Origin of the sequence: Streptomyces sp. NPDC047886, from assembly GCF_043204435.1 — a bacterium.
In the GTDB taxonomy this organism is placed as follows: domain Bacteria; phylum Actinomycetota; class Actinomycetes; order Streptomycetales; family Streptomycetaceae; genus Streptomyces.
This window is the reverse complement of sequence record NZ_JBIDCF010000012.1, coordinates 112,752-157,915: the sequence shown is the minus strand read 5'-3', so window position 1 is coordinate 157,915 and position 45,164 is coordinate 112,752. Positions and strand designations below refer to the sequence as shown.

The 45,164-nt window shown below is 72.7% G+C and carries 42 protein-coding genes, 1 pseudogene and 1 riboswitch (1 of these 44 only partly in view); of the genes and pseudogenes, 23 read left to right on the top strand and 20 right to left on the bottom strand.

Annotated elements, in window-relative coordinates; all coding sequences use genetic code 11:
• Positions 1–4,496 (bottom strand): annotated as a pseudogene (locus tag ACGF5U_RS29295) (sugar-binding protein); the annotation flags it as partial.
• A gap of 915 nt (positions 4,497–5,411) precedes the next feature.
• Between ACGF5U_RS29295 and ACGF5U_RS29290 the strand changes: the two are divergent.
• Entirely contained in the window at positions 5,412–8,465 is a 3,054-nt protein-coding gene (locus ACGF5U_RS29290; RefSeq protein WP_392716970.1) for a DNRLRE domain-containing protein, read from the top strand.
• Positions 8,466–8,579: 114 nt separating this feature from the next.
• Complete coding sequence (locus ACGF5U_RS29285) at positions 8,580–9,296, top strand: lysophospholipid acyltransferase family protein (RefSeq protein WP_392716972.1); 717 nt, start codon at positions 8,580–8,582, stop codon at positions 9,294–9,296.
• A 13-nt stretch (positions 9,297–9,309) separates the two neighbouring features.
• Here the strand turns inward: ACGF5U_RS29285 and ACGF5U_RS29280 are convergent, their stop codons facing one another.
• The 7 genes from ACGF5U_RS29280 to ACGF5U_RS29250 form a co-directional block, all read right to left on the bottom strand.
• Positions 9,310–10,053 (bottom strand): urease accessory protein UreD, encoded by a 744-nt coding sequence (locus ACGF5U_RS29280; protein WP_392717230.1) that lies wholly within the window; start codon positions 10,051–10,053, stop codon positions 9,310–9,312.
• Positions 10,050–10,754 (bottom strand): urease accessory protein UreG, encoded by a 705-nt coding sequence (gene ureG / locus ACGF5U_RS29275; RefSeq protein ID WP_392716974.1) that lies wholly within the window; start codon positions 10,752–10,754, stop codon positions 10,050–10,052. The genes ACGF5U_RS29280 and ureG overlap by 4 nt, the downstream gene beginning before the upstream one ends.
• 37 nt (positions 10,755–10,791) lie before the next feature.
• Positions 10,792–11,454, bottom strand: a complete 663-nt coding sequence (locus tag ACGF5U_RS29270; protein ID WP_392716976.1) for an urease accessory protein UreF — start codon at positions 11,452–11,454, stop codon at positions 10,792–10,794.
• Between the two features lie 15 nt (positions 11,455–11,469).
• Entirely contained in the window at positions 11,470–13,206 is a 1,737-nt protein-coding gene (locus tag ACGF5U_RS29265; RefSeq protein WP_392716978.1) for an urease subunit alpha, read from the bottom strand.
• A complete protein-coding gene (locus ACGF5U_RS29260; protein WP_392716980.1) occupies positions 13,199–13,510 on the bottom strand; it encodes an urease subunit beta in 312 nt (103 codons plus the stop codon). The genes ACGF5U_RS29265 and ACGF5U_RS29260 overlap by 8 nt, the downstream gene beginning before the upstream one ends.
• A gap of 16 nt (positions 13,511–13,526) precedes the next feature.
• Entirely contained in the window at positions 13,527–13,829 is a 303-nt protein-coding gene (locus tag ACGF5U_RS29255; RefSeq protein ID WP_392716982.1) for an urease subunit gamma, read from the bottom strand.
• Between the two features lie 135 nt (positions 13,830–13,964).
• A complete protein-coding gene (locus tag ACGF5U_RS29250; protein ID WP_392716984.1) occupies positions 13,965–14,618 on the bottom strand; it encodes a TetR/AcrR family transcriptional regulator in 654 nt (217 codons plus the stop codon).
• A gap of 194 nt (positions 14,619–14,812) precedes the next feature.
• Between ACGF5U_RS29250 and ACGF5U_RS29245 the strand changes: the two genes are divergently transcribed.
• The 3 genes from ACGF5U_RS29245 to ACGF5U_RS29235 all read left to right on the top strand — a co-directional run bounded on the left by ACGF5U_RS29245 (position 14,813) and on the right by ACGF5U_RS29235 (position 17,205).
• Positions 14,813–15,823 carry an ABC transporter permease gene (locus ACGF5U_RS29245; protein WP_392716986.1) on the top strand — a complete coding sequence of 337 codons (1,011 nt, stop codon included), beginning with the start codon at positions 14,813–14,815 and terminating at the stop codon, positions 15,821–15,823.
• A gap of 73 nt (positions 15,824–15,896) precedes the next feature.
• Positions 15,897–16,223, top strand: coding sequence for a hypothetical protein (locus ACGF5U_RS29240; RefSeq protein ID WP_392716988.1), 327 nt, complete (start codon positions 15,897–15,899; stop codon positions 16,221–16,223).
• A 291-nt stretch (positions 16,224–16,514) separates the two neighbouring features.
• Positions 16,515–16,719: riboswitch (cyclic di-AMP (ydaO/yuaA leader) on the top strand.
• Between the two features lie 3 nt (positions 16,720–16,722).
• On the top strand, positions 16,723–17,205 hold the full coding sequence (locus ACGF5U_RS29235) for a C40 family peptidase (protein WP_392716990.1): 483 nt from the start codon (positions 16,723–16,725) through the stop codon (positions 17,203–17,205).
• 296 nt (positions 17,206–17,501) lie between these two features.
• Here ACGF5U_RS29235 and ACGF5U_RS29230 read toward each other — a convergent pair whose 3' ends face one another.
• Entirely contained in the window at positions 17,502–17,933 is a 432-nt protein-coding gene (locus ACGF5U_RS29230; protein WP_392716992.1) for an ATP-binding protein, read from the bottom strand.
• A gap of 239 nt (positions 17,934–18,172) precedes the next feature.
• Between ACGF5U_RS29230 and ACGF5U_RS29225 the strand changes: the two genes are divergently transcribed.
• Positions 18,173–19,039, top strand: coding sequence for a helix-turn-helix domain-containing protein (locus ACGF5U_RS29225; RefSeq protein ID WP_392716994.1), 867 nt, complete (start codon positions 18,173–18,175; stop codon positions 19,037–19,039).
• A gap of 14 nt (positions 19,040–19,053) precedes the next feature.
• A complete protein-coding gene (locus ACGF5U_RS29220; RefSeq protein ID WP_392716996.1) occupies positions 19,054–19,254 on the top strand; it encodes a DUF397 domain-containing protein in 201 nt (66 codons plus the stop codon).
• On the opposite strand, the gene ACGF5U_RS29215 is transcribed toward ACGF5U_RS29220, so the two are convergent.
• Positions 19,248–20,405, bottom strand: a complete 1,158-nt coding sequence (locus ACGF5U_RS29215) for an 8-amino-7-oxononanoate synthase (protein WP_392716998.1) — start codon at positions 20,403–20,405, stop codon at positions 19,248–19,250. The genes ACGF5U_RS29220 and ACGF5U_RS29215 overlap by 7 nt on opposite strands.
• Before the next feature lie 143 nt (positions 20,406–20,548).
• Here ACGF5U_RS29215 and bioB point away from each other — a divergent pair, with 143 nt between their 5' ends.
• The 7 genes from bioB to tpg all read left to right on the top strand — a co-directional run bounded on the left by bioB (position 20,549) and on the right by tpg (position 27,730).
• Positions 20,549–21,757: a biotin synthase BioB gene (gene bioB / locus ACGF5U_RS29210; RefSeq protein ID WP_392717000.1), complete on the top strand. Its 1,209-nt coding sequence runs from the start codon at positions 20,549–20,551 to the stop codon at positions 21,755–21,757.
• Positions 21,750–23,045, top strand: a complete 1,296-nt coding sequence (locus tag ACGF5U_RS29205; RefSeq protein ID WP_392717002.1) for an adenosylmethionine--8-amino-7-oxononanoate transaminase — start codon at positions 21,750–21,752, stop codon at positions 23,043–23,045. The genes bioB and ACGF5U_RS29205 overlap by 8 nt, the downstream gene beginning before the upstream one ends.
• Before the next feature lies 1 nt (position 23,046).
• The gene (bioD, locus tag ACGF5U_RS29200; protein WP_392717004.1) at positions 23,047–23,769 is read left to right on the top strand and encodes a dethiobiotin synthase; all 723 of its coding nucleotides are present in this window, start codon (positions 23,047–23,049) and stop codon (positions 23,767–23,769) included.
• A gap of 105 nt (positions 23,770–23,874) precedes the next feature.
• On the top strand, positions 23,875–24,219 hold the full coding sequence (locus ACGF5U_RS29195) for a VOC family protein (RefSeq protein WP_392717006.1): 345 nt from the start codon (positions 23,875–23,877) through the stop codon (positions 24,217–24,219).
• 70 nt (positions 24,220–24,289) lie between these two features.
• Positions 24,290–24,970, top strand: a complete 681-nt coding sequence (locus ACGF5U_RS29190) for a class I SAM-dependent methyltransferase (RefSeq protein ID WP_392717008.1) — start codon at positions 24,290–24,292, stop codon at positions 24,968–24,970.
• A 69-nt stretch (positions 24,971–25,039) separates the two neighbouring features.
• Positions 25,040–27,163 (top strand): telomere-associated protein Tap, encoded by a 2,124-nt coding sequence (gene tap / locus ACGF5U_RS29185; RefSeq protein ID WP_392717010.1) that lies wholly within the window; start codon positions 25,040–25,042, stop codon positions 27,161–27,163.
• Positions 27,164–27,172: 9 nt separating this feature from the next.
• Positions 27,173–27,730: a telomere-protecting terminal protein Tpg gene (tpg, locus tag ACGF5U_RS29180; RefSeq protein WP_392717012.1), complete on the top strand. Its 558-nt coding sequence runs from the start codon at positions 27,173–27,175 to the stop codon at positions 27,728–27,730.
• Between the two features lie 226 nt (positions 27,731–27,956).
• Here the strand turns inward: tpg and ACGF5U_RS29175 are convergent, their stop codons facing one another.
• Positions 27,957–29,894 (bottom strand): BTAD domain-containing putative transcriptional regulator, encoded by a 1,938-nt coding sequence (locus ACGF5U_RS29175; protein ID WP_392717014.1) that lies wholly within the window; start codon positions 29,892–29,894, stop codon positions 27,957–27,959.
• Positions 29,895–30,031: 137 nt separating this feature from the next.
• Between ACGF5U_RS29175 and ACGF5U_RS29170 the strand changes: the two genes are divergently transcribed.
• Positions 30,032–30,910 carry an alpha/beta fold hydrolase gene (locus tag ACGF5U_RS29170; protein WP_392717016.1) on the top strand — a complete coding sequence of 293 codons (879 nt, stop codon included), beginning with the start codon at positions 30,032–30,034 and terminating at the stop codon, positions 30,908–30,910.
• Positions 30,911–31,074: 164 nt separating this feature from the next.
• Here ACGF5U_RS29170 and ACGF5U_RS29165 read toward each other — a convergent pair whose 3' ends face one another.
• Both ACGF5U_RS29165 and ACGF5U_RS29160 read right to left on the bottom strand, forming a co-directional pair.
• Positions 31,075–31,896: a DUF1963 domain-containing protein gene (locus ACGF5U_RS29165; RefSeq protein WP_392717018.1), complete on the bottom strand. Its 822-nt coding sequence runs from the start codon at positions 31,894–31,896 to the stop codon at positions 31,075–31,077.
• 247 nt (positions 31,897–32,143) lie between these two features.
• Positions 32,144–33,130: an alpha/beta fold hydrolase gene (locus ACGF5U_RS29160; protein WP_392717020.1), complete on the bottom strand. Its 987-nt coding sequence runs from the start codon at positions 33,128–33,130 to the stop codon at positions 32,144–32,146.
• A gap of 139 nt (positions 33,131–33,269) precedes the next feature.
• On the opposite strand from ACGF5U_RS29160, the gene ACGF5U_RS29155 reads away from it, so the two are divergent.
• Positions 33,270–33,899: a helix-turn-helix domain-containing protein gene (locus ACGF5U_RS29155; RefSeq protein WP_392717022.1), complete on the top strand. Its 630-nt coding sequence runs from the start codon at positions 33,270–33,272 to the stop codon at positions 33,897–33,899.
• 73 nt (positions 33,900–33,972) lie between these two features.
• Entirely contained in the window at positions 33,973–34,557 is a 585-nt protein-coding gene (locus ACGF5U_RS29150) for a YdeI family protein (RefSeq protein ID WP_392717024.1), read from the top strand.
• A gap of 1 nt (position 34,558) precedes the next feature.
• Here ACGF5U_RS29150 and ACGF5U_RS29145 read toward each other — a convergent pair whose 3' ends face one another.
• From ACGF5U_RS29145 to ACGF5U_RS29125, 5 genes are all read right to left on the bottom strand, one after another.
• Positions 34,559–35,611: a GNAT family N-acetyltransferase gene (locus tag ACGF5U_RS29145; protein WP_392717232.1), complete on the bottom strand. Its 1,053-nt coding sequence runs from the start codon at positions 35,609–35,611 to the stop codon at positions 34,559–34,561.
• A gap of 58 nt (positions 35,612–35,669) precedes the next feature.
• Positions 35,670–35,879, bottom strand: coding sequence for a hypothetical protein (locus ACGF5U_RS29140; RefSeq protein WP_392717025.1), 210 nt, complete (start codon positions 35,877–35,879; stop codon positions 35,670–35,672).
• Positions 35,880–35,924: 45 nt separating this feature from the next.
• Positions 35,925–36,473, bottom strand: coding sequence for a hypothetical protein (locus ACGF5U_RS29135; protein WP_392717027.1), 549 nt, complete (start codon positions 36,471–36,473; stop codon positions 35,925–35,927).
• A gap of 105 nt (positions 36,474–36,578) precedes the next feature.
• Positions 36,579–36,950 (bottom strand): fic family toxin-antitoxin system, toxin component, encoded by a 372-nt coding sequence (locus tag ACGF5U_RS29130; protein WP_392717029.1) that lies wholly within the window; start codon positions 36,948–36,950, stop codon positions 36,579–36,581.
• Positions 36,951–36,984: 34 nt separating this feature from the next.
• Complete coding sequence (locus tag ACGF5U_RS29125) at positions 36,985–37,236, bottom strand: antitoxin (protein WP_392717031.1); 252 nt, start codon at positions 37,234–37,236, stop codon at positions 36,985–36,987.
• Between the two features lie 102 nt (positions 37,237–37,338).
• On the opposite strand from ACGF5U_RS29125, the gene ACGF5U_RS29120 reads away from it, so the two are divergent.
• The 3 genes from ACGF5U_RS29120 to ACGF5U_RS29110 all read left to right on the top strand — a co-directional run bounded on the left by ACGF5U_RS29120 (position 37,339) and on the right by ACGF5U_RS29110 (position 40,375).
• The gene (locus ACGF5U_RS29120) at positions 37,339–37,767 is read left to right on the top strand and encodes a GNAT family N-acetyltransferase (RefSeq protein WP_392717033.1); all 429 of its coding nucleotides are present in this window, start codon (positions 37,339–37,341) and stop codon (positions 37,765–37,767) included.
• A 176-nt stretch (positions 37,768–37,943) separates the two neighbouring features.
• Positions 37,944–39,362 (top strand): hemolysin family protein, encoded by a 1,419-nt coding sequence (locus ACGF5U_RS29115; RefSeq protein ID WP_392717035.1) that lies wholly within the window; start codon positions 37,944–37,946, stop codon positions 39,360–39,362.
• On the top strand, positions 39,359–40,375 hold the full coding sequence (locus ACGF5U_RS29110) for a hemolysin family protein (protein ID WP_392717037.1): 1,017 nt from the start codon (positions 39,359–39,361) through the stop codon (positions 40,373–40,375). The genes ACGF5U_RS29115 and ACGF5U_RS29110 overlap by 4 nt, the downstream gene beginning before the upstream one ends.
• A 60-nt stretch (positions 40,376–40,435) precedes the next feature.
• On the opposite strand, the gene ACGF5U_RS29105 is transcribed toward ACGF5U_RS29110, so the two are convergent.
• Positions 40,436–41,860, bottom strand: a complete 1,425-nt coding sequence (locus ACGF5U_RS29105; protein ID WP_392717039.1) for a maleylpyruvate isomerase N-terminal domain-containing protein — start codon at positions 41,858–41,860, stop codon at positions 40,436–40,438.
• A gap of 170 nt (positions 41,861–42,030) precedes the next feature.
• Between ACGF5U_RS29105 and ACGF5U_RS29100 the strand changes: the two genes are divergently transcribed.
• The 3 genes from ACGF5U_RS29100 to mug are packed head-to-tail and all read left to right on the top strand — an operon-like array spanning position 42,031 to position 44,862.
• Positions 42,031–42,816 (top strand): SGNH/GDSL hydrolase family protein, encoded by a 786-nt coding sequence (locus tag ACGF5U_RS29100; protein WP_392717041.1) that lies wholly within the window; start codon positions 42,031–42,033, stop codon positions 42,814–42,816.
• Between the two features lie 59 nt (positions 42,817–42,875).
• A complete protein-coding gene (gene purB / locus ACGF5U_RS29095) occupies positions 42,876–44,309 on the top strand; it encodes an adenylosuccinate lyase (RefSeq protein WP_392717043.1) in 1,434 nt (477 codons plus the stop codon).
• Positions 44,310–44,322: 13 nt separating this feature from the next.
• Positions 44,323–44,862 (top strand): G/U mismatch-specific DNA glycosylase, encoded by a 540-nt coding sequence (gene mug, locus ACGF5U_RS29090; protein WP_392717045.1) that lies wholly within the window; start codon positions 44,323–44,325, stop codon positions 44,860–44,862.
• Positions 44,863–45,027: 165 nt separating this feature from the next.
• On the opposite strand, the gene ACGF5U_RS29085 is transcribed toward mug, so the two are convergent.
• Positions 45,028–45,164 carry the 3' portion of a hypothetical protein gene (locus tag ACGF5U_RS29085; protein WP_392717047.1) on the bottom strand. The gene runs 301 nt beyond the window's last position, so only the last 137 of its 438 coding nucleotides appear in the window; its start codon lies beyond the right edge, outside the window — the gene reads right to left on this strand; it ends in the stop codon at positions 45,028–45,030.

Below are 45,164 nucleotides of genomic sequence, written 5' to 3'. Positions count from 1 at the left end.
GGGTGCTCGCCGGTGACCGCGCGCAGGACCTCGCCGTAGACGCTGTAGTTCGTCTCCGCCGTGTACCAGTCGAGACCGGACGTCGAGATCGGCAGGCCGTCCTCGTTGTACCGGGTGACGATCTTCTCACCGCTCAGGGTGCCGGCGGCCGGAACCGAGACGGAGTTCAGCAGACCGGAGTCGCTGTACTCGTAGGCGTAGGAGTAGTTCTCCTGCAGCCCGTACGCCGAGGCGATCGACGCCGGCAGCGAGACCTTGCGCCCGGTGATCTGGTAGTCCGGGTTGTAGCCGGTGACCGTCGTGGTGTACGGCAGGCCGTCCGTGTACCGGGTCGCCGCGGCCAGGAGGCCCAGGCCGCCGATCACGGTGTCGTACGTGTTCGCCGACAGCAGCGAGCCGGTGGACGAACCGAGGCGCTGCTCGGTTGGACGGGACAGCTTGTCGTACCCGGTCCACACCGTCACACCACGCGCGTCGGTCGTGGTGAGCTGACGGTTCAGCGTGTCGTAGGTGATGGTGCTCGTACCCGCGTCGGGGTCGGTGGCCGACAGCTGACGGCCACGGGCGTCGTAGGTCCAGGACCAGGTGTTGCCCTTGGAGTCGACCGCCTTGCTCTTGTCGCCCCGGGCGTTGAACTCGTACGTGGTCGAGCGCACAGCGGTGCGCGCCGCGTTCGTGAAGGTGTCGACGCGGACCGTGCGACCGTTCGCGTCACTGAAGGAACGTTCCGCCGCCGCGCCGGTCGGCGGGATGACGGTCGAGTAGTCGAAGCCGTACTCGTACTTCGTCGCCTTCTCGGGCTTCTCCGTACCGGCCTCGTACGGGGTCTCGGCCAGCGTGCGCCCGAGGCCGTCGTACTTGTAGAGGGTGGCGTTGGGGACGTTGAAGTCCGAGGCGAGCTCGTACATCACCGTCTGCGGGTCACCCGTGGCGTAGTAGCCGTTGTTGGTGCGGGAGATGGTGCCGTTGGGGCTGTAGATGGTGTCGGTGATCAGTCGGCCCTTGCCGACCGCCGGCTCCTGGCGCTGCCGCTCACGACCGAGACCGTCGTAGAAGACGACCGATGTCTCGTAGTCGCCGCGGTGGTTCAGCGTCTCGGTGACGACGGAGACCGGCTCGCCGGGCGTGGTGTTGTACGTCATCTTGACCGAGGGATCCTCGGTCGTCGCCTGCGACGTCTTCCAGCCCCTGATCGTGCGGCCGAGCGCGTCGTAGGCGAAGGAGGTGCTGCGCCCGTTGGCGTCGACCTCCTTCAGGGTCGAACCGCGACCCGGCTCGATGTACGACGTCTCACTGTGGTTCAGCGCGTTCTTCGTCGTGATCGAGTACACCTGGCCGGTGGCCGGGGTGTACGTGGTCGTGCTGGTGTTGCCCGCGGCGTCCGTGGTGGACGTGGACCGGCCGAGGGAGTCGTAGCCGACCGTGCCGCTCGACGTCCAGCTGCCCCCGCTGCCACTGATGTCCCAGGTGGCCGTGGCGAGGCCCACCGTGGGGGCGGCGCCGAAGGCTCCGTTGTCGTAGGCGACCCGGGAGCCGGCCATCCAGTCCGCCGCCGTCGCCGTGGCCGCCGCGGCACAGGTGCCGGCGGTGGTCAGGGTCTCCTTGGACAGACCGATCAGGTGCTTGGCGGTGTTGTGGACGTACGACGTCACCAGGCAGGACTCGTCGCCGGTCTTGCCGGTGTCGCCCAGCGTCTCCACCTTGACCGGCAGACCGTAGGTGGCGTCGTAGGTGGTGTTGACCTGGGTGGTACGCCAGGTACGCGCGTCGCCCGGGAGAGTGCCCGACGCACGGGTCACGGTCTTGCTGTAGTCGTCCAGCACCCGGTACGCCTTCAGCGCCGGGATGCCGCCGTCGCGCGCACGGGTGGCCAGAACGGTGGCGGTGGGGTGGTCGACGGAACGGGTGACCAGGTTGCCGGCCACACCGTCGTAGGTGAGCGTCTCGGCCACCTTGCCCTGGAAGGGCAGGAGGTCATCGGCGATCTTGACGCCGTCCGCGTCGTAGACCGCGTCCGTACGGGTCGTCCCGTCCGGCTTCGGATCGCCGTACATACCCCGGAAGTACCGGGTCTCACTCATCGTCCGCTTCGTACCGCGGTACGTGTCGGCCGAGTCGGCGCCCTCGATGGTGCGGACGAGGCCGTAGCCGCGCCACTGGTCGTAGGTGCGGGTCTTCTTCTTCGAGAACTCCGCCTGGTTCAGCGCCCAGGCGCCACCACCCACGTAGGTGTAGCTGGTCGTGGTCTCCGCGACACCGGAGACGCCCGGGAGTTCCTGGACGTTGGTGACGACGTACTTGTGGAACCAGTCGATCGTCTCGTCGGCCTTGTCCGGGTCCGGGTGCCAGTACGCCGGATAGCACAGGCCCGTGTTCGACGACACCGACGGGAAGCCGGTGCCGGTGGCGCAGGGGCCGGTGGGCTTGGAGTAGGTGACGACGGTCTCGCCGCCGTACTCGTTGACGATCCTCGCTATACGGAGCCGGTCGAAGGTGGGGTTGGGGTCGCTGGCGCCCTTCTTCACCCGGTTGTGCATCGGCAAGGTGTTCGCGACGAACGTCACCGGCCGCAGCGCGATCGCCTCGCCGTCCGGCGCGTAGCCGGTCCGGGTGATCGACTCCAGCCACAGCGCGGTGCCCTCATCGGTACGCTCGGCCGGCAGCGACTGCTGCAGCGTCCACGTGTCCAGCTTCGACAGCGCCGTCGAACCCTCGGTGCGCTGCGCGAACGTGGTCACCTGGGCGAGGCGCTTGCGCGACCAGAACGTCGGGACCGGGACGAAGCACTCCTTGCCCGTCGCGCCCGAGCAGTACAGGTCAGCGGGCGTGTCGTACCAGATCCGGTTCTTCGCGAAGTCACCCGACGCGAAGTTCGTGTCCGTACACGCGATGCCGTCCTCGACATAGCACCGCTCATCGATCGAGAACGCCACCCGCGCCACCGGGGCACCGGTGTACAGGGCGCTGGAGCGCAGGCCGTAGTCGATGCGGTTGAGGTAGCCGCCCCGGTCGTACTTCACCGGGGTCTTGAACTTCAGGTTCTGCGCGTAGTAGTTGGCCTCCTTGGACCACCACAGCGTCATCGCGCCACCGGAGGTGTCCACGACGTAGTCGAGGTTCCACCGCCACGCCTGCTTGCAGAACGAGCTCGCGAAGGAGGTGTTGTAGCAGGGCTCACCCGACTGGTTACCGGAGACCGGGACCGTCAGCACGGAGTTGGTGACCGGGTCCGGGTCGACCTTGTCGGTCGTGGCGGGGTTGTCGGAACGCCATCCGGGCAGCTTGTGCCTGCCGAAGTAGTACTGCGTACCGTCGCGCGTGGTGACCCGCCAGTACTCGCCGTCCTCGTCGCCGTTGCCCAGCGACGTGTCCTTGAGGAGTTCGACCTTCGAGCCGTCACCGTTGGCCGTGATCCAGGCGCCGGACGTGTCGTCCTTCACCAGCTCCGTCGTCGTACCGCCGAGGGTGAGGATCGCGTTGTCGGAGCCCCAGCACAGGTCAGCGGTCTTGCGATCGGCGTTGTTGCCGTTGGTCCGGTCATCCCGGCAGGCCCGGTACGTACGCGAGATCGAACCCGCGTTGTACTCCCAGCCCTCACCGATCCACGACGCCTGGTTGTTCGTCGCCGACGTCCGGCCATCAGCGCTCTGCGAGCTGTAACCGAACCCCAGAGACGGCGACGGACCACCCGGCACCGTCGGCGCCTGCATCGCGTACGTGTACGAGAAACCACCGGAGCTGCTGCCCGCCGACCACGAACCCGCCGACGGCAGCGGCGTGGCGGAGAAGTCACCCTTCGCGCCACTGCCCGAGGACGTGGCCACGAAGACGGACGAACCGGAGGCCGCGGCCGCAGCCGTCAGCACCGACGGAGCGACCGTCTTGCCGCCCTCCCGGTACACGGCGTCGTTGACCGTGCCGTCACCGTCAGCGGAGGCGGGGGTGGTGCCACCGGCGGCCGGGTCGGTCAGCGTGGCGACATCCACCGTCGCCTCGATCCGACGCGTACCATCCAGCACACCATCACCCGGCTCGTCACCCGCCTTCGGCGTCACGACATTCGCCGTGTCCACCTCCGTCGGCTCCTGACACCCCTCCACCTCCGGAGTCGTCAGAAAACACTGCGGATACTTGACCAGCTGAAGACGGTCCGCCCAGTTCGCGCCATACAACTCCGCGAACTGCGTGTAATCCAGAGCCACCACCGCCGTGCCCGTCGCCGAAGCCGGCGGCGTCACGGTGAACACCATGCCCTCGATCTCGGTGTCGACCAGCTCCGACTGATCCGCCAGCGAAACCTGCCAGTCACCCTCAAGCGCCCGAGCCTGCTCCGCCGTCGCCGACACCGGAGCACCCACCGCCACCGGCAACGTCCCCACCGGCACCGTCTGACCAGCCGACAGACCCGTCACCGTCTCCGTCGCCGCCGCACCCGCCGGCGCCACCGTCTTCGTCGGCTCGTACTCGACCGCCGGAGGCACCTCCGCCGTCGTCATCTCCGCCAGCGAACCGCCATCCTGACCCGACGCCACATCCGACTTCGGCAGGTCGACCAGATCGACACCAGCACGGTCATCATCCGCCGGCGGCAACGCGTACGCGGCCGGCAACAACCCGACCGTCAACGCCAACGCCACCGGAGCCACCACAGCAAAGCGCAGACGAGCACGTCTGCGCCTCACAGCCCTCGTGCCGGGCGGCAAACCACCCCGGCCACTCCAAGAAACCGATCTGAACACGACGGCCGCGGCCCCCCAAGGTTAGATCCACGGTCAATTTCCCGCTCACCGAGGGGACACGAGAGAACTGACGCAATTTTATGGCGCATGTTCAGCCACGAATTCACATGGCGTCAAATCACCCCGATTTCGAGTGATCTTGGTCACAAGATATTTGAGGCGCAGCCCCCACGAGACACAATGTCCGACCTCAAGCGGGAATCCGATACAGAATGAATGAAGGTCAAAAAACGGGCATTGCGTCAACAATGATCACCGAAGGCCCTGCACGCCGCCGCCCTTTGTCACCTTGATGACGATTTGATCGGTGACCTGGGCGTTCTCCTCCCGCCTTCCACCAGTGCCTTCTCCCGGCACCGGCGGCCGGTGTCGGCTTCGCTCCACCCGGTGGACCCGGTCACGGGTCCAGCACGTATGTGGATTGCTCGTGTTCGATCCGTCATGCTTCTCCCGCTCCCATACCTCTCCTGGCGCGTTTTCGGCCAGCTTCGACGGGCGGCAGGCAGAGCGCGGGGGCTCGATACGAAACGTCTCGGCATTCCGCCTGCCCTGAGCCCGGCGGTTGTCGTTCAGGGAGGGGAATCCAGCACCGTGGATCGTCGTCGTCTCATCCGGGGAATACCCCGGCGCACTGTCGCGGGGGTGGCCGGTCTGGTCGCTGCCGCGTTGGGTGTGACGTTGTTGACCCCGATGTGGGGCGAGCCGGACGGTGCGGCCGAGCCCGGCCCGGCGAAGGTGGCCGGTCCGCTGGACGAGAACGCCGCGCAGAAGAAGGCCCGCGCCACCGGCAAGCGCGTGGAGGTCACCGCGCTGCGCAACGAGACCTCCACCACCTACGCCCTGCCCGACGGCAGCTTCGAACTCACCGCCCACGGCGCCCCCGTACGCGCCAAGGTCGGCGACGCCTGGAAGCCCATCGACACCACCCTGACCCGCACCGGCGACGGCTGGGCACCCAAGGCCGCCGCCGACCCCGTCGTCTTCCACACCGGCAACCAGAACAAGGACCGGGCCTCACGGGCCGTGTACCGGGGTGTCCTCAACCGGCTCCCCGCCGACGGCACCGACACCTCGTTCACCGACCTGGTGACCTTCACCTCCGGCGGCCACCAGCTCACCGTCGGCTGGCCCGGCACCCTGCCCGAACCCGTCATCGACGGCGCCAGCGCCCTCTACAAGGACGTCTTCCCCCGCGTCGACCTCCTGCTGACCGCCCGCGACAGCGGCTTCAGCCACGTCCTGGTCGTCCACGACGCCACCGCCGCCGCCAACCCGGCCCTGAAGAACATCGCCTACCGGCTCACCTCACCCGACCTCACCTTCCACCACAACCCCGTCACCGACGTCGTCTCCGCCAAGGACTCCAAGGGCAACGAGATCGCCGTCTCCCCCACCCCCTACATGTGGGACTCCGCCGGCAAGATGCCCACCGCCGGCAACGGCAGCGTCTTCACCCTGCCCGGCCTGGCCGGACCGCAGATCGGCACCCACACCGCCATCGGCGACGCCGACCTCACCGGCGGCGGCACCAGCGCCGCCACCATGACCATCACCCCCGACACCGACTGGCTCACCGGCCCCGACCTCACCTGGCCCGCCTTCGTCGACCCCTCCATCACCGGCAAGACCAAGAACTGGACGACCGTGTACGCCAAGTACCCGTCGTCCAGCTTCTACGACGGAGCGAACTACAACTCCGGCACCACCGAGGCCCGCGTCGGCTACGAGTCCACCACCGGCGGCCTGTCCCGGTCCTACTTCCGCCTCGGCTGGACCACCGCCTTCAAGGGCGCCACCGTCACCTCCGCCTCCATCCGGCTCCTGGAAACCTACGCCTGGTCCTGCTCCGCACGCGAGATGCAGATCCACCACACCGGCGGCATCTCCTCCGCCACCACCTGGAACAACCAGCCCGCCAAGAAGTCCGAGATCGGCCGCAAGTCCTTCGCCCACGGCTACAACAGCTCCTGCCCCGACGCCTACGTCACCTACGACGCCAAGAACATCGCGCAGAGCGCCGCCACCGGCGGCTGGACCGAGTTCACCATCGGCCTGTTCGCCACCACCGAGACCTCCTCCTACTCCTGGAAGAAGTTCAAGGCGGAAGGCGAGTCGGCGCCGAAGGTGACCATCGCCTACAACCGGCCTCCGGCCGAGCCGACCCAGCTCCACATGACGCCCGGCCCGGACTGCGACACCACCAGCCCGTACTCCGCGGTCGGCAAGAGCGACCTGACCTTCGACGCGTACTCCACCGACGCCGACAACAACCTGTCGTCGCTGAACTTCCAGGTCTGGGAGTCCGGAGCCAGCACGAAGATCTACGACGGCAACAGGACCGTCTCCGCCGGCAAGGCCAGCGTCACGCTCCTGAGCAGCAAGTTCGTCAACGGCAAGACCTACTTCTGGCGCGTGCGTGCCCTGGACTCCAGCGGGTCCTACTCCACGTTCGCCCCGCCCGGCACGGTCAACTGCGGATTCAAGTACGACGCTTCCGCGCCCAACTCGCCGAAGGTGACGTCCACCGCGTTCCCGGAGGACGACGGCAACGGTGGCACCTGGTCGACCGTGAAGTTCGGCACCGCCGGAAGCTTCACCTTCTCCCCCGACGGCTCCTCCGACACCGTCAAGTACTCGTACTCCTTCAACACGACCTCGTACGACCGCAGTACCACCGTCGCCGCCGGGGCCTCGGCCACCGTGTCGCTCAGCCCGCCCGTCGCCGGACCGAACATCCTGTACGTCAAGGCATCGGACGCCTCCGGGAACTCCTCGGTCGAGCCGACGAAGTACCGGTTCTACGTCACGCCGCGCGACAAGGCCGACAAGGCGGGCGACGTCACCGGTGACGGTGTCGCCGACCTGTACATCCTCGACGCCACCGGTGACCTGAGGCTCTACCCGTCCGACAAGACCGGTGACATCCACGCGTCGATGCCGGCCGCCCACAAGGACGGTGTCCTGCTGGAGGCCGACAACGACGAGGACGGCAAGGCCGACTACGGCGACTACTGGCTCGACGCCTCCGGCAAGCCCGCGCTGATCACCCACAACGGCGACTTCCTGCCCGGCGACGGCATCCAGGACCTGGTCGCCCGGATGGCCGACGGCAAGCTCTACGTCTACCGGGGCGACGGCTACGGCGGCGTCGACATCGAGCAGCGCACCGAGATCCGGCTGCCCGCCAACGCCCCCGCGCCGTCCACGATGAGTCAGATCCTGGCCACCGGAGACATCACCGGTGACAAGCGCCCGGACATGTTCGCCACCGTCGGCGACGCGATGTGGGCCTTCACCGGCTACACCGGCGGTACCTTCGAGTCCGCCATCCGGCTGACCTCCAGCCCGTGGGCCAACCGGGACCTCGTCAACGTCGGCGACGTCAACCTCGACGGCAGCGCCGACCTGGTCTACCGCTCCTTCGACAGCGGCCGGCTCCTCCTCCGTCTCGGCAAGCCCGCGGTCGGCGGCGGTACCGACCTGACGTCCCTGGCGTCGGCCGCGAACTCGCTCACCGGCACCGACGCCGAGTACGGCACGGGCTGGTCCGCGACCAACATCCCGATGATGATGGGTACCCCGGACGTCACCGGTGACGGCATCCCCGACATGTGGGCACTCGCCGCCGACGGTTCCGTCCGCTTCTACACCGCGACCAAGACCTGGGGCGGTTCCGCCAAGACGGTCATCAGCGGCGGCTGGGGGTCCAAGAAGGCCTTCGGCTGATCGCGAGCGGCCGTTCCCACAGTGACACGCGGGGCCCGTCCGATCCGGGAGGATCGGGCGGGCCCTTCCGCGTGCCCGATGACGGGCACCGACACCCGCGCCTACACTGAACCGGTGTTCTACTACCTGCTGAAATACGTGGTTCTCGGGCCGGTGCTGCGGTTGCTGTTCCGTCCCAGGACCGAGGGTCTTGAGCACATCCCGGAGAGCGGCGCGGCGATCGTCGCCGGTAATCATCTGTCGTTCTCGGACCACTTCCTGATGCCGGCCGTGCTGAAGCGGCGCATCACGTTCCTCGCCAAGCAGGAGTACTTCACCGGGCCCGGGATCAAGGGGCGGTTGACGGCGGCGTTCTTCCGGAGCGCCGGGCAGATCCCGGTGGACCGCTCCGGCAAGGAGGCGGGTCAGGCGGCGATCCGTGAGGGGCTCGGGGTGCTGGGCAGGGGTGAGCTCCTGGGCATCTACCCGGAGGGCACCCGGTCGCATGACGGCCGGCTCTACAAGGGCAAGGTCGGCGTCGCGATCATGGCGCTGAAGGCGGGTGTGCCCGTGATCCCGTGCGCGATGGTCGGAACGTTCGAGATCCAGCCGCCGGGCAAGGTCCTGCCGAAGATCAAGCGGGTGACGGTCCGTTTCGGCGCACCGCTGGACTTCTCGCGCTACGCGGGGATGGAGAACGAGAAGGCCGTCGTCCGGGCCGTCACGGACGAGATCATGTACGAGATCCTCGCCCTGTCGGGCCAGGAGTACGTGGACGACTACGCCGCCAAGGTGAAGGCGGCGACCGAGGCGTCCCCGCCCCGTCGGTCGCTGCCCTGGCGGCGGCGCTGACCTCCCCGGCGGGTCAGGCGGGGGCGAGTGCCGTGAGCGCCTCGTCCAGCAGGCGGCGCAGCCGCAGAGCGTCTGCGGCGACCGCCGTGACCAGGGCGGCCGGCCCGGCGAGGGGGGTGACGACGGCGGTGTCGCCGAGCTGTCGGGGCTCGACCGGCTTGTCCTCGAAGACGGGCCGTACGACGAGGAGTTGTCCGACCGCCCGGTGGCCGGCCAGGACCGCGCCGCCGTCCCAGCCGCCGGGTGCGCCCGGACCGCAGGCGAGTTCCTGATCGAGCAGGGGGCGTCCGGCACGCCGGACGGTGAGGCGTGTGGTGAGGGTGCCGGGCTCCTCTCCGTACCGGCCGAGGATCTGTTCCTCGCGCAGGACGAGCCGGGCGCCGGGGGCGAGGTCGACGCGGGTGCGCGTCCTGAGGTCGGAGCCGTGGGCGGCGATCAGCTGCTCCGGCAGCCAGCGCAGTTCGGCGTCGTCGCCGACGGTGAGCCGGATGTCGTAGTGGGCGGTCTCGCCCGTGCGGCCCGGCAGGGACACGGTCGCCGCCGCCGCGTCGACGGTGAGCCGCGCCCCGTCCCGTACCTCCGTCTCCAGGGCGAGCCGGTCACCGCCGAGCGGGGCGCTCATGGCGCCGACGACGGTCACCCTGGCGAGGGGTCGGGTGGCGCGGGTGCGGCGCAGGGCGAGGGGTCCTTCGCTCCGCAGGACGGGCAGGGCGCCGCCCGGTTCCGCGACGATCCGGGCGGTGGCGCGGACGCTCACGCGGTCCCGGCCGACGTCCACGCGGCGAGTCGGCCGCGTACCCAGTCGGCGACGGGCGTGACGCCGTGCTCGCCGGTCAGGGAAGTGAACACGACGGGCAGGTCGCCGCGCTGTTCCCTGGCGTCGCGGGCCATGCGGGCCAGGTCTGAGCCGACGTACGGGGCGAGGTCGGTCTTGTTGACGACGAGGAGGTCGGCGGTGGTGACCCCGGGTCCGCCCTTGCGGGGGATGTCGTCGCCGCCCGCGACGTCGATGACGAAGATCTGGGCGTCGACCAGCCCCTTGGAGAAGGTGGCGGTGAGGTTGTCGCCGCCGGACTCGACGAGGATCAGGTCGAGCGGGCCGACTCCCTCGCCGGAGAACACGGTCTCCAGGTCCTCGACGGCTTCGAGGTTGGCGGAGATGTCGTCGCGAATCGCGGTGTGCGGGCAGGCGCCGGTCTCGACGGCGGTGATCCGCTCCGGCGGCAGGACGGCGTTGCGCAGCAGGAACTCGGCGTCTTCACGGGTGTAGATGTCGTTGGTGACGACGGCGATGGAGAACCGGTCGCGCAGGGCGCGGCAGAGCGCGGCGACGGTCGCGGTCTTGCCGGAGCCGACGGGGCCGCCGAGGCCGATGCGCAGGGCGCGCCGGGTGCCGTCGGGGCGGGTGGCGTCGGCGCTCACCGCCGCGGGCCCGTCGTGGGTGTGGTCGAGGTGCATGGTGCGGCTCCATGGGGGTTGAGGAGGTGATCGGTGTCTACGAGGCGAAGAGGCGTACGGGCCAGGCGGCGTGCTGCTCGGCGGTGATGTCGAGGAGGGGCGCCGACGCGGCCGGCAGGGCGTCGACTCCGTCCCGCGCGGCGGCGGCGGCCCGGGAGGCCACGTCGTCCATGTCGGGCGCGAGCCGGGCGAGGACGGCGGTGGCCTGGAACGGGTCGAGGCTCAGCAGCCGTACGGCCGCCGTGGCGGGGCCGCTGACGGTCTCGTAGGCGACGCAGTGGGCGGCGTCCCGTGGTCCGAGGCCGGCGGCCCTGGCGGTGAGGCCGAGGACGACGGGCTGGTGGGCGCCGCGTGGGAACGCGGCGGCCAGCGCGTCGAGTTCGGGGCTGGGCCAGGTGGCGCGGGCGGCGCGCATCAGTTGTCGGCCGAGCTTGCGGGCGGTGGCGCGCAGGGCGGGCGACGGGGTGCGGGCGTCGGCGGCCGCGTCCAGGGCGCGCGGGTCCAGGCCGGTGGCGGCCGCGGCGGCCAGCGCTGCGGAGGTGAGGCCCGTGGTGTGCAGGCGGCCGCGGCAGAACGCCTCCAGGTCGGCGGCGTCTCGGATGCGGCCCGCCGCGACGGCGGGTTCGGCGCCCCCGGAGTGGGCGTGCCCGCCGGCGGGGAACCGCCCGTCGGCGAGCACGAGGAGAGCGGATCGGCTCATGGCGTACGTCCCTGGTCAGAAGAGGAAGTAGCGCTGGGCCATGGGCAGTTCGGCGGCGGGGGCCGGTTCGACCGGTTCGCCGTCGATGGTCACCGTGAAGGTGTCGGGGTCGACGTGGACGCGGGGCAGGGCGCTGTTCTCGCGCATGTCGGCCTTGGTGACGCCCCGGGTGTTGCGGGCGGCGACGAGGCGTTTGCCGAGACCGAGCCGGCCGGGCAGGGCGTCCTCGATCGCCGCCTCGGTGACGAAGTTGAGGGAGTTGCCCGCCGGTGCCTTGCCGTGCGCGCCGAACATCGGGCGGGGCATGACCGGCTGGGGGGTGGGGATGGAGGCGTTGGCGTCGCCCATCTGCGCGTAGGCGATCTGTCCGCCCTTGATGACGGTGAGGGGTTTGACGCCGAAGAAGGCGGGGTCCCAGAGCACCAGGTCGGCGAGTTTGCCGGGTTCGACGGAGCCGATCTCGTGGTCGAGGCCCTGGGCGACGGCGGGGTTGATCGTGTACTTGGCGACGTAGCGGCGGGCGCGGTGGTTGTCGGCGCGGCCGTCGCCGGGGAGGGGGCCGCGCCGTTTCTTCATCACGTGCGCGGTCTGCCAGGTCCGCATGACGACCTCGCCGATGCGCCCCATCGCCTGGGAGTCGGAGGAGATGATGGAGATGGCGCCGAGGTCGTGGAGGATGTCCTCGGCCGCGATGGTGGTGGGCCGGATCCGGGACTCGGCGAAGGCGAGGTCCTCGGGGACGGCGGGGTTGAGGTGGTGGCAGACCATCAGCATGTCGAGGTGTTCCTCGAGGGTGTTGACGGTGTGCGGCCGGGTCGGGTTGGTGGAGCTGGGCAGGACGTACGGCTCGGAGACGACCGTGATGATGTCGGGTGCGTGTCCGCCGCCGGCGCCCTCGGTGTGGTAGGCGTGGATGGTGCGGCCCGCGATGGCGGCGAGCGTGTCACCGACGAATCCGGCCTCGTTGAGGGTGTCGGTGTGGATGGCGAGCTGTGCGCCGCTCTCCTCGCAGACGCTCAGGCAGGCGTCGATGGCGGCCGGGGTCGCCCCCCAGTCCTCGTGGATCTTGAAGCCGAGGGCGCCGCCGCGCAGTTGTGAGCGCAGCGCCTCGTGCGACAGCGTGTTCCCCTTGCCGAGGAGCCCGATGTTGACGGGGAAGGAGTCGAGGGCCTCCAGCATGCGGCCGAGGTGCCAGGGGCCGGGGGTGACGGTGGTGGCTTTGGTGCCTTCGGCGGGTCCGGTGCCGCCGCCGATGAGCGTGGTGATCCCGGACGACAGGGCCTGGCCGATGAGGGTCGGCGAGATGAAGTGGACGTGTGCGTCGACGGCGCCCGCGGTGAGGATCCTGCCGTTGCCGGCGATGATCTCCGTCTCGGGGCCGATGACCAGCTCGGGGTGGACGCCGTTCATGGTGTCGGGGTTGCCGGCCTTGCCGATCCCGGTGATGCGGCCGTCGCGGATGCCGATGTCGGCCTTCACGATGCCCCAGTGGTCGATGACCACGGCGCCGGTGATGACGGTGTCGGGCGCGCCTTCGGCGCGGGTGGTCCTCGCCTGGCCCATGGACTCGCGGATGACCTTGCCGCCGCCGAAGACGGCTTCGTCGCCGGCGTGTCCGGGGCCGCCGGAGCGGTCCTCCTCGATCTCGATCAGCAGGTCGGTGTCGGCGAGCCGGATGCGGTCGCCGGTGGTGGGGCCGAACAGGTCCGCGTACACGGCCCGGTCGAGTGCGGCACGGCTGCGGTCAGTCATCGAGGGCGCCTCCGGTCTCGCCGCGCAGGCCAGGTACGACACGGAGCCCGGCGATCGGTACGAGTTCGACGTCGACGGGTACGCCGGGCTCGAAGCGCACGGCGGTACCGGCGGCGATGTTGAGCCGTAGGCCGTGCGCGGCCGCGCGGTCGAAGTCGAGGCCCGGGTTGGCTTCGGCGAAGTGGTAGTGGGAGCCGACCTGGACGGGCCGGTCGGCGGCGTTGAGCACGGTCAGCCGGGTGACGGGGCGGTCCTCGTTGATGAGGACGGGCCGGTCGGCGTAGAGGATCTCTCCGGGGATCACGGGTGCCGCTCCCCCGTCAGACGATCGGGTCATGGACGGTGACGAGCTTCGTGCCGTCCGGGAAGGTGGCCTCCACCTGGACGTCGTGGATCATCTCGGGGATGCCGTCCATGACGTCGTCGCGGGTGAGCACCGTCCGTCCGGACGCCATGAGTTCGGCGACGGTGCGGCCGTCGCGGGCGCCTTCCAGGATGTGCGAGGTGATGAGCGCGACGGCTTCGGGGTGATTGAGTCTCACCCCGCGGGCCCTGCGCTTCTCCGCCACGTCGGCTGCCACGTGAACGAGCAGACGTTCTTGCTCGTGCGGGGTCAGTTGCACGTTCCACCTCACAGTTCCCGCCCGGGGGCGCCCCGGGCGCAGCGGGACCCTATCCGGCTTCAACACTCTGTTGACCTGCGAGGACGAGTGTGTCGGAGAGATATTTCAAACTCCGGCACAAATTTTTCCGGGAGGTTAACGGGGCTTTTGCCGGCCCTTGGCCGGGGCGTCCTGGGCGTGGCCCATCGACATCAGGCCGCGCAGCCCGTCCTGGAGGATGCTCACGGGAGCCGAGCCGAACAGCGCCTGCTGGGCGGCGAATCCCTGCGCGGCGGCGATCATCGTCCTGGCGACGTGGTCGGCGGGGATGTCGCTCCGCATGAGACCGGCGGCCTGGTACGCCTCCACGACGCCCACCCAGGCGTGGCGCACCCGCGCGAAGCCCTCGCGCAGCACGTCGGACAGCCGTTCGTTGCGCAGGGTCTCGGTCCACACCTGGAACATCAGGCGCGGGAAGCTCTCCTCGCCGTCGTACGAGAGCCCGGACCGCTCGGAGAGCACCTCGTTCATCACCTTCCCCACCAGCGCGTCCGGCAGGGGCGGTGGGGTCTGGGCGGCGGCCGCCGCGAAGGTGGTGCCGATGGCGTCGAGGACTTCGGTGACGATGGCCTCGATCAGGTCGTCCTTGCCCCGGAAGTAGCGGTAGACGGCACCGGCGGAGAGGTCGACCTCGCGCAGGACGTCCTGCATCGATGTGGCATGGAAGCCGTTGCGGGCGAAGCAGCGCGCGGCGCCGTCGAGGATCTGACGGCGGCGGGCGTCGAGGTGTTCCTGGGATACGCGGGCCATGATCCCAAGGTAAAACGAACGTTCCTTCTTGACAAGGCGTACCTGGCGGCGGGACAGTGACGACGTCGGTAAAACGAACGATCCTTCTCTTTGGCTTCTCCGCTCCGCTCTGCCCCCTCTCCCCTCTCCGCTTCTCGGCTTCTCGGCTTCCCGGCTTCTCGCTTCTCGGCTTCTCTTCGTTCGGAGGCACTCGCATGTCCACCACACCCACGCGCCGCATGATCGCGGTGATGCTGCTCGTCCCGGCGGTCGTCGCCCTGGCGTTGTGGGCCTTCGCCTGGCCCGCCGCCCGTATCGCCCCGCGCGACCTCCCCGTGGCCGTCGCCGGACCACCGGCCGCGACGGCTCAGGTCGCCGAGCGCCTGGGGCGGCAGGACGGCGCCTTCGAGATCCACGGGTACGAGGACGAGGCCGCCGCCCGCGACGCCATCCAGGACCGGGTCGTATACGGCGCCGTCGTGGTGAGCCCCGAAGGGCCGCGCCTGCTCACCGCGTCGGCGGCCGGCCCCGCCGTGGCCCAGCTGCTCCAGCAGGCCATGACCGCCGCGGCCCCGGCCGGCACGCCGGTGCCCGTCGCGGATGTCGTCACCCCACCGCCCGGCGACCCCAGGGGCGGGGCGTTCGCCGCGAGCGTCCTGCCGCTGTCGCTGGCGGGCGTCGCGGCCGGAGCGGTGGTGACCCTGCTCGGGCTGCGTGGCCTGCGGGCCGCCACGGCGCTGGTCGGTGCCTCCACCCTGGTCGGACTAGTGGCGGTCGCGCTCGTACACGGCTGGCTGGGGGTGCTGGCGGGCGACTGGTGGATCGAGGCCGGGGCGCTCGCGCTGACGGCGCTGGCGACGGGTGCGGCCGTTGCGGGACTCGGGGCGCTGGCGGGACGGGCCGGGCTGGGACTCGGCGCCTTCCTGATGGTGCTGATCGGCAACTCGTTCTCCGGTGCGGCGAGCGCCCCGCAGCTGCTCCCCGAGCCGGCGGGGGCGCTCGGCCAGGTGCTGCCGCCCGGCGCGGGCACCGCACTGCTGCGGTCGGTCGCGTACTTCGACGGCGCCGCGTCCGGGACGGCGGCGCTCACACTCGCGGCGTGGGCCGGGCTCGGACTCCTGGCGGTCCTGGTGGCGGCCCGCCGTCGCGGCGGCGCCGCCGCGACGGACACCGTCGTCGGCGCCGGGCCGCGCAGGGAGGAGACGGCCCCGGCACCGGCCGCCTGATCACCGGAGCCCGCCGCGCACAGGCCGGCCGCGTGTTCCCGCCGTAGCGGACGGGGACACGCGGCCTTTCCGTATGCCGTCGACTGTCTTGTCACCGTCGGCACCCGCCCTGGGGCACTGGGGCCCTACCCGCGCCGAGGGTGAATTCATCGACACGTACCTCGCGGTGGTCGACCTGCTCGGCCGGATCAACCCGGCGCGCTCCACGCACACCTATGGCGCGCTGCGCGCCGCGCAGGCGCTGGTCGCACGGGCGTCCGCGCTGCGGGACGCCGTGACGTCGATGCACGACAGGGGCGGACATGAGGTGCACGCGCGGACCCTGGCGCGTGCGCTGCGCGCGCTGGACGGCGAGCGGCGTACCGGGAGGGTGACACTGCCTCAGGACCGCGCGGGGTGACCCGTTTGGCGTCGTGGGGCACCACATGGCCCTCGTCCGGACGGCGTACGCAAAGGGACGAATTTCGTACGGGGCGAGTTGCGGTGGCGCTGTACTCGTTTGGCGGAGCACCCTGCTCCGCCGCTGGTACCGGGATCAACAGCCCTCGCCCAACCGGCTGAACAGCCATTTTGTCCACCCGAACGGATCAGTCGTGACCAGGGTCACACCATGTCGTTCGCGCTCTGCAATCGGCGATCGGACGGGAAAGATCCGTGGCGACGACAAGCCCCCGCCACCGCGGCGGGGCGGTCCGGGCGGACGCCGAATCCTGCCGCCGGCCGGACGACGGGTCGACACGAGTGGATCGGCAGGAGTGGAGGACCCGAGCAAGCCGGGGCGACCACCGCGTCCAGCGGACCGGTCCCCCTTGGGGTGAAGCCGCGCGGGCGGCCGGGCATCTTCGTCAAGCCCGAACCCGACAGGTCATCCTTCACAGGCGGCTGACGAAGGGTTGCGCATGAACGCGCAGAATCATGTCCCGTCTCTGTCCCGTCTGTCCCGGGCGGGCGCCGTATCGGCCCTGACCCTCGCCGCCGTCGGCGGCACGCTGCTGGCGCCGGACGCCGCTCCCGAGGCGAACGCCGCGCCCGCCTACGCCAACAAGGCCCTGAACGTCGCCGCGTCGAAGAGGGGCGCCCCCTACCAGTACGGGGCGACCGGGCCGTACCGCTTCGACTGCTCCGGGCTGACGCTCTACTCGTACAAGAAGGCCGGCAAGAAGCTGCCCCGGACCGCGCAGCAGCAGTACAACTCGACGCGGCGCATCTCGGCGGGCAGCCGCCAGAAGGGAGACCTCGTGTTCTTCCACGGTGGCCGCGGCGTCTACCACGTGGGGATGTACGCCGGGAACAACAAGATCTGGCACTCCCCCAAGACCGGCTCGTGGGTGAAGCTGGACCGCATCTGGTCCTCGTCGGTCTCGTACGGGCGGGTGCGCTGACGCACCGGCCGGGCTCGGCATGAACGGCGGTACAGGGGCATTCGTCCGCGATGTCCGGCGACAGCCCCTGTACCGCACGCGAGAGCGGGGCGGCGGGGCGGACGGCGGGACCGAGTCGGGCACGCCGGTGACGCCGAGGAACGGGGCGGCGGAGACGCCGAGGAACGGGGCGGCGGAGACGCCGAGGAACGGGGCGGCGGAGACGCCGAGGAACGGGGCGGCGGTGACGCCGAGGAACGGGGCGGCGGTGACGCCGAGGAACGGGGCGGCGGCACCGCTCTCGTGGGGGTCGGCGGTCAGCTCTGGACGGGCACGCTCCAGGGCAGGGCGATCCACACCGTCTTGCCGCCCTCGTCGGTCGGGGTGACCGAGAGCCGGCCGCCGCACTCCGCCGTCAGCCAGCGGATGATCACCATGCCCCGGCCGTTGTCCTGTTGCACGGCGGCGGGCAGCCGCTGGGGCCAGCGGGGATGGCTGTCCGTGACGCCGATGCGCAGGCGCTCCTCGCGGTCCAGGCGCAGGTCCACCGTGAAGGTGGGCGACTGCCCGAAGGTGTGCTGGACGGCATTGGTGGCGAGCTCCGAGACGATCAGCCGGACCGTGTCGCCGATGTCCGTCCCGCCGGGGAGGCCCCATTCCGCGAGCACGTCCGCCACGTATCTGCGGGCGGCGGAGACCGAGGCGGGATCGCTCGGCAGAGTGACGGATGCTTCCTGATGATCTGCCATGGCGACGCTGTCCCTTTCCCACCGAGGCCGGACTCCGACATGTCGCGGATGCGTGACGAGAAACGGCCGCGGATTGTGCTTCCGCCAGACTGCCACTTATGTCGCGCCTGGTGGGAGCGATCCACCAAGATATGCATATATCTGTCGCTCAAAGCGGTGAACTCTGCTACGCGAGAACGGATTCGGCGGGCAGACTGAGGGGTTGACCCGGGACGGGAGGGGGTCGGGAGGAGTCTGCCATGGGCGGCACACGGCACGGGCCGGCGGTACGACGGCGCAAGCTGGGCGAGGAGTTGCGCGGGTTGCGTCTCGCCGCGGGGCTCACCAGCCGTGAGGCCGCCCGGCTCGTGGGCTGGCACCAGTCGAAGGTGAGCCGCATCGAGACCGGGACCAGTGGCGTCACCCACGTCGACGTGACCCGGCTGCTCGACGCGTACGGGGTCGACGACCTCCGGCTGCGGGCGCTGCTGGAGACGCTGGCCGGGGCGGCGGACGGCAGCCGTACGGGGTGGTGGCACGCGTACCGGGGGGTGATCCCGCAGCAGTACCGGGACTTCATCAGCCTGGAGGCGCAGGCGTGCGCGGCACGGACGCTGGAGACGTCCGTCGTGCCGGGCCTGCTGCAGACACCCGCGTACGCGCGGGCGGTGACCCGGGCGGCGCTGGAGGGGCTGCCGACGCAGACCGTCGACTCGCTGGTGCGGGTGCGGATCGCCCGCCAGGAGGTGCTGCGCGGGGAGCGGCCGCTGCGGCTGGAAGCGGTGGTCGACGAGGCGGTGCTGCGGCGGCAGGTGGGCGGGCCCGGGGTGATGCGGGAGCAGTTGCGCGCACTGCTGGAGCCCGCGCGGTTGCCCCATGTGCGGCTGCAGGTGCTGCCGTTCGCGACGGGCGGGTACGTGGGACTCTCCGGGTCTTTCGTTATCTTCTCCTTTCCGAACATTTCTGATCTGGATGTGGTTGTTCTCGACCACTTGACGAGTAGCCTCTACTTGGAGCGCACGGAAGACCTCGAGGCGTACGGCGCCGCGTTCCGCACCATGCAGGCCCACGCCCTGACGCCCGAGGACTCGTTGGATCTCATCGCCGGGATCAGTGCCGGCGCGTAGGGAGGGGCACCCCCATGTCTGCTTACCTCGCACAGCACGACACCGCGCAGTGGCGGCGCAGCAGCCGCAGCGTCGGGATGAACAACTGCGTCGAGACGGCTCACCTCGGCCCCGGCCGGTACGCCGTACGCGACTCGAAGGACACCGCCAGGCCGCCACTGCGGTTCTCCGCCACGGCCTGGGGCGCGTTCGTCTCCTCGCTGCGCGCTCAGTAGGCGGGAGCCGTACGGAGGATCGTCGCCACCGCTCCGTCGATCTGATCTTCGGTCAGGTCGGCGCGGGCGGTGAGCCGGAGCCGTGAGACGCCGTCCGGCACGGACGGCGGCCGGAAGCAGCCCACGGCGAGCCCCTCGTCCCGGCAGTCGGCGGCCCACCGCACGGCCTGCTCCGGCGACGGTGCCCGTACCGACACCACCGCCGCGTCAGGCCGTACCGCGGATAGGCCCGCCGCCGTGAGCCGCCCGTGCAGGGTGGCCGCCACCGCACGGGCGCGGGCGGCGAGCTCCGGCTCGCGGCGCAGCAGGCGCAGGCTCTCCAGCGCGGCACCGGCCGCGGCGGGCGCCAGGCCCGTGTCGAAGATGAACGTCCGGGCGGCGTTGACCAGGTGCTCGATGACCCGGGCGGGCCCGAGGACCGCACCGCCCTGGCTGCCCAGGGACTTGGAGAGCGTGGCCGTGGCGACGACGTCGGGCGCGCCCGCGAGCCCCGCCGCGTGCGGGGTGCCCCGGCCCCCGTCGCCGAGGACGCCGAGGCCGTGCGCGTCGTCGATGACCAGGGCGGCGCCGTGCGCGCGGCAGGCGGCGGCGAACCCGGCCAGCGGGGCCGCGTCGCCGTCGACCGAGAACACCGCGTCGGTGACGACCAGCGCGCGCCGCCCGGGGGCGGCCTCCAGCGCCTTCCGTACGGAGTCCGGGTCGGAGTGCGGCACGACCGAGGTCTCGGCGCGGGAGAGCCGGCAGCCGTCCACGATCGAGGCATGGTTGCCCGCGTCGGAGACGATCAGCGAGTCCCGGCCGGTCAGCGCCGTCAGGACGGCCAGGTTGGCGGCGTACCCGGAGGAGAAGACGAGGGCGGCCTCGAACCCGCAGAAGTCGGCCAGCTCGCGTTCGAGCTCGGTGTGGAGCGCGGTGGTGCCGGTGACCAGCCGTGAACCGGTGGCACCGGCGCCCCAGCGGTGGGCGGCGGCCGCGGCCGCCGCCGTCACCTCCGGCCTGCGGGTGAGCCCGAGGTAGTCGTTGCTCGCGAGGTCCAGCGACTCCGACCGGGCGGGGCGCGGGCGCAGCACCCGGACCAGACCGGCGGCCGCGCGGCGGCGCGCCTCCGTGTCGGTCCAGTCGAACGGGGCCGTGGGCGTCTCTGGATCCATGTCCGGGTCCCTTTTGTAGGCAGCGCACAGACCCTAACCAAGAAGGTGCGTGGTCAGAGTGTGGCCATGCACACACCCCAGACGGCCGTCGTTGTGGAGTTCCTCCTTGGCCGGAGGGTGTGCCGTAGGCCAGGATCGCCCCCATGGACCTGTTGAACACGCTGGTGGACAAGGGGCTTCGGCGCGAGCTGCCGACCCGCGAAGAAGCGCTCGCCGTGCTGGCGACCTCCGACGACGAACTCCTGGACGTGGTGGCCGCCGCCGGCAAGGTGCGCCGCCAGTGGTTCGGCCGCCGGGTGAAGCTCAACTACCTGGTCAACCTGAAGTCGGGCCTGTGCCCGGAGGACTGTTCGTACTGCTCCCAGCGGCTCGGTTCCAAGGCGGAGATCCTCAAGTACACCTGGCTGAAGCCGGAGGAGGCGTCGCAGGCGGCGGCCGCGGGTGTGGCGGGCGGCGCCAAGCGGGTCTGCCTGGTCGCCAGCGGCCGGGGCCCGACGGACCGGGACGTCGACCGGGTGTCCAGGACCATCGAGGCGATCAAGGAGCAGAACGAGGACGTCGAGGTGTGCGCCTGCCTCGGGCTCCTCTCGGACGGCCAGGCCGAGCGGCTGCGTGAGGCGGGTGCCGACGCCTACAACCACAACCTGAACACGTCCGAAGGGACGTACGGGGACATTACGACGACCCACACCTACGCCGACCGTGTGGACACCGTGCAGAGGGCGCACGCCGCCGGACTGTCCGCCTGTTCCGGTCTGATCGCGGGCATGGGCGAGAGCGACGAGGACCTCGTCGACGTGGTCTTCGCGCTGCGCGAGCTCGACCCGGACTCGGTGCCGGTCAACTTCCTCATCCCGTTCGAGGGCACCCCGCTCGCCAAGGAGTGGAACCTCACCCCGCAGCGGGCGCTGCGCATCCTGGCGATGGTCCGGTTCGTCTGCCCGGACGTCGAGGTACGGCTCGCCGGCGGGCGCGAGGTGCACCTGCGGTCGATGCAGCCGCTCGCGCTGCACCTGGCCAACTCCATCTTCCTGGGCGACTACCTGACCAGCGAGGGCCAGGCCGGCAAGGCCGACCTGGAGATGATCGCGGACGCCGGGTTCGAGGTGGAGGGCGCGGACACGACGACGCTGCCCGAGCACCGCGTGGACGCGGCGGCGGCCGGGTGCGGCACCGGCGGCGGGTGCGGCTCGGACTCCGGCTCCGGTGGTGTGTGCGGCTCGCCGGCCGACACCGCGGGCCCGTCGGCCGACACCGCCGGAGCGCCGGCGCAGGCCGCTTCCACCGCGCGCACGGACCTGGTGGCGGTGCGCCGCCGGGGCGCGGGAACGGATCTCGCGCCCAATGCCTGAGCCCCTGTACGGCCCCGGCGAGCTGCTCGCGCTGGACAGGGAGCACGTGTGGCACCCGTACGGCCCCATGCCCGGGCGCACGGATCCGCTGGTCGTGGAGTCGGCGTCCGGGGTGCGGCTCCGGCTCGCCGAACCCGCGCACGGCCGGGACGAGTTGATCGACGGCATGTCGTCGTGGTGGTCGGCGGTGCACGGCTACAACCACCCGGTGCTCAACGAGGCCGCGCGCGGCCAGCTCGACCGGATGAGCCATGTGATGTTCGGCGGGCTCACCCATGAGCCGGCCGTCCGGCTCGCCACCCGGCTGGTGGAGATCACCCCCGGGCCGCTGCGGCACGTCTTCCTCAGCGACTCCGGGTCGGTGGCCGTCGAGGTCGCCGTGAAGATGTGCCTGCAGTACTGGCGGTCGACGGGCCGCCCGGCCAAGCGGCGGCTGCTGACCTGGCGCGGCGGCTACCACGGCGACACCTGGCAGCCGATGTCCGTGTGCGATCCCGACGGCGGCATGCACGAGCTGTGGTCGGGGGCCCTGCCGCGGCAGGTCTTCGCCGGGCCGCCGCCCGCCGCGTACGAGGAGGAGTACGCGGACGGGCTGCGGGAGCTGATCGGGCGGCACGCGGACGAGCTCGCCGCCGTCATCGTGGAGCCGGTGGTGCAGGGCGCGGGCGGGATGCGCTTCCACTCGCCCGCGTATCTGCGGGTGCTGCGGGAGGCCTGCGACGAGCACGACGTCCTGCTGGTGTTCGACGAGATCGCGACCGGTTTCGGCCGCACGGGCACCCTGTTCGCGGCCGAGCAGGCGGCGGTGTCACCCGATGTGATGTGCCTGGGCAAGGCGCTCACCGGCGGCTATCTGTCGATGGCCGCGACGCTCTGCACCGCGCGGGTGGCCGACGGGATCTCGCGGGGCGAGGTGCCGGTCCTGGCGCACGGCCCCACGTTCATGGGCAATCCGCTCGCCTCGGCCGTGGCCTGCGCCTCGATCGATCTGCTGCTGTCCCAGGACTGGGCGCGGGAGATCAAGCGGCTGGAGGCGGGGCTGCGCGACGGGCTGGCTGCGGCACACGACGTGCCCGGTGTACGGGACGTCCGGGTCCTCGGCGCGATCGGCGTTGTCCAGCTCGACCACCCGGTCGACATGGCGGCGGCGACGGCCGCGGCGGTACGGACGGGCGTGTGGCTGCGCCCGTTCCGCGACCTGGTGTACGTGATGCCGCCGTACGTCACCGGCGACGACGATCTCGCGACGATCTGCCGCGCCGTGTGCGCCGCGGCACGGGAGGGCTGACATGACGGTCATGGTGATCAGCGGCACGGGTACGGAGATCGGCAAGACGGTGGTCACGGCCGCCGTCGCCGCCCTGGCGCGCGCCGCGGGCCGGTCGGTCGCCGTGCTGAAGCCCGCGCAGACCGGTGTCGGTCCGGACGAGCGGGGCGACGCGGACGAGGTGGTACGGCTCGCCGGGGACGGCGTACGGGGCGTGGAGCTCGGGCGGTTCCCCGAGCCGCTCGCGCCCGCGACCGCCGCGCGGCGGGCCGGGCTCGCCCCGGTACGGCCGCACGACGTGGCGGAGGCCGCCGCGAAGCTGGCCGCCGAACACGACCTCGTCCTGGTGGAGGGCGCCGGCGGGCTCCTGGTGCGGTTCGACGACGAGGGCGGCACGCTCGCGGACGCGGCCCGGCTGCTGGACGCCCCCGTGCTGGTCGTCGCGCCCGCCGGTCTCGGCACGCTCAACATGGCGGCGCTCACCGGCGAGGCGCTGCGGGCACGCGGGCTGACCCAGGCGGGTGTGGTCGTCGGCAGCTGGCCCGACCGGCCGGGCCTGGCCGAGCGGTGCAACCTCGTCGACCTGCCGGACGCGGCGGGCGCCCCGCTGCTGGGCGCCGTGCCGCAGGGCGCGGGCACGCTGCGGCCCGCCGCGTTCCGCTCGGCGGCCGGGGCGTGGCTGGCCGCCGAACTCGGCGGCACCTGGGACGCGGCCGCCTTCACCGCCCGCGCGCACGCCCTCTGACGTGACCGGGCGGCCCGGCGCGCGGCGTGCGGGCGCGTGGGACGGGAGCGCGCGAACGGGCCCCGAGGGGTGCCGGGGCGCTCTCCGGGCCGTACGCTCGTGATCATGAGAGCGACTGTCAGTGAGATCGTCTTCGACTGTGCGGACCCGGCGGCGCTCGTGCGGTTCTGGGCCGCGCTGCTGGGCGGCGACCCGGTCGACCGGAGCCCCGACTGGTCGTACGTCGAACCGCCCGGGTTCGTCCGGATCGCTTTCCAGCGGGTCCCGGAGGGCAAAGCGGTCAAGAACCGGATCCATCTGGACCTGGAGGCGGACGATGTCGCCACCGCGCCGGAGGAGGCCGTACGGCTCGGCGCGGTGCGCGTGGGGGCCGTCGTCACGGACGCTCAGGGCGACTTCCAGGTGATGCGGGACCCGGAGGGCAACGAGTTCTGCTTCGTGGACGGCTGACCCGGCCGGTACGGGGGACAATCCCTGTGTCGTCCCGTCCCGTTCCGTTCCTCTCGCCAGGAGGTCCGCGATGCCGGATCGCAGCAGTGCCGGGATTCCCCCGGACGCCGTCCACCATCCGCTGTTCGCCCGGTTCTACGCCCGCGTCAGCGTCCGGGCCGACGTCAAGGGCGGCATCGCCGCGTACCGGAAGGAGCTGCTGGACGGGGTATCGGGGCGCGTCATCGAAGTGGGCGCGGGCAACGGCCTGAACTTCGCGCACTACCCCCGTACGGTGTCGGAGGTCGTCGCGCTGGAACCGGAACGGCGGCTGCGCCGGATGGCGGTCGCCGCCGCCCTGCGCGCCGAGGTCCCGGTGGACGTCGTCCCGGGCGCGGCGGAGGCCATGCCGGTGAAGAGCGAGGCGTTCGACGCGGCGGTCGCGTCGCTGGTGCTGTGCACCGTACGGGATCTGTCCCGCTCGCTCGCCGAACTGCGGCGGGTGCTGAAGCCCGGCGGTGAACTGCGGTTCTTCGAGCACGGGGTGGCGCCGGGGCATGCCCTCGCCCTGGCCCAGCGGACCCTGGACCGGACGGTGTGGCCGAGGCTCTTCGGCGGCTGCCACACCGCCCGCGACCCGCTGCGCGCGATCGAGGCGGCGGGGTTCGAGATCCTGACGTACCGCAGGCTCCGGGTACCGGAGAAGGGCCCGCTGCTGCCGACGTCCCCGTGTGTGATCGGGGTGGCGCGACGGCCGGACACGGACACCTGACGGCGTGTGTTCCGGGTTCGGCGCACAGTGCGTTTCGGCTAGGGTGATCACCTCTGGAGGTGACGCCCTGTGCCCGAGCAGGAGGAGCTGTTCGCCGCGGTCGACGCGCTGCTGGCCGAGGCGGCCCAGGAGGCGCTGCCGGCGCCGGACGAGCGGAAGCGGCTGCGCGAGGCCGCCGGACTGAGCCAGGAGCAGATCGCCAAGGCGCTGTCCGTGCGCCGCGAGACGGTGACCGCGTGGGAGTCGGGCCGTACCGACCCGCGCCCCCCGAAGCGCGCCGCGTACGCCAGGCTGCTGGACGGCCTGGCCGAGCGCCATCCGCCGTCGCGGTCCCCGTCGCCGTCGGCTCCGCCGTCGGTTTCGCCCGCACAGCCGTCGCCGCCGTCGCCCGCGCCACCGGTCGAGGCCCCGGCCGCCGTGCCCGCGGCCGGTCCCGCCGCACCCGTCGCTGTGCCGGTGCGGAAGACGGCACCGCTCGCACGCCCCCGGTCGGCACCCGCGCCCGCGGCCTCGCCCGCCGGACCGGTCGATCCGCGGTTCGCGCACGGGCCGCTCGCCGTACTGGACGGGGACGGCAACGCGTACTGCGCGGACGGCCTGGTCCTCGACTGCCCCGCCGGCGACGTCCCGTCGCTGGTGGAGTGGGCCCTCTCCGAGGCCCGGATCGGCGCTCCCCGGCTGCACCGGTACGGCAAGGACGCCGATCCGCTGGTCGTGCTCACGGAGGCCGCCGCCGTACGCCTCGGCCTGCCGGCGGAGCTGGCGGACCGGCGCGGGCTGCGGCTGCCCGACGACCACGCGGTCGTGCGCGCCGTCACGCGCGCCAAGTGGCGGCTCACACGACGCGGGTTCGGCCCGTGGGCGAGGATCTACCGGCCCACGGACGGCGGCAGGCGCCAGTGCGTGCAGCTCGCGGTGGTGCCGTGGGGTGCGCTGGACAGCAGGGCGTGGGGCGGCGCCGCCGAGCTGGCGCCGCCGGACCTCGCCGCCGCGCTCACCGCGTACGCGACACGGGTGCTGACCCCGTGCGGTTCGACCGCCGTGTCAGGTCTGGAGCTGATGACGGCGCTGCGCCCGCCGACCCGTGCCGTCCGGGACGCGTCCACGGACACCTGGGTGCCGGGGCCGGTGCCGGGTTCGCTGACCGCGCCCGTGGACCCGGCCCCGCCCGAGGCGCCCGACGAGCACCCGGTGGTCGCCGCCCGCTGTCCGCGCGGGCACGCGCGCACGCCTGCGGAGGTCCTGGTCGAGGAGGCGTACGACTGGATCCGGGACCCGGAACTGCTGACGGACGACGAGTGCGCGCTGCCGTACGCGGTGGGCATCGACGTGAACATGGCGTTCGCGGCGGCCGCGAACCGGCTGACCGTCGGCCTCGGCGCGCCGGTCCACCGGGTGGCGCCGGTGTTCGACAAGAAGGTGGCGGGCTGCTGGCTCGTGGATCTGTCGCCGGTGGAGCTGGACCCGCGGCTGCCGAGTCCGTTCACGCCGCACGGCGGGCGGCCGGAGGGACCGGCCTGGTACGCCACGCCGACGGTCGCGTACGCGGAGGAGCTCGGCCACCGCGTACGGCCGGTGGAGGCGTATGTGCGCCCCGACAGCGGACCGTACCTGGACGCCTGGTACACCCGGCTGCGCGATGCGTACATGCTCACGATGGAGCGGCTCGGGGTCCGCGCGGGGCTCTCCGACGCGGAGTTCCTGGCGGCGATGGAGCGGCACAGGGAGGCGGACCCCCGTGAGGCGGCCGTCCTTGCGGCGGTCAAGTCGACGGTGAAGGGCGGCATCGGCAAGCTGCGCGAGCGCCCGCAGGGTGCGGGATACCGCCCCGGTGAGCGGTGGCCGGCGCTGGAGCGGCCGACCTGGCGGCCGGACATCCGCGCGGCCGTCATCTCGGCGGCGCGCGTCAACATGCACCGCAAGATGGTGCGGCTGACGCGGGCGGGGCTGTACCCGATCGCGGTGCTCTCGGACTGCGCGGTGTATCTGTCGCCGGGGCCGGGGCCGCTGGACCTCCTGCCCCGGACCGCCGACGGCAAGCCGTTGCCGGGCGGGTTCCGGCTGGGCGTGTCGCCCGGCATGGTGAAGCACGAGGGGACCCAGTCGCTGGTGTGGGCCGTGCGGATGCTGGACGAGGGCCACAATCCGGCACGGCACATCAAGGGCACGGACGCCGCCGCCGGCGGGGAGTAGGAGAGGGCCGTGGGCATCCTCCAGGAGAGCCTGGACCGGGCGGCGGAGCACACGTTCACGCGCCCCGTCCCCAAGTCGGCGGTCGCGCAGATGCGTTTCCTGGTCCGCAGCGAGAAGGGCTCGACGCTGGCGGTCGCGCGGCGGCTCGGCGTCACGCGGCGGACGGTGGAGCGGTACGTGAAGGGCCAGATCAGGCACCCGCGTCCCGAACTGGCCGCACGGCTGCTCGCGGAGACGCGGAAGAGCTGGCAGCCGCGCGTGCGCAGGCGGGCGCGGGAGGCCGCGGCCACGACGGGCGGCATCGTCATCGAGACCCGGGCGCGGTTCGGGTTCACCGCCGCGCCCGGCAGCACGGACGACTCGCGGCTGCGGCTCATCACCCAGCACCTGCCGCCCGGCTACGCGGCGCGGCTGTTCGACGCGCAGGCCGGCGGGGCGACGGAACGGCAGCTGCGGGACATCGCGGCGGAGGCGCTGCAGGAGCAGTACTTCAAGGACCACGGGCGCCGGGCGCCGGGCCTGCGGGTCGAGTTCACGGACATCGACTACGTGGAACTGGAGTACTGATACGCGCGACGGGAGCGCCGAACCTCCGAGGAGCCGAGCCGAAGCACGGCAGTGGTCGTACAGGCGGGCCTGTTGTCACCGGCGCGGCGGAGTACGCGCGGGTTCCGGGGGCGTGCTGACGGCCTGGCTGTGCACGGGTTGTTGGACACGGGCCGCCGTCGACGCGGGCAGGGCCTGGCTCGGTTCGGGACGGGCAGGTCGGGGGCGGGTCCGCGGACGGTGTCGGTCATCTCTTGTCGGCGCATGCCTCCGCCTCCGTCAGGTACCGCGCGACCGGCCCCAGCGTCAGCATCCCGCTCGCCCCGCCCGCGTGTTCGGTGCGGGCGGGGCGCAGGGCCGTTGCCGCGCGGGCGGCGACCGAGCGCTCGCCGAGGCGGGCGGCGGCGTGGGCGGTCAGGCACCAGAGTGCCTCCTGCATGTGATCAGGGGGTGGTTCGGGCGTCATGGTCAGGGCGGTGCGGGCCTCCTCGGCCCGGTTCCGGGCGAGCAGCACCAGGGGCTGCGTCCAGGGGCGGTACGGGCCCCAGTCGAGAGCGGGGTCGGTGGGCGCGGGACGGCCGTGCAGGAGACGCAGGCCCAGGAGGGCGAGGGCGAACAGGCCCCGGTGCAGCCCCGGCATGCCCGCTGTTTCGGCGAGGGCGTCTTCGGCGGCGCGGTAGTGCGCTGCGGCCGTGGCGGCGGCCGGTCCGCCCGGTGCGGTGCTGCGGGCGGCCGTGACCCGGGCCCGGAACCATTCGGTGAGTACGGGGACGAGCGAGGCCTCGGTGCTGATGGCGAGCTGCTCGGCGGCCTCGGCGTGTGTGGTCGCGGCGTCGAGGTCGCCGAGAGCGGAGGCGGATTGCAGGCGGATGAGCCGGCCGAGCACGACGAAGTCCGGCAGCCTGTGCCAGGTGGCCAGGTCGAGGATCTCGGAGCCGATCACGTCCCGTGCCGCCGCGAGCCCGGGCCGGGTGAAGGACTGGAGGAACACGCCGTTGAGGGCGAACACCAGCAGGGCGGGATCGCCCAGCTCCCGGGCCAGCGCCTCGGCCTCGCGCGCGGCCTGCCCGGCGCGCCTCCGTTCGGCTGCGGACAGATCGGCGCTGCGGCTCTCGACCGCGACGGTGGCCAGCAGGCGGGCGCGCAGTTCGGCGGGGCCGTCGGTGCCGAGCGCGGTGAGCGTACGCTCGGCCGCCGCGACGACGGCACGGGACTGATCGGGATCGTCGGCCCGGCTCCAGAGGGCCGGCACGTCGTAGGCGCCGATGACGCGGGCGGTCAGGGCGATGTCTCCGGTGCGCTCCGCCGCCTGGGCGGCGGCGAGGCGGTCGCGCCGCGAGTGGACGAGGGCGTCACCGCCCGCCAGGGCCAGGGTGCGCGCCAGTTCCACGGTGGTGCGCGGTCCGAGTCGTACGCCTGCGGTCCACACGGTGGGCGGGGGCTGGAGCGTCGTGGCTCCACGGAGAATGTCCGTCTCCAGACGCCGGAGGTCGGCACCGGGGTCGAGCCCGAGCTGGTCCGCGAGCATCGTGCGGGCGCGGCGCAGGGTGGCCAGTGCGTCCGCCTGACGGCCTGCCCGGTGCAGTGCGCGGGCCAGCAGCCCCCAGGCCGGCTCACGCCAGGGGTGTTCGGTGACGTGGGCGCCCAGCTCAGCGACCAGATCGGCTCCTGAACCGGAGTCGAGGATGAGGCGGGCGCGCAGTTCCAGCCCCTCCAGCCTCAGCTCCTCCAGCCGGGTCCGTTCGCGCTGCGCCCACGCGGAGCCGGTCACATCGGCGTAGGCGGGGCCGCGCCAGGCCGCGAGGGCCGCGTCGAGGTCGGTCAGCGCATCGGGTGCACGCCGGGCGCGGGCCAGGGCGTCCTCGAACCGGTGGACGTCCACGGTGTCGCGCGGCAGGCGCAGCGCGTAGCCGGGTCCTACCGTGACGAGGACGCGCGGCGGGGTGCGGGGTGGCCGGCCGGGTTCGATGGCGCGGCGCAGCGCGGCGACGAACGTACGCAGCGCGCCTACGGCGCGCACCGGCGGCTCGGCCCACAGGTCGTCCACGAGGGTGTCGGTGGGGACCATCCGTCCCCCGGCGGCGACGAGCCGGGCGAGTACCTCGCGGTGGCGGGGTCCACCCAGGTCGACCGGGGTGCCGTCGTCGCGGAGGGCCCGCACGGCACCGAGTACGTCGATTCGCATGCCCTCCATCTTCCGTGCCCCGGGTGGGCGGCGTCGAAGCGTACTGATCGGCTGCTGATCGCCGCCGCCCACGCTGATCCCGTCAGTCCCGGGGCCAAGGCTTTCGCCGGTCCCCCGACCCCAGAGAAGGGCCTTTCATGACTCTCACCATCCCCGGCTTCGACCACGTCCGTCTGCCCGGCGCCGACGGAGTGGAGCTGGCAGCCGCCGTCGGCGGCAGCGGCAGCCCGGTCGTGCTGCTGCACGGCTTCCCCCAGACCCACCTGATGTGGCGGCACGTCGCCGAGCGGCTCGCCGGCGAGCACACGGTGATCTGTCCCGACCTGCGCGGCTACGGCGCCAGCGACAAGCCGGTGGCCACCGGCCCCGAGGTGTACTCCAAGCGCTCCATGGCCGCCGATGTCGTCGCCCTGGCGGCGGCGTTCGGCCATGAGCGCTTCGCCCTGGTCGGCCACGACCGGGGTGCCCTGGTCGCCTTCCGGGCGGGACTGGATCATCCCGAGACCCTCACCCATCTGGGCGTCCTCGATGTCGTGCCGACCCTGGACATGTGGAACGTCCTGCACGGTGTCCCGGCGGCGGTCGGCTACCACCTGTTCCTCATGGCGCAGCCGCCGGGGCTGCCGGAGACGATGATCGCCAACAGCGCCGACGCCTACTTCGGCTCCTTCCTCGACGCGTGGGCCGGGGACCCGGCCGCCATGCCGGAACCGGTCCGGGCCGCGTACCTGCGGGCGAGCGCCGCGGCCGTGCCGTCGATCGTCGCGGACTACCGGGCGTCGGCGGGCATCGACGTCACACACGACCAGGCGGACCGGGACGCCGGTTCGCAGCTGGCCATGCCCGTGACGGTCGTCCAGCAGGACTGGGGCGCGCGACTGGGCTACGACGCCGCCGCGGTCTGGCAGGCGTGGGCACCGGACCTGGACCACCGGCTGACCGGCGCGGGGCACTTCATGGCCGAGGAGGCGCCCGACGAGATCGCGGAGGCGATTCGCGACCTGCTGCTCCGCTGAGCCCTCCACCCGGGCCACGGGAGGCGGCGGGCGAGCCCTGGATCCCCGGTGCCGGATCGGCCCCCTGATCCGGCGGCCACCGACGACACGGACCGGGGGCGTGGGCGGGGAGGCGGCCGATGGGCGCCGGGGAGCCGGCCCCGGCCGTCCCCTCCCCCGTGCTGTCAGGCCATCTCGACGTAGCGGTGGACCCGGTCGAAGCGCCGGGCCGCCACGTCCCGGCGGCGGACCACCCAGTGGGCCACGCCGGAGTCCAGTTCGCTGACGTCGTCGCCACACCTCCAGGTGGCCAGGAGAGTCCAGTCGTCGGCGCCCTCTCCGTGGGCCGCACCGCCCTGCCCGGAGGGGCCGGCCTCTTCGGGGTCGCGGGCGTAGTGGACGGGGTCGTTCTGGGGCGAGACCGGATGGCCGCCGATCTGCAAGGCCCAGGGCGGGCGGTAGCCGCCCACGTCTGCCCAGGCGTCGCCGAGTTCCTCGGCGAGTTCGAACTGCTCTTCCTCGGGGAAGCCGCCCCATCTGTCGAGGGCGAAGCTCTCCGGCATCTGCGCGCTCGGCTGGTGCCAGACCGTGCGGAGCTCACGCGGCCGGTACGGCTCGCGCCGGCTGTGTGCGAGGGGGCTCAGGGTTGTCGGGGTCCCGGCGGGGACGTACAGCACCGCGTCGGGCACCTGTCCACCGATGCCGTGCACATCGGTGCCGGAGAAGAGGAGCAGGTGGCCGTCGGCGGGGAGCGGGAGGCCGGTGGCGCCCGGCGGGAGAGCCGCGAGGTCGACGGAGGCCACGAAGGGATCGGACGGCCTCGGCGCGCCGTGCGGCAGCAGGGGGTCGCCGCCGACCCGGGCCACGAGGGGACCGTCACCGCCCTCCGCCAAGTACACCGCCGGACGGGCGACGCGTATCCATTCCTCCGCCTCCTCCGCCGGCAGACCCAGGGATGCCGCCTCGGCCCGGAAGCGGTTCACTCTGTCCATGTTCGCGTCGGTCACCGGGCCACCCTAACGGGCTGGCGGAAGGGCATGGCGGGACCCGACTCCCGGGCGGACAAAGCGATGTGGCGCGAGCGAAGTGATGTGGCGCGAGCGACCTTGAAGCGTGATGCCGGCACGGACGCGGTGTGCCGGTGGTGACACGTCCGCCGGGTGGTGGGCGGACGCCCGGACGGCGGCGTCTCACGGCTGAAGGCCGCCGAGCAGTCCGCTGCCCGGGCCTCCGGCCCGTACGGGATCGCCTGGTTCACCCCCGGAGGGTGGCGAGCCAGTCGGTCAGCAGGCGGTTGACCTCGTCGGGGCGCTCCTGCTGGATCCAGTGACCGCAGTCCTCCAGGAGGTGGGAGGCCGACAGGCCGGGGAGGGTGGTGGGGTAGGCGTCGATGGCGTCAGCCATCCAGGTGGTGGAGGCGTCCAGTGCGCCGCCGATGAACAAGGCGGGCTGTTCTACGGGGGCTCCCCGGTGGGGGGCGAGGTCTTCCCAGTCGCGGTCCATGGCGCGATAGCGGTTGAGGGCGCCGGTCAGGCCGGTGCGCTCGAACTCCCCGGCGTAGACGTCGAGGTCCTCCTCGCTCAACCAGCCCGGGAGCGGGCCGGCGGGGAAGCGGTCGCGCAGCTGGCCGCCGTGGGCGACGAAGTGCGGGTCGGGCTCGCCATGGGCAGGCATGGTGTCGGCGGACAGGGCCGCGTAGAAGCCTGCGAGCCAGCCGCGGACGTCGGGCTCGATCTCCGCCTCGGCGCGGCCGGGCTCCTGGAAGTAGGAGACGTAGAACTCCTGCTCGGGGCCACCGATCTGGCGGAAGACGTCGGTGGGGCGGGGGCCGCCGGGCGGCGCGTAGGGGACGCTCAGCAGGCCGACGGCGCGGAAGACCTCGGGGCGGAGCAGGGCGGAGGCGGCGGCGATGGCGGAGCCCCAGTCGTGGCCGACGACCACCGCGCTCTCCTCGCCGAGGGTACGCACGACGGCGGCGTTGTCCTCCACCAGGTCGAGCATCCGGTAGGCGTCGGTCGCCTCCGGCTTGGAGGAGCGGCCGTAACCGCGCACGTCGATCGCCACTGCCCGGTACCCGGCCGCGGCGAGGGCCGGGAGCTGGCGGCGCCAGGAGTACCAGGACTCGGGGAAGCCGTGCACGAGCAGGACCAGCGGGCCGGTGCCCTGCTCGACCAGGTGCAGGCGCCCGGCCGGGGCCTCGACGGTGCGGTGGCGGAGTTCGGCGGTCGGCTCGGGCTGCATGGGCCTCTCCTCGGTCGGCGGCGGCGCGGCTACCCGTCGATCATGCGGCGCGGCACCCGCCCGACGCGATCGGCCTTGCCGTTCTGGCAACCTTGCAGGACATGGCGGTGGAGCGGCAGGGCGAGAAGGAGCGTGAAAGGTGGCAGCCGGCGACGTGGACGGCACGCTGGCCGCGATGGGGCCCCGCTTGCGGGCCGCGCGCGAGCACCACGGCGCGACGCTCGCGGGTGTCGGCCGCGCGACCGGCATCTCGCCCAGCACGCTGTCCCGGATCGAGACCGGCCGGCGCAAGCCGACCCTGGAGGTGCTGCTGCAGCTGTCGAAGGAGTACGGCGTCTCACTGGACGAGCTGGCAGGCACGGCGCCCGCCCCCGCGGCCGAGCCGCGCGCTTCGGCGCCGCTGAGCTTCGGCGACGACAAGGCGGTGCTGCCCTTGACCCGGTACGTCGGCGGCCTGCATGCCCACAAGCACGTCCTGCCCGCCCTTGAGGACCCGCCCGCGCGGCCCCGGCAGGTCTCCCACGACGGCTACGAATGGCTGTGCGTCCTGTACGGACGGCTGTGGCTCGCGCTCGGCGGCCAGGACCTCGTCCTGACCCCGGGGGACGTCGCCGAGTTCGACACCCGCACCCCGCACGGGGTGGCGAACTGCGGCCCCAGCGGCCCGGTCGAGTACCTGATCATGTTCGGACCGCAGGGCGAGCGCCAACGGCCGCGCACCCCTCCAGCCGCTGCTCGCGGGACTGGCGGCAGAAGGGCTGCTGAGTGAGCAGCTGTTGAGAAGCGTGAGAGGCGCCGAGAAGCAATGAACCACCGGGTGACGACTGAGGGATGGCTTGGCGATGCACGAGGGTGAGATCGACGGGGTGGAGGTCCGCGCCTTCGCGGACGGCCAGGCGTTCGAGGACTGGCTGGCCGGGCACCACACCCGGCACGAGGGCGTGTGGATCAAGCTGGCCAGGAAGAACTCCGGCATCCCGTCGGTCAGCGCCGACGAGCTGGTCGACATCGGGCTCTGCTACGGCTGGATCTCCGGGCAGCGGCGGTCCTACGACGAACGGTACTACCTGCAGAAGTACGTGCCGCGGCGCCCCAGGAGCGTGTGGTCGCGGGTGAACGTGGAGAAGGTCGCCCAGCTCACGGCCGCCGGGCGGATGCGCGAACCCGGCCTGGCCGAGGTCCGCGCGGCGCAGGAGGACGGGCGCTGGGAGCGGGCGTACGCGTCGCAGCGGACGGCGACCGTGCCGCCGGACCTCGCGGCGGTGTTCGCCGAACACCCCGAGGCCGCGAAGTCCTTCGAGGCGCTCGACAGGACGGGGCGCTACCTGGTGATCCTGCCACTGCTCCAGGCACCGACGCCGGAGGCCAGGCGGGCACGGCTCGACAAGGCCCTGCGCGCGCTGCTGGCGGGTGGCGGAGCCGGGTGAGTCAGGGGCGGCGCAGCTCGTAGGCGACGTTGTCGTCCGTGGCGCCGATCCTGAGGAAACCGGCGCGGGCGACGACACCGTGCGAGGGCGCGTTGCCGTGCTCGACGGTGGCGCGCAGGACGGTGACGTCCGGGTCGGTGAACGCCCAGGCCGCCAGGGCGCGCAGCGCCTCCGTGGCGTAACCGCTTCCCCGGGCGCCCGCGACCAGGTCGTAGCCGACCTCGGCCTGTCCTTCGGCGTCGGGGGCGGCGTGGAAGCCGATGCCGCCGATGGCGCGGCGGTCGGCGGCGCGGACGATGGCGTAGGAGCCCCAGCCCGGCCGGAGGGTGCCCGCCTCGTGGGCCTTGGCGACCAGGCCGGCGGCGAAGCGGGTGCCCTCCGGCGGCCCGCCGTCGGCCCAAGCGAAGCCGCCCGCGCCGGTGGTGTGCAGATCGGCGGCGATCTGGGGGCCGACCTCGCACAGGGCGAGGCGTTCGCTGCGGACGGGGTCGGAGTGCCAGCGCCAGGCGGTGAGGCGGGGCAGCCCCGGCAGGTCGGTGCGGCCGGTGGCCCACAGCAGATCCCGCCAGGGGTCGTCGGTGCGCGGGGCGTGCGGGAAGATCCGGTCCAGGACACGGGCGCACAGGTGGGCGGGCGGCTGCCAGTCGGGGTCGCCCAGGGCGCACAGCATGTCGTAGGTGTGCAGCAGCACTTCCACGACGCCCATGGCGGCGAAGCCGTCGGGGCCCGCCATGCCGTACGGGTGCCAGGCGCGGACGTCGGACGGGGTCGTCCGCACGACGGCGGCGAGCAGCCCGCCGGTGGCCTCGATGACATGGACGAGCCCGTCCGGGGTGGTGCCGGGGTCGACGGTGATCTCGAACGGGACGTACCCGTGCCGCCTGCGGCCGGTCAACTGGCCCGCGTACGCGGTGAAGTCGCCCGCGATGTGCTCGGCGGTGTCGTGGCAGCTCCACTCCAGGCGGGCCGCGGGTACGGACCAGTCGAGCCGCGTCATGCGGCGCAGTGCCCGTGCGGTGACCGTGACCGCTTCGTCGATGTCGTGTCCACCCATGCTCGTCACGCCGCGACCCTAGGTCCTCGCGTCCACCGGGACCAACCGGTTTACCCGGTCAGGGTCGCCTGGCGCGGCGCTCCGCCTCCGCGTGCCACCAGGCGGGCGGCGAGTCCCCGGCGGGGCGGGCGGGCGGCTGGTCGGGGTGCAGGCCCAGGTGCCGGAGGGCGGTGGCGGGGACGCTGATGTGGCACCAGCGGTGCCACCGCCCGTCACGGCCGATCCCGCAGGGTGTGTCCGCGCGGATCTCGTGGTCGGCGAAGGGCATCCAGTCGATGCCCCGTTCCCGCAGTCAAGCCGGCCGCCCTGTCGGCTACTTCTCCAGCTGGTCGGCGAACGCGCGCAGGGCGTCGGCGAGTTCCTTCTTGGTGGGGAGCTGGTCGACCTTCTTGTCGAGCTCCTCGATGCGCTTGCTCAGGTCTTCGAGGCTCGGCGGGGCCGAGGGGCCGGCGGGCCCGGTGTCCGTGGGGGCGGGGGTCGGGTCGGTGGGGTACGGGTCCGGGTCGCCGGAACCTCCGGTGACCGAACCGCCGGTGGTCGAACCGGTGGTGCCGCCCGTGGTGCCTCCGGACACGGTCTCGCCCGGATCGCCCCCACCGCCGTCGGCGTCACCCCCGCCGCTCGTCCCGCCCTCGACCACTCCCGCGGTGGAGCCGCCGCTCGTCCCGCCGTCGACGGCCCCTTCGGTGTCGCCGCCGTCGTACGGGGTCGGCGTGGAGTGCGTCGGCGTCGGGCCGGGTTCCTCGTCGGCCGACGCGGCGATGGCACCGCCGATGCTCAGGGTCACCAGGGCCGCCGCTCCCGCGACGGCGGTGGCGACACGTCTCGTGCGTATGGCGCGAAAATTACGTGTGTCTCCCATGGAGACAACTTAGGCGGGCGGTACGGCCGGACGGGCTCCTTCCGGCGATCTCGGGCCTGGGGCACCCGGAACACCCGGGTAGTTGGGGCACCTGGGGCGCGAGGATCACCGGCTCCACTGGCGCAGCTCGGCGGCGATGGCGCGGACGTCGGCCGTCCCGTCCTTCACCAACCGGGCCAGGTCCCGGACCTGTTCGGGAGATGTGGCGATCTTCAGACCGCACGCGACGAGGTAACCGTAGGCGACCGCCGATGCGTACATCGCGTTCGAGTGCTCCAACGCCGGTACGTGCAGCAGCTGTTGCAGCAGGGCCGCGGCGCGGGCGTAGGGGTCGGCGTAGACGGGCATGCCGAAGATCTCCGCGTCGTGCCGGGCGACGGCGGCGACGAGCGCGCCCCAGTCGGTGACGCGGGGATCGCGCGGGGTCTTGTGCTCGGCGACCATCAGGAGCCAGGCGAGGTCGATGGAGGGGCTCATGCGCGGGGGCCGCGCTTTCGTGACGCGACAGCCGTCACCGCTTCCCCTCGCCGCCCGCCCCCGGTGCGGTGTCGCCGGGCGCGCCGAACTCCTCGGCGAAGACCGACTCGTACTGCTTCATGAAGTCGGCCGCCGCGTCCACGAAGGCGCGTCCGGCCTCGCCCGCGTCCTGCTGGACGAGTTCCTCGATGTACCGGTTGACGCTCACCCCGCGCTGCCGGGCCCGGCGGCGGGCGGCCGCCGCGGTGGTCTCGTCCACCCGTACGTTCAGCTGTGTCTTGGCCACGGCACCACGCTAGCGCGATGGCGCTAGTACGGACAGGGGACGCGGTGCCCGGATCGCGGAACGGTGTCGCGTGACCGGCCGGGACGGTGCTGGGATGTCGCCATGAGCGATCTCGGGATACGGGCCGCCGGAGCGGCCGACATCGATACCGTCCTGACCTTCTGGAAGGCCGCCGCCGAAGGCGTCAGCATCAGCGACGACCGGGACGGTGTGGCGCGACTGGTCGCCCGCGACCCGGAGGCGCTGATCATCGCCGAACGGCCCGGCGACGGACTCGTGGGCACGGTGATCGCCGGGTTCGACGGCTGGCGCTGCCATCTGTACCGGCTCGCGGTCCACCCGGACCACCGGCGCCAGGGGATCGGCGGGGCGCTGCTCGCGGCCGCCGAGGACCGCTTCGTACGGCTGGGCGGGCGTCGGGGCGACGCGATGGTCCTCGACCGCAACGAGCTCGCGCACCCCACCTGGCGCGCGGCGGGCTACGCGCCCGAACCGCAGTGGAGCCGCTGGGTCAAGCCGCTCTCCGACTGAGCACACCCCGAGGAGGGCTCCCGCGACCGGGCAGGTTTGCCGTTCCTTTACCATGAGGGCATTCACGATCGAACAATCATCGAAAGGTGTGAGCGTCCGCCCATGGGCGAGCCTCCCAGTAGCCGACATCGCGCACTCCTCCTCCCTCTGCCGGATCATGGGACGGAGGTGACCCGATGACCGAAGTGCTGCTGCTCCTCGTGGCGCTGCTGCTCGCCCTCGCGTGCGGCGCGTTCGTCGCGGCGGAGTTCTCCCTGACCACCGTCGAGCGCGGCGACCTCGAACGAGCCGTCGAACGAGGTGAGCGCGGCGCCCCCGGCGCCCTCAAGGCCGTACGGTCGCTCACCTTCCAGCTCTCCGGCGCCCAGCTGGGCATCACCGTCACCAACCTGGTCGTCGGCATGCTCGCCGAGCCCTCCATCGCGAAGCTCATCAGCGGCCCCGCGCGAGCCGCGGGGCTGTCCCCGTCGGTGGCGTCCTCCGTGGCACTCGTCATCGGCACGGCCCTGTCGACCGTGGTCCTGATGGTCGTCGGCGAACTCGTCCCCAAGAACTGGGCCATCTCGTCGCCGCTCGCGGTCGCCAAGGTGGTGGCCACCCCGCAGCGGGTCTTCACCGGCGCCTTCCGGCCGCTGATCAGCCACCTCAACAACAGCGCCAACCGGATCGTCCGCCGCCTCGGCATGGAGCCCGCCGAGGAGCTGGCGTCGGCGCGCAGCCCGCAGGAGCTGGTGGCGCTCGCGCGCCACTCCGCCCGGCAGGGCGCCCTGGAGGCGGACACCGCCGAGTTGTTCGTCCGTACGCTCAACCTGGCCGAGCTGACCGCGGAGAACGTGATGACGCCCCGCGTGCAGGTCACCGCCCTCGACGCGCAGGCGACCGCCGAGGACGTCGCCAACGCCACGCGCGCGACCGGCCTGTCCCGCTTCCCCGTCTACCGGGGCAGCCTCGACTCGGTCATCGGCACCGCCCACATCAAGGACGTCCTGGCGATACCCGCCGACGAGAGGCGCCGCAAGCGGGTCTCCGACATGCTGCGCAGGCCGCTGCTCGTCCCGGAGACGCTGACCGTGGACCGGCTCCTGGACCAGCTGTCCGGGAAGACGACCATGGCCGTGGTCATCGACGAGTACGGCGGCACGGCCGGCGTCGTGACCCTGGAGGACATCGTCGAGGAGGTCGTCGGCGAGGTACGGGACGAGCACGACCCGCATGAGACACCGGACCTCGCGCGGGCGGGCGAGGACGCCGACGGACGGCTGCTGTGGTCCGCGGACGGCGCCGCCCGCACCGACCAGCTGGAGCGGATCGGACTGCGCGTGCCGGACGGCCCGTACGAGACGCTCGCCGGGCTCGTCGCGAACGCGCTCGGCCGGATCCCGGCCGTGGGCGACCGGGTCGAGCTGTCCGGCTGGCGGCTGGACGTGGTGGACGCGTCGGGCCGCCGGGCGGCCCGGGTGCTGATGCACGCGCCCGTCCCGGCGGACGACACCGCGGGCCCGGGCGCCGGGACCGGCGACGGGCAGCACCGGCAGCACGGGCGCGTCCGCGTGCGCGGACGGCGCTCCGGCCGTGGCAAGGGGGCGGACCGATGATCGCGATCCAGCTGCTGATCGGCTTCCTCACCCTGGTCCTCAACGCCTTCTTCGTCGGCGCGGAGTTCGCGCTGATCTCCGTACGCCGCAGCCAGATCGAACCGGCGGCGGAGGCCGGCAACCGCCGGGCGCGCAGCGTCCTGTGGGGACTGGAGCACGTCTCGGCGCTCCTGGCCGCGGCGCAGCTCGGGATCACCCTGGCCACGCTGGTGCTCGGTATCGTCGCCGAGCCGGCGATCGCCCATCTGCTGGAGCCTTTGTTCGACGCGGTGGGCATGCCGCACGGCCTGGTCCACCCGGTCTCCTTCGTGATCGCGCTCGGCGTCGCCACCTACCTGCACATGCTCCTGGGCGAGATGGTGCCGAAGAACATCGCGCTGGCCGAGCCGGTGCGTACCGCGCTGCTGCTGGGCCCGCCGCTGGTGGCGGTCGCGCGGGCGCTGCGTCCGGTGATCTTCACGGTCAACGCCTTCGCCAACGCGCTGCTGCGGCTGCTGCGGGTGGAGACGAGGGACGAGGTCACCGCGACGTTCTCGGACGACGAGCTGGCCCGGCTGGTCACCGACGCGGGTGACGCGGGGCTGCTGGACGACCGGGCGGCCGAGCGGCTGCACGACGCCCTGGAGCTGGGCCGCCGCCCGGTGCGGGACGTGGTCATGCCGCTGGAGCGCGTGGTGTACGCCCAGGTGGGCACCACGCCGGAGGAGCTGGAGGGCCTCGCGGCGGGCTCCGGGTTCTCCCGGTTCCCGGTGGTCGACGCCTCCCGGGGCATCCTCGGTTATCTGCACGTCAAGGACGCACTGGACGTGATGCCACGGGATCTGCCGTTCCCGGTGTCGGCGATGCGGCCGATCGCCCGGGTGCGGGCCGCGACACCGCTCGACGACGTCCTCACGGCGATGCGGCGCAGCCGTACGCACCTGGCGGCGGTCCTGGACGACGACGGGAAGCTCGCCGGGCTCGTCACGATGGAGGACGTCCTGCGGGAGCTGGTGGGCCGCCCGGCCGCCTGATCACCCGGCGGCCGGGGCCCGCCGCCCCGCCCCGCACGCCGCCCGGCGTGCGGGGCGGTGTCAGAAGCGGGTCGCGGACAGCCAGGCGTCGAGGAGCGTCCGGTCGCCGGAGACGGTGAACCGGCGGTCGCCGGGCCGGTACCGGCCGTGGAGCAGGAGCAGCAGCTCACCGGTACCGGCCGCCGTGACGGTGACGTCGGCGGTCACGCCGTGCCGGTCGCCGTCCTCCCGGTCGCCGTCACGGTGCCGGTCCCGGTGCCAGGTGAAGCCGCCGCCGGCGAGCGTGAGCGTCCACGCGGCGCCGGTGTCGGCGGCGCACAGCCGCAGGGACGCGCCCTCGCGGCCGAGCTGCGAGACGGGTTCGGCGATCCACGCGAAGTACGGCAGGTTCTCCAGGAACTCCTCGACACCGTCGGCGGCGACGCCCGGCTCGACCCGTGACGCGTCGCCTGGTGCGCCGAAGGCGCCAAGAGGGCTGGGAGAGCCGACGGCGCCGAGGGTACCGACGGCGCCGAGGGCGAGCTCGGCGTCGGCCAGGTGGACGACCGCCTCGAACAGCAGCCGCCGGGGGAAGAACCGGGCGTGCGGGTCGGCGCCGGGCGACCACACGGCGGCGTCGGGGTCGGCGGCGCGCAGCGTACGCAGGGCGGCGTCGGCGCTCCGGGCCAGCCAGTCGACCTGGGCGGCCGCGTCCGCCGGGTCGGCCGGCAGGTCCAGCGGTACGTCGCGGGAGTGGACGCGCGCGGCGGCGCGGGTGCGCACCAGGTGCTCCATCCAGCGGTGCGTGGTGCCGAGGTGCCGGATCAGGTCGGCGAGGGTCCAGCCGGGGCAGGTGGGCACGGCGGTGGCGGGGTCGGCGTCCCGTACGGTCTTGACGAACCGGGCGACCTGTTCCTCGACGGCGTCGCAGTAGCGCGCGTGCCGGTCGGCGTCCGGGCCGAGGCGCTCGGCCAGGCCCGTCAGCGGCTCGCGCCGGGCGGGATCGGGCTCGCGGGCGGCGGTCTCGTGGAGCAGCCGGGTGAGGCGCCGCCGATCGTCGGGGGCGAGCCGCCCCAGCACAGAGGCCGTACGCCCGGTCCACCACGCGGCGCTTCCCTCGGCGGCGGAGCCCGTGACGACCGTTGCCGAAGCGGGCGCTCCCAGGGCAGGCGCTCCCGGGGCGGGCGCTCCCAGGGCGGGCGGTTCCGGGGCGGGCGGTTCCGGGGCAGGCGCTCCCGGGGCAGGCGCTCCCGGGGTCCCGGTGGCCTGGGCGGGTGTGCCACCGTCGCCGGTGTCCGCGGCGGGTGCTCCCGGTGTGCCGGTGTCCGGAACGCGTGTCCGGCCGTCGCCGGTGTCCGCAGCCGGTGCCACGCCGTCGCCGGTATCCGCAGCCGGTGACACGCCGCCGCCGGTGGCCGGGGCGCGTGTCACGCCGTCGCCGGTATGGAGGGCCGTCAGCAGCTGGGCCAGTGCCTCGGTCAGTGCCCGCTCCAGTGCCTCGCTCATACCTCTCCCCTTGCTCCCCTCGGGCCCCGTGGTCCGGTCGGGCGTCCCGGATCCGGTCGGCGCTCCCGGTCGGTCGTCCGTTTCCCCGCGAACCCCGGCGACCCTACGCGACCGGGGCAACGCCCCCGGGCCGCCGTACCGCCCGTACCGCGCGGTACGATCCCTCCGCCATGGAGATCAATGCCACCTACACCAGTCTTGTCGCGGTGGGCGACAGCTTCACCGAGGGCATGTCGGACCTGCTCCCGGACGGTTCCTACCGGGGCTGGGCCGATCTCCTCGCCGGGCGGCTCGCGGCCCGCACACCGGGTTTCCGGTACGCGAACCTGGCTGTGCGCGGCAAGCTCATCGGGCAGATCGTCGCCGAACAGGTCGGCCCCGCCGCGGCGATGCGACCGGACGTCATCACGCTCGTCGGCGGGCTCAACGACACCCTGCGCCCCGCATGCGACATGGGGCGGGTGCGCGCGCTGCTGGAGGAGGCCGTGGAACGGCTGGCGCCCGCGTGCGACCGGCTGGTGCTGATGCGCAGCCCGGGCCGCGAAGGCCCGGTGATGGAGCGCTTCCGCCCGCGCATGGAGCAGCTCTTCGGGTACGTGGAGGAGCTGGCCGCCCGGCACGACGCGGTGGTCGTCGACCTCTACGGGGCGGCCGTGCTCGGCGATCCGCGACTGTGGGACGTGGACCGGCTCCATCTCACCGCGGAGGGCCACCGGCGGGTCGCCGAGGCGGTCTGGCAGACACTCGGCCTGCCGGCGGAGGAGGACTGGCGGGCGCCGCTGCCCGCCGCCCTCCCGGCGCGGTGGCTCGACCGGCGGGTGAGCGACGTGCGGTTCGCGCGGCAGCACCTGGGGCCGTGGATAGGGCGGCGGCTGACGGGCCGCTCGTCGGGGGACGGCCGCCCGGCGAAGCGCCCCGAGCTGCTCCCGTACGAGCGCCCGTACGAGCTCTCGTAGCAAGCCACAAACAGGGCCGGGGCGCTGGCCTGCACAAACCGCCAGTAGAATCCGTACACGTGACAGCAAAGCCTCGCATCCCCAACGTCCTGGCCGGCCGCTACGCCTCCACGGAGCTCGCCGTCCTCTGGTCCCCCGAGCAGAAGGTGAAGCTGGAGCGGCAGCTGTGGCTGGCCGTTCTGCGTGCGCAGCAGGACCTGGGCATCGAGGTGCCGGACGCGGCGCTCGCCGACTACGAGCGGGTGCTCGACCAGGTCGACCTGGCGTCGATCGCCGAGCGCGAGAAGGTCACCCGCCATGACGTCAAGGCCCGGATCGAGGAGTTCAACGCGCTCGCGGGCCATGAGCAGGTCCACAAGGGCATGACGTCCCGCGACCTCACCGAGAACGTCGAGCAGCTCCAGATCCGGCTGTCGCTGGAGCTGACGCGCGACCGTACGGTGGCGGTCTTGGCTCGGCTCGGCAAGCTGTCCGCCGAGTACGGCGAGCTGGTCATGGCCGGGCGGTCGCACAACGTCGCCGCGCAGGCCACGACGCTCGGCAAGCGGTTCGCGACCGCCGCGGACGAGCTCCTCGTCGCGTACGCGCGGCTGGAGGAGCTGCTGGGCCGCTACCCGCTGCGGGGCATCAAGGGACCCGTCGGCACCGCGCAGGACATGCTGGACCTGCTCGGCGGCGACGCCACGAAGCTGGCCGAGCTGGAGCAGCGGATCGCCGGCCACCTCGGCTTCGCGCACGCGTTCACCTCGGTGGGCCAGGTCTACCCGCGCTCCCTGGACTACGAGGTCGTGACGACGCTGGTGCAGCTGGCCGCCGCACCGTCGTCGCTGGCGAAGACGGTCCGTCTGATGGCGGGTCACGAGCTGGTGACCGAGGGCTTCAAGCCCGGCCAGGTCGGCTCGTCCGCGATGCCGCACAAGATGAACACCCGCTCCTGCGAGCGCGTCAACGGCCTGATGGTCATCCTGCGGGGCTACGCCTCGATGGCCGGCGAGCTGGCGGGCGACCAGTGGAACGAGGGCGACGTGTCCTGCTCGGTGGTGCGCCGGGTCGCGCTGCCGGACGCGTTCTTCGCGTTCGACGGCCTGCTGGAGACGTTCCTGACGGTGCTGGACGAGTTCGGCGCGTTCCCCGCGGTCGTCGCCCGTGAGCTGGACCGCTACCTGCCGTTCCTGGCCACCACCAAGGTGCTGATGGCCTCGGTGCGCGCGGGTGTCGGCCGCGAGGTCGCCCACGAGGCCATCAAGGAGAACGCGGTCGCCTCCGCGCTCGCCATGCGGGAGCGGGGCGCCGAGCGCAACGAGCTCCTGGACAAGCTCGCGGCCGACGACCGGATCCCGCTGGACCGGGCGGGTCTCGACGCGCTGATGGCGGACAAGCTGTCCTTCACGGGCGCGGCCGCCGACCAGGTCGGTGCCGTGGTGTCCCGCATCGAGGAGATCGCCAAGCAGCACCCGGAGGCCGCCGCGTACGCCCCGGGCGCCATCCTCTGACGGGCGGCAGCGCGTGACCCCCGAGGAACTCCAGGCCGCTCGTGGCCGCGTCATCCCCGACGTGGTCGCGGGCGGCCTGTCCGTGCTGTTCTGCGGCATCAACCCGAGCCTGATGTCGGCCGCGACGGGCCACCACTTCGCCCGGCCGGGCAACCGGTTCTGGCCGGTCCTCCACCTGTCCGGGTTCACCCCGCGCAGGCTGCTCCCCGCCGAGCAGGACGAGCTCCCCTCGTACGGCCTGGGCATCACCAACGTGGTGGCGCGGGCGACGGCACGCGCCGACGAGCTGAGCGACGAGGAGTTCCGGGAGGGCGGACGGCTGCTCGCCCTCAAGGTGGAGCGTCTGCGCCCGCGGTGGCTCGCGGTCGTCGGCGTCACCGCGTACCGCACGGCGTTCGGCGACCGCCGCGCCCGGATCGGACGCCAGGACCGCACGATCGGCGACACCCGGATCTGGGCGCTGCCCAACCCCAGCGGGCTGAACGCCCACTGGACGGCCCAGACGATGGCGGAGGAGTTCGCCCGGCTGCGCGCGGCGACGCGCGAGCCCTGAGAGCCGACAGGGCACGGACCCGACCGAGTGCCGGGCGCGCCGGAGTGCCGGGGCGCCCGGAACGCCGGGGGACTCGAGTGCCCGGTGCGCTGGAGTACCGGGCACGGGAGTAGCGGCGCGCTGGAGGGCGGGGCGCTGGATTGCCTGGTGCGCGCCGGGCGTTGCTCAGGGTGGGTCCGTGGTGGTGACGGCGGCCAGGAGCTGGAACGGGAGCTCCTTGTCCCACTGTGAGACGCCCACGGCTATCCAGCGGTCCTCCGCGCGCCAGAGGTGGACGTCCGGCACGGAGTTGCTGAGCGAGC

Bases quoted from the DNA above. Each gene is read 5' to 3' on its own strand.
- ACGF5U_RS29225 (WP_392716994.1), top strand. From the start codon at position 18,173: ATGGGCGGCACACGGCACGGGCCGGCGGTACGACGGCGCAAGCTGGGC.
- ACGF5U_RS29230 (WP_392716992.1), bottom strand. From the start codon at position 17,933: ATGGCAGATCATCAGGAAGCATCCGTCACTCTGCCGAGCGATCCCGCC.
- ACGF5U_RS29145 (WP_392717232.1), bottom strand. From the start codon at position 35,611: ATGGGTGGACACGACATCGACGAAGCGGTCACGGTCACCGCACGGGCA.
- ureG (WP_392716974.1), bottom strand. From the start codon at position 10,754: ATGCACCTCGACCACACCCACGACGGGCCCGCGGCGGTGAGCGCCGAC.
- ACGF5U_RS29220 (WP_392716996.1), top strand. From the start codon at position 19,054: ATGTCTGCTTACCTCGCACAGCACGACACCGCGCAGTGGCGGCGCAGC.
- ACGF5U_RS29100 (WP_392717041.1), top strand. From the start codon at position 42,031: ATGGAGATCAATGCCACCTACACCAGTCTTGTCGCGGTGGGCGACAGC.
- ACGF5U_RS29270 (WP_392716976.1), bottom strand. From the start codon at position 11,454: ATGAGCCGATCCGCTCTCCTCGTGCTCGCCGACGGGCGGTTCCCCGCC.
- ACGF5U_RS29265 (WP_392716978.1), bottom strand. From the start codon at position 13,206: ATGACTGACCGCAGCCGTGCCGCACTCGACCGGGCCGTGTACGCGGAC.
- ACGF5U_RS29195 (WP_392717006.1), top strand. From the start codon at position 23,875: ATGAGAGCGACTGTCAGTGAGATCGTCTTCGACTGTGCGGACCCGGCG.
- ACGF5U_RS29135 (WP_392717027.1), bottom strand. From the start codon at position 36,473: ATGGGAGACACACGTAATTTTCGCGCCATACGCACGAGACGTGTCGCC.
- ACGF5U_RS29240 (WP_392716988.1), top strand. From the start codon at position 15,897: ATGCCGTCGACTGTCTTGTCACCGTCGGCACCCGCCCTGGGGCACTGG.
- ACGF5U_RS29150 (WP_392717024.1), top strand. From the start codon at position 33,973: ATGCACGAGGGTGAGATCGACGGGGTGGAGGTCCGCGCCTTCGCGGAC.
- ACGF5U_RS29190 (WP_392717008.1), top strand. From the start codon at position 24,290: ATGCCGGATCGCAGCAGTGCCGGGATTCCCCCGGACGCCGTCCACCAT.
- ACGF5U_RS29105 (WP_392717039.1), bottom strand. From the start codon at position 41,860: ATGAGCGAGGCACTGGAGCGGGCACTGACCGAGGCACTGGCCCAGCTG.
- ACGF5U_RS29120 (WP_392717033.1), top strand. From the start codon at position 37,339: ATGAGCGATCTCGGGATACGGGCCGCCGGAGCGGCCGACATCGATACC.
- ACGF5U_RS29130 (WP_392717029.1), bottom strand. From the start codon at position 36,950: ATGAGCCCCTCCATCGACCTCGCCTGGCTCCTGATGGTCGCCGAGCAC.
- bioD (WP_392717004.1), top strand. From the start codon at position 23,047: ATGACGGTCATGGTGATCAGCGGCACGGGTACGGAGATCGGCAAGACG.
- ACGF5U_RS29110 (WP_392717037.1), top strand. From the start codon at position 39,359: ATGATCGCGATCCAGCTGCTGATCGGCTTCCTCACCCTGGTCCTCAAC.
- ACGF5U_RS29215 (WP_392716998.1), bottom strand. From the start codon at position 20,405: ATGGATCCAGAGACGCCCACGGCCCCGTTCGACTGGACCGACACGGAG.
- ACGF5U_RS29115 (WP_392717035.1), top strand. From the start codon at position 37,944: ATGACCGAAGTGCTGCTGCTCCTCGTGGCGCTGCTGCTCGCCCTCGCG.
- ACGF5U_RS29205 (WP_392717002.1), top strand. From the start codon at position 21,750: ATGCCTGAGCCCCTGTACGGCCCCGGCGAGCTGCTCGCGCTGGACAGG.
- bioB (WP_392717000.1), top strand. From the start codon at position 20,549: ATGGACCTGTTGAACACGCTGGTGGACAAGGGGCTTCGGCGCGAGCTG.
- ACGF5U_RS29140 (WP_392717025.1), bottom strand. From the start codon at position 35,879: ATGCCCTTCGCCGACCACGAGATCCGCGCGGACACACCCTGCGGGATC.
- ACGF5U_RS29170 (WP_392717016.1), top strand. From the start codon at position 30,032: ATGACTCTCACCATCCCCGGCTTCGACCACGTCCGTCTGCCCGGCGCC.
- ACGF5U_RS29250 (WP_392716984.1), bottom strand. From the start codon at position 14,618: ATGGCCCGCGTATCCCAGGAACACCTCGACGCCCGCCGCCGTCAGATC.
- ACGF5U_RS29175 (WP_392717014.1), bottom strand. From the start codon at position 29,894: ATGCGAATCGACGTACTCGGTGCCGTGCGGGCCCTCCGCGACGACGGC.
- ACGF5U_RS29235 (WP_392716990.1), top strand. From the start codon at position 16,723: ATGAACGCGCAGAATCATGTCCCGTCTCTGTCCCGTCTGTCCCGGGCG.
- ACGF5U_RS29160 (WP_392717020.1), bottom strand. From the start codon at position 33,130: ATGCAGCCCGAGCCGACCGCCGAACTCCGCCACCGCACCGTCGAGGCC.
- ACGF5U_RS29245 (WP_392716986.1), top strand. From the start codon at position 14,813: ATGTCCACCACACCCACGCGCCGCATGATCGCGGTGATGCTGCTCGTC.